The sequence below is a fragment of the Streptomyces longisporus genome (assembly GCF_039532765.1).
Lineage (GTDB): Bacteria > Actinomycetota > Actinomycetes > Streptomycetales > Streptomycetaceae > Streptomyces > Streptomyces longisporus.
Window position 1 is genome coordinate 56,107 of record NZ_BAAASG010000016.1, and the last position, 55,308, is coordinate 111,414.

Sequence of the window (55,308 nt, forward strand, 5' to 3'; positions counted from 1 at the left end):
CGGAAGGAGGGGCTGCCGTGGCGGGGGACGGGCGGGAAGTAGGTGCCGAAGTAGAACGGCTCGGCGTCGGGCGTGAGGAACACGGTCATGGGCCAGCCGCCCTGGCCGGTGGCGGCCTGGACGGCCTCCATGTAGACGGCGTCGACGTCGGGGCGCTCCTCGCGGTCGACCTTGACGCTGACGAAGTGCTCGTTGAGGAAGTCGGCGGTGGCCTGGTCCTCGAAGGACTCGTGGGCCATGACATGGCACCAGTGGCAGCTCGAGTACCCGACGCTCAGCAGGACCGGTTTGCCGCTCTTGCGCGCCTCCTCGAAGGCCTCGGCCGACCACGGCCACCAGTCGACGGGGTTGTCCGCGTGCTGGAGCAGGTAGGGGGACGTCTCGTGAGCCAGTCGGTTCGGCATGAGGTCCATCCTGCCGCAGTACCCCCGGCGGCACGCGCCAGGCAGGTCCCGGACGCCTGTGATCGCTGCCCTCTGTCGCTGACGGCTTCCCCGAAGGACACTCGTAGCCAAAGGAGTTGCCGCCGGAGGGGGACGTGACATGCGGGACAGCCATCGGGCGGATGCCGAACGGCTGTTGGCCCGGGCCGTGGAGGAAGAGGTACGGCGTTCGGGCGGACGCACCGACGGAGCGGTGCTGCTGTCGCGCTCGCGCGGCGCGCTGGACGCGATGGCTCAGACGGCCGCCGAGGAGTACGAGGCCTACATACGCGCACTGGACGAGGCGGAGGGCGACCGGCTCACCTTCGGGCAGCGCTACGCGAAGGAGGGCTCCGGGACTCCCCTGCTGGTGGCGGTCGTTGCGGCGGTCGCGGCGGCGGTGGCCGACCTGGCCTTCGGCACGGACACCGGCACGGCGGTGGGGGCGGGCGTGACGGCGGGCGTGGTCGGCGCCGCGGCGACCGTGATCAAGGTGGCCGGTTCCCATCTGCCCGCCGCCCACCACCGGGCCGGCGCCGCGAACCAGCCCGGCGGTCCCGAACAGCTGCGGCTGCAGTGGCTGACGGCACTGGAGGTGCGCGGCATCCGGCCGTTCCTCGACCAGCAGCGGGTGCGCGCCGCGTCCACCGGGCCGAAGAAGCCGGGACCGCAGCTGCGTGGCACCGACAAGAGCGCGGCGGCCCGCGGGCGGAATGTGCTGGCGCAGTCGTTCGCCCAGCTCCCGGAGCCCCCCGGGGCGTTCGCGGGGCGGCGGCAGGAGATGGCACGCATACGGCAGTGGGTGCAGGCGTCCCGCGCGAACACGGACACCCGCCCCACGGTGGTGATCCTGCACGGGGCGCCCGGCAGCGGCCGTACGACCCTGGCGATGCGCGCCACGCACGACCTGAAGGACTACTTCCGCGGCGCCTGCGTGGTCGACCTGCGCGGTGGCAGCCCCAAGGAGCCGCCGCTGTCCACCCGGGACGCCCTGCTGCACCTGCTGAACCGGCTCGGCGCGCCCCGCGAACAGCTGCTGTTCCGCGAGCGTTCCTCCCCGGACCAGCAGGTCAAGCGGCTGAGCGAGCTGTACCACCAGCATCTGACGGGCCTGCCGGTGACGGTCGTCCTCGACGACGCCTCGGACCCCGAACAGATCCGTACGCTCGTACCCGAGCGCTCCGACAGCCTGGTCCTGGTCACCGCCCGCGAACCCCTCGAACTCCCCTCCGACCTGCAGGCCCATGTCCACGAGCTGCCGGTCGAGGCGCTGGACGCGGCGGGCGCGGAGGAGCTGCTGGACGCGGCGGCGCAGGACAGCTCGGGGCCGTACGACGCCGATGCGGCGGACCGGATCCGGGAGCTGTGCGGCGGGCTGCCGCTGGCGCTGAGCATCGCCGGTTCGTCGCTGGGACCGCGCTCACCGCGACAGCTGGCCACGGACCTGGCGGCGTACGGCCCCGTGGAGCCGATCGAGCGCGTGCTGTGGCTGCGCTACACGGACCAGTCGGAGGCGGCCCGCCGGCTGCTGCGCCGGCTGGCCCTGGCCGGGCGGGCCTCCCTCGGTGCCGCCGCGGCCGCCTCCCTGCTGGCCACGGACGAGACGGAGGCGACCCGGCATCTGGTGGCGCTCTCCCGGGCCGGCCTGATCGATCATGTGCGCGGCAGCCGCTACCGCCTCCACGACCTGGTGCGGGCCTTCGCCCACGCCCGTCTGCTGGACGAGGAGGAGGCGGGCGAGCGCACGGCCGCGCAGGAGCGCCTGATCGTGAACTACGCCGACCTGGCCGACTCGGTGCTGCGGCTGGTCGACGGCAACATGTCGACCCGCTCGGACCGCTTCAGCCCGCACGGATTCACCTCCCTGGACGAGGCGCTGCGCTGGCTGGACGACGAGTCGAGCTTCATCACCTCCACGCTGCGGCACGCGGAGGGCGTGAACCAGGCGGCGGTGCTGAATCTGCTGGGCGCGCTGTGCGACTACTGCCTGCTGCGCGGCGACCTCTACCGCCTCGGCGAGATCAGCGAGCTGGCGCAGGCCGTCGACCAGGGCCTGCTGGTCCGCTCGGTGCAGTGGCGCACGGGCATCGCGGCCCGCCAACTGGGCGAACTGGACAAGGCGCGGACGACCCTCACATCGGTCGTCGACCTGTACATGGAGGCCCACCACGACGCGGGCGCGGCCCGTGCCCTGTGCTCCCTGGGCATCACCCTGCACCACCAGGGCAATCTCACGGAGGCCGCGGCGAAGCTGCGCGAGGCTCTGGAGCTGCAGGCGGCCCCCGAACTGGCGACGGACCGCGGCTGGACGATGCACGCCCTGGCCGCCGTGGAACGGGACCGCGGCCAGGTCCAGGAGGCGCTGCGCCTGCTCGCCGAGTCCCTGGTCCTGCACCGCGCCGGCGAGTCCGTGCACGGCGAGGCCTGGGCCCACTTCCAGCTCGGCCAGCTGTCCCTGCGCATGGGCGACGTCCCGCGCGCGGAGTCCGAGCTGAACGCGGCCCTCGACCGCTACGGCCGCACCCGCGACGCCCGCGGCGAGGCCTGGGCCCTCACCCAGCTGGCCCGCGCCCGCCTGGTCGCCGGCGACCCGTCCCAGGCGGTGGACGGCCTGCGGCAGGCGGCGTCCCGGCACCGGGACAACGAGGACGCCCGCGGCGAGGCCTGGACGATCTACTACCTGGGCCAGGCCCTGGAGGAGACCGGCAACCTCGACCACGCGGTCCGCGAACTGGAACGCTCCCGCACGATGTTCTCCCGTATGCGCGACGTCTACGGCCTGGCCTGCGCCCGCCACCACTCGGCGAGAGTCACCCGCGACCAGCGCGCCGCCCAGACCGGGTCTCTCAGGAACTCCGGTTTCGCCCGCCAGCTCCTGGTCGACGCCCGGGCCGACTTCCAGCGCATCGGCGTCGCCCACGGCGAGGCATGGACCTGCCTGGAACTCGCGGTCGTGGACGCGGGAAATGCCCGCAACCAGCAGGCGCTGGCGCTCTGCGACGAGGCCGTGGACCTGTTCACCTCGTACGGCGACCAGCGCGGCGCGGACTGGGCGCGCTTCCTGCGCTGCACCCTGCTCCCCTACGCGGCCCCCGGCGGCGTGGAGATCGGCACGGCCGTCGCCCAGGAGGAACTGGCCCAGCTCTCCCGCACCGGCCATCCCCTGCGGGACCGGAAGCTCGACGAGTACGTGGAGGCGTATCAGCTGCTGCTGGAGCGGGGCGTCGACCTGGAGGAGGGCTGGCAGGCCTGGCGGCTCGGGATGGTGCCGAGCCGGCATGCGCGGGAGGTGATGGGGGTGGCGGTACCGGCCAGTCACTGACCGCCGGCCACCCCCGCTCCCACTGCGTCAGCTCCGGCGCGCCTCGGAGTCGGCCGAGGACTCGGCGGACCCGGCGTCCGCGTCGGCCGGCTCCTTGAACTTCACCTTGCCCATGTGCCGGTTCATCGACTTCATCAGGGCCCACACCGCCAAGGCCATCGCCGCGAAGACGATGAAGCCGAGGACACCGGGGGTGACCTTGTTCTCGTCCACCTCCTTGGCGAGGGGGACGAGGTGCGTCATTGCCAGGCTCACGCTTGCACTCATGTCAGGCATTGTCGCGGACGCCCGCGAAGAGGTCGTCCTCGGGGAGGGAGGTATCCACGAGGGACTTCGCCAGCTCGTACTCCTCCGTCGGCCAGACCTCCTTCTGGATCTCCATCGGGACCTTGAACCAGCCGCCGTCGGGGTCGATCTGCGTGGCGTGGGCGATCAGCGCCTTGTCGCGGATCTCGAAGAACTCGGCGCACGGGATGTGCGTGGTCAGCGTGCGCTCGACGCGCTCGAACTCGCTCCAGCGCTTGAGCCAGTCCCCGTACGGCGACTCCAGGCCGCGGTCCAGCAGCGCGTTGTGCAGCGCCTCGGTGCGGGGGCGGTTGAAGCCCTGGTTGTAGTAGAGCTTGAGCGGCTGGTAGATCGGGCCGAACTCGGACTCCGGGTACTTCTCGGTGTCCGCCGCGCCCTCGAACGCCACCATTGAGATCTTGTGGGTCATGATGTGGTCGGGGTGCGGATAGCCGCCGTTCTCGTCATAGGTGGTGATCACCTGGGGACGGAAGGAACGGATCTGCTTCACCAGCTCGCCGGCCGCCTTGTCGACGTCCTCCAGGGCGAAGCAACCCTCGGGCAGCGGCGGCAGCGGGTCGCCCTCGGGCAGACCGGAGTCGACGAAGCCGAGCCACTCCTGGCTCACCCCGAGGATCTCGCGGGCCTCGTCCATCTCCTTCTTGCGTACCTCGTGGATGTGCTCCTCGATGTACTTGTCGCCCTGCAGCTTGGGGTTGAGGATGGAGCCGCGCTCCCCGCCCGTGCAGGTCACGACCAGCACGTCCACCCCCTCGGACACGTACTTCGCCATGGTGGCCGCGCCCTTGCTCGACTCGTCGTCGGGGTGGGCATGCACGGCCATCAGTCGCAGCTGGTCAGTCAAGACTCAATCCTCGGTAAGTCGGCGCCCGGTGTGAACCGGCGCGATCGGCGGCTTCTATAGTGACCGAATCCGGGGGAGAAAAATTCCGTGGTCCGGTTTCGGAGAGGACGATCATGAGTACGGCGAGCACGCGGCTGCCCGAGGGCCGCTACGGCCGCTCCTCGGACGAGCGTGCCGACCGCAAGCTCAAGATCGCCGGGGCGGTGCTCGGGGCCTTCCTGCTGGCGCTGATCGGCTACTTCGCCTACCACTACGTCGCCCAGAACAAGATCAGCGCCGAGGTGATCACCTTCGATGCGCAGAAGGACGCGGTGAAGGTGCATCTGGAGGTCCGCAAGGACGCCGACACCTCCGGCTACTGCACCATCCGCTCCCAGTCGAAGGACGGGGCGGAGGTGGGCCGGGCCGACTTCCGCTTCGGCGGGCACGCCACACGCATCGACCGGGTCGTCACGCTGCGTACGACCTCCGAGGGCACCACGGCGGAACTGCTCGGCTGCCACGCCGACTGACGTCAGCCGGAAATACCCAAGCCTTGACCTGCATTGATGCAATTCTGGTGGCTTATGTCCTCCCCCTTCAGCCGCTGAATTGTTAGGCTCGTGGTTTCGCCCATCCGTGAAGGACCATTCTTCTGGGTAGGGCGATGCTTTGTATTCCCAGTACCTACGAGGAGCACCTGTGACCCAGACCAGCGAGAACGTCACCTGGCTGACCCAGGAGGCGTACAACCAGCTCAAGGCCGAGCTGGAGTACCTGTCTGGTCCTGCGCGCACGGAGATCGCCGCCAAGATCGCGGCCGCGCGCGAGGAGGGCGACCTGCGTGAGAACGGCGGGTACCACGCGGCCAAGGAAGAGCAGGGCAAGCAGGAGCTCCGTGTGCGCCAGCTGACCCAGCTTCTGGAGAACGCCAAGGTCGGCGAGGCCCCGGCGTCGGCGGACGGCGCCGTGGCGCCCGGCATGGTCGTCACGATCGCCTTCGACGGCGACGAGGACGACACGATGACCTTCCTGCTCGCCTCGCGCGAGTACGCGAGCTCGGACATCGAGACGTACTCGCCGCAGTCCCCGCTGGGTTCCGGCGTGATCGGCCACAAGGTCGGCGAGGACGCGGAGTACGAGCTGCCGAACGGCAAGAAGGCTTCGGTGACGATCCTGAAGGCCGAGCCCTACACCGGCTGATCCGGTCCGCACGTTCTTCGGTGCCCCCGGCGTCCTGGTGACGCCGGGGGCGCCTTCGTTCCGTCGGTCACGCCGTCGCCGAGCGGTACTTCCGCACCGCCAGCGTCCTGAATATGACGATGATCAGGACCGAGTAGATCAACGAGGCCCACACGGGGTGCGCCATGGGCCAGGCGTCCGAGGGCGAGACGCCGGGGTTGCCGAAGAGCTTGCGGCAGGCCTGGACCGTCGCGCTGAACGGATTCCACTCGGCGATGTGACGCAGCCAGGGGGTCATACGGCTGGAGTCCACGAACGCATTCGAGATGAATGTGACGGGGAACAGCCAGATCAGACCCCCGGAGGTGGCCGCCTCGGGCGTGCGCACGGACAGGCCGATGACCGCGCCGATCCAGGTGAACGCGTAGCCGGTCAGGAGCAGCAGGCCGAAGGCGCCGAGCACCTCGCCGATGTTGGTGTGGGTACGCCATCCGACCAGCAGGGCGACCATGGCCAGCACGAACAGCGTGAGCGCCGTCTGCACCAGGTCGGCCAGCGTCCGTCCGGTCAGCACCGCGCCGCGTGCCATGGGCAGCGAGCGGAAGCGGTCGATGAGCCCCTTGTGCATGTCGTCGGCTATGCCCGCCCCGGCGCCCGCGGTGGCGAAGGTGACCGTCTGGGCGAAGATGCCGGCCATCAGGAACTCGCGGTAGACCTGGGGGTCCGTGGTGCCGCCGATGTTCATGGAACCGCCGAACACATAGCTGAACAGCACCACGAACATGATCGGCTGGATGAGGCCGAAGATGACCATCTCGGGGATCCGGGACATCCGGATCAGATTGCGTTTGGCAACGACCAGCGAGTCGCGGATCGACTGGCTGACCGGGTTCGCGGGCGGCGCGACCCGCACGGCGTCGGTGACGGCGCTCACTTGGCTGCCTCCTTCTTCTGCTTGCGGTCCTTGGTCTCCGCCGGCGTGCCGTTCTCCTCGTCCTCGGCCTCCGCCACGTGTCCGGTCAGGGACAGGAAGACGTCGTCGAGGGTGGGGCGGCGCAGGCCGATGTCGTCTATCTCGATGCCGCGGGTGTCGAGGTCCCGGATGACCTCGGCGAGCAGCTTCGCGCCGCCGGTGACGGGCACGGTGAGCTTGCGGGTGTGCTCCTCGACGGTGAGCTCGCCCTTGCCGAAGCCGGTGAGGACCTCGCCGGCGGTCGACATGTGCTCGCGCTCGTGCACCACGACCTCGACGCGCTCGCCGCCGGTGCGGGCCTTGAGCTGGTCGGAGGTGCCGCGGGCGATGACATGGCCGTGGTCGACGACCACGATGTCGTGGGCGAGGTGATCGGCCTCCTCCAGGTACTGGGTGGTGAGCAGCAGGGTCGTACCGCCGGAGACGAGCTGTTTGATGACCTCCCACAGCAGCTGGCGGTTGCGGGGGTCGAGGCCGGTCGTCGGCTCGTCCATGAACATCACGGGCGGCGAGACGACCAGGGCCGCCGCGAGGTCGAGCCGGCGACGCATGCCGCCGGAGTACGTCTTCGCGGGCCGGTCGGCGGCCTCGGCGAGGTCGAACTGGTCCAGCAGCTCCCCGGCCCTGGCCTTCGCGGCCCTGGCCTTCATCTGGTACAGCTGACCGACCATCTGCAGGTTCTCGCGGCCGGTCAGATACTCGTCGACCGCGGCGAACTGGCCGGACAGGCCGATGGAGCGCCGCACCTCGTTGGGCTGCTTGAGGACGTCGAGGCCGGCCACGACCGCCCTGCCGCTGTCGGGGCGCAGCAGAGTGGTCAGGCAGCGGACCGCCGTCGTCTTGCCCGCGCCGTTCGGCCCGAGCAGGCCCAGCACGGTGCCCTCGGGGACATCGAGGTCGACGCCGTCCAGAGCCCTTACGTCGCCGAAGGTCTTGACCAGGCCTTCGGCGTAGATGGCGCCTGGCATATGAGTCTCCACGTCGTCGGGGGAATCTTCGGAAAGCCTTGGTTGCGCACGTGCTCCGCCTGCCGGGTGGCATGGCAGGCGGCCGCCACGACACTCACCATAACGCGATGTATCGCGTCTCTCAACGCATTTACTCGATCGAGCGACGAAGAGCCTCTGAGCTGGGGTTGCTGCTCAACCCGGGTCGCCAGGCGGCTCAGTCGATGACCGTGTAGCCCGCCTCGCGCAACGCCCGGCCGACCTCGGCGCAGTGCTCCCGCCCCTTGGTCTCCAGGTGCAGCTCGACCTCCGCCTCCGTGAGCCCGAGCCGTGGGTCGGTCCGTACGTGACTCACATCGAGGACGTTAGCGTCCACCACTGACAACACCCCGAGAAGCGTCGCGAGGGCCCCCGGCCGGTCCGTCAGCCGCAGCCGTACGGCCAGGTAGCGGCCCTGCGCCGCCATGCCGTGGCGCAGGACCCGCTGCATCAGCAGGGGGTCGACGTTCCCACCGGACAGCACCGCCACCACCGGGCCCTCGAAGGCTCCCGGCTCGCTCAGCAGCGCCGCCACCGGGCTCGCACCGGCCGGTTCGACGACCAGCTTGGCCCGCTCCAGGCACAGCAGCAACGCGGTGGACAGGGCGTCCTCGGAGACCGTGCGGACCTCGTCCACCAGGTCGCGGACGATCTCGAACGGCACGTCGCCGGGCCGCCCGACCTTGATGCCGTCGGCCATCGTCGCCGGGTGCTCGACCGACACCGGGCGCCCGGCCGCGAGCGAGGGCGGGTACGCCGCCGCGCCCTCCGCCTGCACGCCCACGATCCGTACGTCCGGCCGCAGCGCCTTCACCGCGATCGCGATGCCGGCAGCGAGGCCTCCCCCGCCGATGCCGACGACTACGGTGCGCACCTCCGGGCACTGCTCCAGGACCTCCAGCCCGACCGTGCCCTGGCCCGCGATGATGTCCGGGTGGTCGAAGGGGTGGATGAACACCGCGCCGGTCTCGGTCGCGTACGCCTGCGCGGCGGCCAGCGTCTCGTCGACCACCTGCCCGTGCAGGCGCACCTCGGCGCCGTACTCGCGGGTTGCGCTGATCTTCGGCAGCGGGGCGCCCTTCGGCATGAACACCGTCGCCCGCACGCCGAGCAGCGAGGACGCCAGCGCGACGCCCTGCGCGTGGTTGCCGGCGCTCGCCGCCACCACCCCGGCGGCCCGCTCCTCGGGCAGCAGCCCGGCGATCCGGACGTAGGCGCCGCGCAGCTTGAACGAACCCGTGCGCTGAAGGTTCTCGCACTTGAAGTGCACCGGCGCGCCCACCAGCTGGGACAGATGCCTGCTGCCCTCCATCGCCGTCACCCGCGCCACGCCCGAGAGCATCTTCTGGGCGCCCCGCACGTCGTCGAGGGTCACGGGCCGAAAGGAGTCAGCCGTGCTGTAGCTCATGACTCAAGCATCGCAGTTCACAGGCGCGCACGGTCGCTGTGACCAACGTCCGAGACTGGTTTGCGCAGCGCCGGTACGGCTTGCCCCCCGGCCGCGTACTCTGTCCCCCATTCCAGACAGCCCCCCTTCATGAAGTGAGCCTCCGGCCATGCCCACAACACCTGAAATGTCGATGGACATGACGACCGTCGGTGACACCGGTCTCCTCGACACGCTGCAGCACGAGGTGGCGGTCTTCGCCCGCCGTGCCGAACAGACCCGGCTCGGCGGCGTCGGGCAGGTGCGCAACTCCATGGACCGCGCCGCATACCTGCTGCTCAACCGCCTCGACAAGGAAGGCCCCATGGGCGTCAAGGCGCTCGCGGCGAGCATGGGCATCGACTCCTCGACGGTCACCCGGCAGGTGGCTCCGCTCGTGGACACCGGGCTCGTCAAGCGCACCTCGCACCCCGAGGACGGGCGTGCGGTGGTGCTCCAGCTGTCCCCGCGCGGCCAGTCACGGCTGGAGGAAGTGCGCTCCTCGAGGCGTCAGTTGATGGCCGAGCTGACACACGACTGGGCGCCGGAGGAGCGCGAGGCGTTCTGCACGCTCCTGACGCGCTTCAACACCGCTCTCTCCTCCCGGATGGCGGTCCAGGGGGTGCCGGCGCCGGAGGCGTCGTCGGCCTCGTAGCCGCCCGCGGCCCGCCCCGCCTGTCCTGTTCGGCACACGCACGTGCCGCGCAGCTCTTGACCGAAAGGCCACCCCTGGCCTCAGATGAGACCGGGCCCCGTCGTACGCGGTTGTGCACCCGTACGCGGCCGGGTCCGTTCGGTCAGGGTCGCGTCAGGGCGGGAGGCGCGGTGCGACAGCGGCAGGTGTCCCAAAGTGCCCGCCGGGCCCGGGAGTTCGAGGCGTTCGTCGCGGGCGCGGCAGGGCGGCTGCTGCATGCCGCCACGCTGCTCACGGCGGAGGCCCCCGACGACAACCCGCGCGCGCGGCGCCTGCTGACGCTGGCCCTCGCGCACACGTACGCGTGCTGGGACCGGCTGCGCGGGGAGGACCCGTACGACCGTGCCCGCCAGTACCTGGCGAGCCGCTTCGCGCGCGGTGCCTGGCACCAGTACGGCGGTTTCGGCCGGGGCCGCCCGCATCCCGGCAGTCCGCTGGCCCTGCTGGCACCGCAGGAGCGTCTGATCCTGGTCCTCAGGCTGTACGAGGGGGTCGGCGAGGAGCAGACGGCGGCGCTGCTCGGCCTGCCGACGGAACGTGTCCGGGCGATCTGCGACCGGGCCACGGCCACACTGCTGCATCCGCCGCGCAGCCCGGCACCGGTGGTCGGCGGGGCGAAGGTGGCGCCGTCATGAGGCGTACTGGCGGAGGGGGACGCGGGTGAACCGGGCGGAGCGCGAGGCCGCCGCACGGCGGATCATGGAGCAGGTGCCGCCGCCGGTGCCGCCGGACCTGTACGGGGAGGTCGTGCGGCGCGGTACCCGCAGCCTGCGCCGCAGGACGCTCGCCCGCCGTCTGATGTGGCTGCTGCTGTGCGCCGCGAGCGTGGCGTTCCTCGTGTGGGCCATGATGGCCCGTCCGTGGGTGGAGCCGCCCTCGCAGACGACTCCCCCGTACACGGGCTGGTGAGCGGGCGGTTCGGCTAGCCGAGCGCCTGCTGCAGGTCCTCCAGGAGGTCGTCGACGTTCTCGATGCCGACGGAGAGGCGCACGAGATCGGCGGGCACCTCCAGGGCCGAGCCGGCCACGGACGCGTGGGTCATCCGCCCGGGGTGCTCGATCAGCGACTCGACGCCGCCCAGGGACTCGCCGAGCGTGAACACCTTGGCGCGGTTGCAGACCTCCACGGCCGCCTCCTCGCCGCCCTCGACCCGGAAGGAGACCATGCCGCCGAAGGACCGCATCTGCTTGGCGGCGACCTCGTGACCGGGGTGGTCGGGCAGGCCCGGGTAGAGGACGCGCGTCACGCGTGCGTGCCGGGTGAGCATGTCGGCGACCTTGCCGGCGTTCTCGCTGTGCCGGTCCATGCGCACGGACAGCGTCTTCGCGCCGCGCAGCACCAGCCAGGAGTCGAAGGGGCCCGCGACCGCGCCCATCGCGTTCTGGTGGTACGCGAGCTCCTCGCCGAGCGCCTCGTCGGCGACGACCAGCGCACCGCCGACGACGTCGGAGTGGCCGCCCATGTACTTGGTCAGCGAGTGCACGACGACGTCCGCGCCGAGCGCCAGCGGCTGCTGCAGGTACGGCGTGGCGAAGGTGTTGTCGACGACGAGCTTCGCGCCCGTGTCCCGGGCGATCTGGGCGACCGCGGCGATGTCGGTGATGCCGAGCAGCGGGTTGGAGGGGGTCTCCACCCATACGGCCTTGGTCTTGGGGGTGATGGCGGCCCGTACGGACGACGGATCGCTGGTGTCGGCGACCGACCACTCCACCCCCCACCGGGCGACGACCTTCGCGAACAGACGGAACGTGCCGCCGTACGCGTCATTGGGGATGACCACGTGGTCGCCGGGGCTGAGCAGCGTACGCAACAGGCAGTCCTCGGCCGCCAGTCCGGACGCGAACGCGAGGCCGCGACGGCCGCCCTCGAGGGCTGCGAGGTTCTCTTCCAGGGCGGTCCTGGTGGGGTTGGCGCTGCGGCTGTACTCGTAGCCGCCGCGCAGACCGCCGACGCCGTCCTGCTTGTAGGTCGAGACCTGGTAGATCGGCGGGACGACCGCGCCGGTGAGGGGATCGGCGGTGTTGCCCGCATGGATCGCGAGGGTCTCGAAGTGCTGACTGATGTGCCTGTCGCTCATGGGCACCGAGGGTAGTGCGCTCGCGGGGCGCGCGCCGGACGGCGAGGCGCGGGAGGCCGTACTGCCGGGTTTTCCCTCGGTTCCGGTGCCGGGTTCGAGGAGTTTTCCACAGGCCGGCGACCGGGTTCGCCATTTGTCACCGGCGTCTGGAACGCTTGAGCCATGGAATTTCTCTGGGTCCTGATCGCCGCCGTCATGCTGGGCTTCGTGCTGCTCCCCGTCCTGCGGCGCAGGCGGGGCATGATCGAGCAGGTCCCGGCCGGTCACCCGGACGCCGCCGACCCCGCGAACTACGGATTCGTGCGGGAGGAGGAGCTGGACGTCCGCATGCCCGGCCCCGACCAGGACCTGCTCGACGTCCTGGACCTGGTACAGCGCACGCAGGACCACCGCGCGGCCTCCCAGCTGCTGGCGGGCACGGAGGCGGAGGGCGAGCTGCGCTGGCAGCGCGTGCAGGCCTTCGCGGGTGCCGCGTCGCTGGAGCTGCAGCAGCGGCCCGGCGGGGTCAGCGAGACCCCGGGCGGCCAGTGGCTCAGGGTGTGGCGGGCCGAGCGGCCCAAGGACGCGGGCGGCGCCGCGGTGCACGCGGAGTTCCTGGTCCAGCAGGCGTGGCGGACGTCGACGCCGGGCACGGACGAGTTCCGGATCATCATGGAGGAGGCGAAGGCGGCGTGCGGCGATGCGGCGCTGCTCGCCCCCGGTGACCCGGTCCCGTACATCATCGAGCTGTCGGTGGCCCGCGGGCTGGCCTATTCGCAGCCGGAGTTCGAGCAGCTCTGGCTCAGGATCCTGGACCGCGCCCCGGCCCACATGGGCGCACACCTGGCCGCCCTGCACTACTGGTGCGAGAAGTGGCACGGCTCGCGCGAGCTGGCGAACTCCTTCGCGGAGGCGGCAGCCGCGCGCGCACCCCGGGGTTCCCTCCTCGCCGCGATGCCCCTGTTCGCGGTCTTCGAGCACCTGCCCGAGGTGAACCTGGTCAGCAGCTTCTACCAGAGCGAGACCGTGACGAAGGCGATCCACGGGGCGCTGCACGCCGTCCACTCGGCCCGCCCCGACGACCCGATGCTCGCGCACGTACGCCACCTGCTGGTCTTCTTCCTGGTGCGCGCGGAGCGCTGGGCGGAGGCCATGAACCAGCTCATACACATCGACGGCCATGTCGGCGCGCTCCCCTGGACCCTGTCCGCCGACCCGGCAGCCGAGTTCGCGGTCTACCGGGCGCTGGCGGTGGCGGGCTACGAGGCGAACGGCGGCAGCCCGGCGACGCTGCCGCACTGAGCAGGCGACCGGGTGGTCAGCCCTCCGTGCGGGCGGGCAGCCGCCATCCCGGGCGCGGGAAGTGGCAGGTGTAGCCGTCCGGGTAGCGCTGCAGGTAGTCCTGGTGCTCGGGCTCGGCCTCCCAGAAGGGGCCGACCGGCTCCACCTCGGTGACCACCTTGCCCGGCCACAGGCCGGAGGCGTCCACGTCCGCGATCGTCTCCTCGGCGATCCGCTTCTGCTCGTCGTCCACGTAGTAGATCGCCGAGCGGTAGCTGAGGCCGATGTCGTTGCCCTGGCGGTTCTTGGTGCTCGGGTCGTGGATCTGGAAGAAGAACTCCAGGAGCGCGCGGTAGTCGGTCTGCTCGGGGTCGAAGAGGATCTCGATGGCCTCCGCGTGCGTGCCGTGGTTGCGGTACGTCGCGTTCGGCACGTCACCCCCGGTGTATCCCACCCGGGTCGCCGTCACGCCCGGAAGCCGGCGGATCAGCTCTTCCATCCCCCAGAAGCATCCGCCCGCCAGCACGGCCCTCTGCGTCTGCGCAGCCATTGCAGTCCTCCCATGTCGGTCAGCTCGGGTCACTCGGGCGACGCTGCTCGCGCACCATCGGCATCCCGTGCCCACCCCCCTCAACGCGCGAGGGTGGCAGGCGATTCCGGGCCGCCCCTCGGGGGAAAACCGGTCGCCGCGCGGGGCGGCGGTCCCCCACGCTGTATGCCATGGAAGATCCACAGCGCGGCATCCGTGCGGTCCACGCAGAGTCCACGATCACCGTCTACCAGGCCTACCCACCGGAAATCGGCGGGCCCGCGGTCCGCAAGGGACGTTTCCCCGCCGCGTGGAAGCGGGACCGGATGACGTGGATCAAGCCGTCGTTCCTGTGGATGATGTACCGCTGTGGCTGGGGCACCAAGGCGGGGCAGGAGACCGTGCTCGCCGTCGAGATCAGCCGGGGTGGCTTCGAGTGGGCGTTGGGGCATGCGTGTCTGTCGAGCTATGAGCCCCGGGTGCATGCCGACCGTGCGGCCTGGCAGCGAGCGTTGAAGGCGGCGCCGGCCCGGGTGCAGTGGGATCCCGAGCGGGATCTGCGGCTGCAGCCGCTGCCGTACCGGTCGCTGCAGCTCGGACTCTCCGGTGAGGCCGTACGACGCTATGCGGACGAGTGGACGGTCGCCATCAGTGATGTGACCCCGCTGGCCCGGGAGATATGCGCGTACGTGGGCAGCGGGGACCTCGACTCGGCGGCCCGGCTGCTTCCGCGGGAGCGCCCGTACCCTGCGGCGGAGGAACTCCTGGCCCATCTGCGTCCGTCGGCGGGACAGCGGGCGGCCGCTAATTCGGTTGCCGTGTCGCGTGCCGATGCGGGCTAATGCCACCCATGGCTGACATCCAGGGCTCGTACGACGGTCTGTTCACCGCGGTGCCCAATCGGCTGGCGGAGATGCTGGACGCCGGGGACACGGGCGGCTCGGTGGCCGTCTTCGTGGACGGCGAGCCGGTGGTGGACGTCTGGGGCGGGTTCGCCGACGCCGAGCGCACCGTGCCGTGGGAGCGGGACACCATCGTGGGCGTCTTCTCCGTCACCAAGACCATGACGGCGCTGTGCGCGCTCGTCCTGGCCGACCGCGGCGAGCTCGACGTGGACGCACCCGTGGCCCGGTACTGGCCGGAGTTCGCCGCGGCGGGCAAGGAGCGGGTCCTGGTGCGGCATCTGCTCTCGCACACCGCCGGTCTGCCCGACTGGGACGGTCCGGTCGAGGAGATCTACGACTGGGCGTCCGCCACGGCACGGCTCGTCGCACAGGCGCCGCAGTGGGAGCCGGGCAGCGCGGCCGGGTACCACTCGCTCACCCAGGGGTTCCTCGTGGGCGAGGTGGTGTGGCGGATCAGCGGGCGGAGCGTGGGCGAGTTCTTCGCTCAGGAGATCGCCGGGCCGCTGGGGGCCGACTTCCACATCGGGCTGGCCGCCGAGCACGACCGGCGCGTCGCGCTGACGGTGCCGCCGCCGGGACGGGACGAGGAGTACGCCGCGAGTGCGCCGGGCCGGGGCTCGACGCCCGCCGCCGGGACCGCCATCCGGGTCCGGGACGGCAACAGCGTGGCCTGGCGCCGTGCGCAGATCCCCGCGGCGAGCGGCTTCGGCAACGCCCGGTCGGTCGCGCTCGTACAGTCGGCGATGGCCTGCGGGGGGACACTGCGCGGAGTGCGGCTGCTGTCGCAGGCCGGGTGCGAGCGTGCCTGGGAGGAGCAGTTCAGCGGCGACGACCGGGTGCTGGGCATGCCGGTGCGCTGGGGCCTGGGCTACGGGCTCTTCGGCAACACCTACGGGTGGGGCGGCTGGGGCGGGTCGATGGTGATGATCGAACCCGAGGCCCGGATGGTGGTGGCGTATGTGACCAACCAGATGCGCGAACCCGCCGACGACAACCGGGGGCTGGAGATCGTCATGTCCGCCTACGACGGTCTCGTGGGCCTGCGGGCCTGACGGGCGGACGGGGAGAATGTGGGGGCAGTGATGGGCAGCCGTGGCAGTCGTACGTTCCTGATCGGGGGCGGCTGGGACGCGACGGCCGCGCATGCCGTCTACGGGCGGTTCCTGCGGGCGGCCACCGGGCCGCGCATCGGCTGCGTCGTGCTCGACGAGGGGGACGGCAGCGAGCAGTTCGGCCGGTACGACGCCGTGCTGCGGAAGGTCGCCGACTGCAGCCCCGTACCACTGCTGGTGCCGCTCGGCGGGGAGTTCGCCCCGGACCGCGTCCAGGATCTCGACGGGCTGCTGGTCTGCGGCGGGCTGACGCCCGCGTATCAGGACGCGTTCGCCGGGCGCCTGGACCAACTGCGGTCCGCCCTCGCCGAGTTCGGCATTCCTTACGCCGGTTTCTCCGCCGGGGCGGCGCTCGCCGCGCGGCACGCTCTCGTCGGAGGGTGGCTCGACGACGGCGTACCCGTGTGCCACGAGGACACCGCCGAGGACCTGGAGGAGATCGAAGTGCGGCCCGGGCTGGGGCTGGTCCCCTTCTCCGTGGAGGCGCACGCCGCGCAGTGGGGGACACTGCCGCGCATGATCGCCGCGGTCGCACGGCACGGAATCCCGCACGGCGTGGCGATCGACGAGAACACGGTCGTGGAGGTCGGCGCGGACGGACGCGCCCGGGTCTCGGGGCTCGGACGCGCGCACTCCGTGCAACCGTCCACCGACGGGAGCGTTCTCGTACGGTCCTACGGGGCCGGCGAGTTCCTTGCCGCCGAGTGAACCGGCGGGTCAACTCCCGCTGCCGTACGGCCTGGTGATGATCTCCAGGTTGTGGCCGTTGGGGTCGTCGAAGTACACGCCCCGCCCGCCGTCGTTGTGGTTGATCTCTCCGCGGCGGTGGTGGTACGGGTCCGCCCAGTAGGTCAGCCCGGCGTCCTGGACACGGCCGAAGATGGTGTCGAAGTCGTCCTCGGACACCAGGAACGCGTAGTGCTGGGGCGTGATGTCGCCGTCCGTCTCCATGTAGTCGAGGGTCACGCCGTTCGGGATCTGGACGGGGATGAAGGGGCCGAACGGCGGGCTGGGCTCCAGCCCCAGGATGTCGGTGAGGAACTGGGCCGACGCCTTCTTGTCATGGGCGGCGACGATGGTGTGGTTCAGCTGCACGTTCATCGTGTGGGCCTCCTCACGCCCAAGATACTCCGAAGGGCAAACAGGTAAGGCTCGCCTCAGAACGGCGTCCAGGAACCACACATGAGAGGCCCCGGCGTCGCCTTCCGCCGGGGCCCCACCTGCCGGACGCGTCAGATCGTCGCGGTGTCGATCACGAAGCGGTAGCGGACATCGCTCGTCAGCACCCGCTCGTACGCCTCGTTGATCTGGTCCGCGCTGATCACCTCGATCTCGGCGCCGAAACCGTGCTCGGCGCAGAAGTCGAGCATCTCCTGGGTCTCGGCGATACCGCCGATCATGGAGCCGGCGAGGGTCTTGCGGCCGGCGATCACCGAGAAGAGGTTGAGGGCGATCGGCTCCTCGGGGGCGCCGACGTTCACCAGCGCGCCGTCCCGCTTCAGCAGCGACAGGAAAGCACCGAAGTCGAGCGGCGCCGAGACCGTGGAGAGGATCAGGTCGAAGGAGCCCTGCAACTCCTTGAAGGTCTGCTCGTCGCTGGTCGCGTAGTAGTGATCGGCGCCCAGCTTCAGACCGTCGTCCTTCTTGCGCAGGGACTGCGAGAGGACCGTGACCTCGGCGCCGAGGGCGTGGGCGATCTTGACGCCCATGTGGCCGAGGCCGCCCATGCCGAGGATCGCGACCTTCTTGCCGGGGCCGGCGTTCCAGTGCTTCAGCGGGGAGTAGGTGGTGATGCCGGCGCACAGCAGCGGTGCGGCCACGTCCAGCGACAGGGCGTCGGGGATGCGGACGACGAAGTTCTCGTCGACGACGACCTTCTCCGCGTAGCCGCCGTAGGTGGGCTCGCCGTCCTTGCCGATCGAGTTGTACGTGCCGACGTTGCCGCCGGTGCAGTACTGCTCCTCGCCGGCCTTGCAGCTCTCGCACTCCCGGCAGGAGTCGACCAGGCAGCCGACGCCCACGCGGTCGCCGACCTGGTACTTGGTGACGCCCGAGCCGACCTCGGAGACGATGCCCGCGATCTCGTGACCGGGGACCATCGGGAAGATCGCCTCGCCCCAGCCCTCCCGCGCCTGGTGGATGTCGGAGTGGCAGATACCGGCGAACTTGATGTCGATCAGGACGTCGAACTCACCGACCTCGCGGCGCTCGATGGTGGTGCGCTCCAGCGGAGCCTTCGCGGCGGGGACGGCGTAAGCGGCGACAGTGGTCATGCCGAGGGGTCTCCTAGCAGTGGTTACGCGCCCGGCTGCCTTCTGACCGGGCATGTCGTTCAGCATGCCGGACCGCAGGGACTTCACCCAGCCCACGCTTCTGCGTACGTCCGCTGTGCCTACCACTGGCGGGGTCAGGATGGTGGGCGTACGACAGTGAATACTTGAGGCATGGACGAACAGCCCCATCCCGTACCCGAGCCCGCGGGGGCGCTGGACCGGCGTGCCGAGCTCAGCGAGTTCCTGCGCACCCGGCGTGCCCGGCTGAAGCCGGAGGACGTGGGGCTGCCGGACTTCGGCCGGCACCGGCGGGTGCCCGGGCTGCGCCGCGAGGAGCTGGCGCAGCTGGCGGGTGTCTCGGTGGCGTACTACACGCGTCTGGAGCAGGGCAACGGGCGGAACGTGTCGGCGGAGGTGCTGGACGCCATCGCGCGGGCGCTCCGGCTGACGGACGCCGAGCATGCGCACCTCACGCATCTCGCCAAGCCGAAGCAGCACAAGAAGAAGCCGGCGGCGCGGTCGCAGCAGGTGCGGGGTGCGCTGCGGCAGCTGCTGGACTCCATGGACGGGGTGCCGGCGTACATCTCCGGGCGGCGTGCGGACATCCTCGCGTGGAACCGGATGGCGGCGGCCGTCTTCGGCGACTGGGGGGAGCTGCCGGCGCAGGAGCGGAACTGGGCGCGGCTGGTGTTCCTGCGGCCGGAGTACCGGGAGCTGTTCGTCGACTGGGAGCAGAAGGCCAGCGACGTCGTCAGCTTTCTGCGGATGGACGCGGGCTGCTATCCGGACGACCCGCGGCTGTCCGCGCTGGTGGGCGAACTCTCCGTGAAGAGCGAGGAGTTCAGGCGGCTGTGGGCCACGCACGACGTGAAGGAGAAGGGCTACGGGGTCAAGCGTCTGCACCACCCTCTGGTCGGTGATCTGACGCTCCACTTCGAGTCGTTCCGGTCGGCCGATGACGACGGTCAGGCGCTGACGACGTACCACGCCGAGCCGGGGTCCGCGTCGGCGGAGGCGTTGCGGCTGCTGGCCAGTTGGGGGGCGGACGCCACTCGGGCGGGGCAGTCGGCGACGTCTTCCTGAGCTGTGCCCGGCGGTTGGCGCGTCCCTGCTGGGGGCTGCCGCCCCAGACCCCCGCTCCGGCCTGAACGGACTCGTCCTCAAAACGCCGGACGGGCTGGAAACACGCACCGGCGCTGAAAGGCGTCACCCCTGGTACGGCGGCATCGTCCCCCACGTCCACCGCGGCACCGGCTGCTCCGTCGGCGGCTTTGCGTCCGGGCTGGAGAAGTACACCGCCAGCCTTGTCCCCCATTCCACATACGCCAAGAACGCCGACCGGAACTCGGCGTCCGTCGGAAGGCCGGCCTCGTCCGCCGCGTCCTGGATGAGGTTGACCCAGCGGCGGCGCTGTGCCTCGGTGATGTGTTTGCCGAGGTGTTTGGCGACCATGTGGCCGTGGCCGCCCTGGGTGAGGGAGTAGGTGGCGGGGCCGCCGAAGACCTCGCCGAGCCAGAGGGCGACGTGTTCGGCGTGGTCGGCGGCCAGGTCGGCGAAGAGCGGGGCGAGGAGGTCGTCCTTGAGGACCTTGTCGTAGAAGACCGACGTCAGACGGGTGAAGGCGGCGGCGCCCCCGGCCCAGTCGTACAGCGTCGGCAGCGAGGAGCCCGTACCGCGTACCGTCGTCGGCTTGTAGTGGCGCATCTCCTCGATGTTGCCGACGTAGGGGCGGATCTCCGCGAGGAAGTCGGGGAACAGGTCCGAGCTGCGGAAGCCCTCCACGTGGTCCTCGGTCGACGTCCAGGTGATGCGCAGGACGTAGTGCTCGAAGTCCTCCTCGCAGCGCGCGAGTTCGTAGTCCACGCACTGCGGTGCCGCGGCCAGTTGGCCCGCGGCCCGTGTGTAGGCGGCGAGGAACTCCGCCGAGCGGTCTTCTGGGATGCGGTAGCGGATGTACTCGACGGTCTGTGTGGTCATGTGCCCACGGAAACACGGACCGCCCGCCGGAAGCTGTACTTCCGGCGGGCGGTTTGCTCAGCGCTCAGCGAACCCGCGGCTCACCTGGCGTCGTACGCGTTGTAGCGGACGTCGGCCTTCGCGGCGGTCGCCGCACCCTGGTAGCCGACGATGACCTTCAGGCCCTTGCCTGGGACTTGCGGGTCGCGGACTTGTTGAGCGCGGTGATGTCGAACAGCCGCTGGTCCAGCTTGCCGGTGGACATGCCCGCCGCAAGGGCCACGGCGGACGTCGTCGCAACGGAGGAGGAAGGTAGGAGACGGCCCTGGGGACGGTTACGAGCCGGTCCCAAAGCCGTTGTCTTTCCGTGCGGTTACGCGCCCGCGTTCTCCTTGACGGTCAGCTTGCCCTTGCGGATCGTCGCCAGCCGCGGGGCCTTCTTCGCGATCGCGGAGTCGTGGGTGACCATGATGAAGGTCAGTCCGAGCTCCTTCCACATGCGCTCCAGCACCTCCATGATCTCGTCGCGCATCGACTCGTCGAGATTTCCGGTGGGTTCGTCGGCGAGCAGCACCTTCGGCTGCTTGACGAGTGCTCTGGCTATGGCGACGCGCTGCTGCTGTCCTCCGGACATCTCGCCGGGCAGGTGTCCCAGCCGCTCGCCGAGACCGACCGAGGTCAGCGCCTCGGCGGCCCGCTCGCGCCGCTCCTTCCCCTTCACTCCGAGGGGTACGAGAGCGGTTTCGACGTTCTCCTGTGCGGTGAGGGTGGGGATGAGATTGAAGGACTGGAAGACGAAGCCGATGTTCTCGCTGCGGACGTTTGTGAGCCTGGCCTCGGAGAGGCCGGCCAGGTCGGTGCCGTCGAGGACTACTTCGCCGGAGGTGGGGCGGTCGAGACCGCCGAGCATCTGCAGGAGGGTGGACTTGCCGCCGCCGGTGGGGCCCTGGATGACCAGGCGGTCCCCGTCGGCGATGGAGAGGTCGACTCCGTCGAGGGCGTGGATGGTGTCCTTGCCTCGGGTGTAGCGCTTGGTGAGGTTTCTCAGCTCATACATGGGGTGACTCCTGGGTGGGGTTCGGGGGTGGTGCGTGTCGTTGTTCGGCTGCGGGTGGGTGGCGGCTGGTCGCGCAGTTCCCCGCGCCCCTCAAGCCCGTTGCAGCTGCCCGGCAGGCGTGCAGAACCGCCGTAGCTGCGGGCAGTCGTGCCGCCAGGGGCGGCTCCCGACCCGAAGAGAGCGGCACCCCGCACACGTGGGCTGAGCGCACCCACCCCTCCCCAGCCGCAGCCCACGTCGGCTACTCGACGCGGCGAAGGGCATCCGCGGGACGCAACCGCGACGCCCGCCAGCCTCCAAAGGCACCGGCAATCAGACCCCCGGCCACCGCGAGGGCCACCGCGAGCGCAATGGTCGTCACGCTCACCGGCGCCGTCAGCGCAACCTCCAGCGTCTTCGCCGCCCGCCGCCCGGGCCCGCCGAAGCCGCCCCCGGGACCACCGGGCCCGTCCGTACCGCCGCCACTCCCCAACTGCGCCTGCAGCGTGGGGCTGACGCTGGTCACGACGTACGCCCCGGCCAGGCCCAGCGCGATCCCCAGCACACCGCCCAACAGCCCGTTGACCATGGCTTCGCCGACGACCTGCCGGGTCACCCGCCCCGACTTCCACCCCAGCGCCTTCAGCGTGCCGAACTCCCGCACCCGCCGCGAAACGGCAGCGGACGTCAGCAGCCCCGCCACCAGGAACGCGGCCACCAGCACGGCGATCGACAGCCACTTGCCGACATTCGTGGCGAGGGAGGACGCCGTGGACAGCGACCCGGACACCGTCTTCGCAAGGTCCGCGGACGTCGTGACCGTCGTACCCGAGACGTTCTTCTGGATGGTCGACTTGACGGAGTCGATCTGCTGGGAGTCGGTCGCCTTGACGTAGACCGTGGTGATCTTGTTCTTCTCGCCGGCCAGCGTCTGCGCCTGCTGCAGCGGGATGTAGAGATTGGCCGCCGCGTCCCCGCTGTCCGCGGTCGCGATGCCGATCACCGTGAACTTGACGTTCTTGATGGTGACGGTCGAACCGACCTTGTACTTCTTCTCCTTGGCGTACGCGGAGTCCGCCACCACGACCTTGGCGTCGATCTCGGTCGTCTTGAAGGTACGGCCGCTGGTGATCTTCGACGAGGTCAGCGGGCCGAGCGCGGTCTTGGTGACGTCGGTGCCGTAGACCGTGTACTGGTTGATGTCGAAGTCGGCGCCCCCGCCCCGCACCTCGCCCTGCGGCTGCCCGGTGCCGCCACCTGCGCCGCGGCCGGCCTGGCCGCCCGCGGAGTTCTGGTTCTGCTGGAACTGCCCGCGGGTGAACTGCCCGTTGACCTTCACCACGTTGAGGCTCAGCCCGCCCACCGCGGACGAGACGCCCTTCTGGTCCCCGACCTCGCTGACGGTCGAGGCGGCCAGGGTCGTGAAGCCCTGCACCATGACCCGGTCGCTGCTCTGTGTCGAGTCGTCGCCGTTGGCCCGCGCGTCGAACTGGAAGCGCGGACGCTGGGAGCTGCCGGCCGTCGGCGTCGCCGCCTTGGTGACCGTCATGTCGGTTCCCAGCCCGTACAACGACTGGAGGACCTTGTCCTGCGCCTTGCCCATGCCGGACGACACGGAGCTGACCACGATGACGAGCGCGATGCCGAGGGCAAGACCGGAGGCGACGACGAGGGCCGCCTTTCTGCGGCGGCGCAGTTCGCGCCTCAGGTAGGTGAAGAACATGCGCCGCAAGCTAGGGACGCCCCGTGATGACTCGATAAGGCCCTGATAAAAGATGCATGAGAAGGCTTGCAGGGCCCGGAAACACCGATGCCGCCCCTGGGGGCGGCATCGGAGAGCTGTGGACCGGCAGCGGGTCAGATGGCCGAACCGGCCTTCCAGTCCGCCCAGCTCAGGTTCCAGCCGTTGAGGCCGTTGTCCGGCTGGACGGTCTTGTCGCCGGTGTTGGAGACGACCACGACGTCACCGACGATCGAGTGGCTGTACATCCAGTAGCCCGGCGTGCTGGTGTCGTTGGCGCCCTTGGTGTCGGAGAGGCCCACGCAGCCGTGACTGGTGTTCACCGAGCCGAAGATGGACTTCGCGCCCCAGTAGTTGCCGTGCAGGAAGGTGCCGGAGTTGGTGAGGCGGATGGCGTGCGGCACGTCCTTGATGTCGTACTCGGCCTTGCCGTCGTTGTCCGTGAAGCCGACGGTCGTGCCGTTCATACGCGTCTGCTTGTACTTCTCGGACATCACCATGATGCCGTTGTACGTCGTGTGCTCGGGCGAACCGGCCGAGATCGGGATGGTCTTGACGACCTTGCCGTCCTGCGTGACCTTCATCTGCTTGGTCTTGGCGTCGACGTACGAGACCTGGTTGCGGCCGATGTGGAAGGTGACCGTCTTCTGCTGCACCCCGTAGACACCGGAGGCACCCTGGACACCGTCGAGCGCGAGCTTCAGCGTGACGGTGGAGTTCTCCTTCCAGTAGTTCTCGGGGCGGAAGTCGAGGCGGTTGGCGCCGAACCAGTGGCCGACGACCTCCTGGCCGCTGCTGGAGGAGACCGTGATGCCCTTCTGGACCGCGGCCTTGTTGGTGATCGCCTTGTCGAAGTTGATCGACACCGGCATGCCCACGCCGACGGTGCTGCCGTTGTCCGGAGTGAAGGTGCCTATGAAGCTGTTGGCCGGGGCGACCGTGGTGAACGAGGCGTTCTCGTGCGCGACGCGACCGGCGGAGTCCTTCGCCACCGCCGCGACCTTGTAGGTGGTCGAGCGCTCCAGCTGGGCGTTCGGCTTCCAGCTGGTCTTGTCGGCGGAGAGCGTGCCGGCGACGGCGGTGCCGCTCTCGGTCGTCATGGTCACGTTCGTGAGCGTGCCCTTGCTGACGGTGACGGCCGCGGAGTTGTTGATGGAGGCGTTGTCGGAGCCGTCCTTCGGCGTGATCTTGATGTCCGCCTCGGACGCCTTCTGGGCCGCCGCCTCGTCGGCCTTGGCCTGCGAGGTGTCCTTGCCCTTGCTGCCGGAGGCGTCGCCGCCACCACCGCCGGAACAGGCCGAGAGCACCAGAACCCCGCCGAGCAGTGCGGACGCGACCGTCAGGCCCCTGCGCCGCTTACTGTTCGTCATCACACGCTTCTCCATTGTTGCCGTATCCCCAAAAAGCCCCGAGAGCCCCGTCAACGAACTTCAACGCTACGGCCGGTACGTCCCGTTCCACATGTCCCGTAGGTGTGGGGCACACCACGTCGGAGGCGAAGAAAAACCCCGGACGGCGGTCGCCACCCGGGGTCACGTTTGCCCAAGCCGCTCAGGAGACGCCGTCGGCCCCCTCGTCTTCGTCGTCTTCGTCCACATCATCCTCGTCCAGGTCCCAGTCCGGCGAATCGGGGTCGTAGTCGATGGGCTCGCTCGACCAGGAGGCCTGCGCGAGGTCGACCCCGGGCACCTCGCTCACCAGGTCGAACGGGTCGACGAGAGAAGCCAGGGCCTCCGCCGTGTCTTCCGTCACAGCACCCTCGGCGTGCGCCCGCTCGTCGGCCGGCATGTCGGTGTCGTCGGCGAGACGCCGCAGCGCCGCCTTGGTCAGTTCGCCGGGGTCCTCGATTTCGAGGACGAGTTCCACGCGAAGGCGGACAAAACGTGATGTCTCTTCAGTGTTCATGCCCGGAGCGTAAGGCCCGGGGCTCCCGTGACTTTCCTGTGACCCGCGCCTTTCACTAACATCGCCCCACACGGCCAATTCGCCAGCGCCACAAGGGGATCGATATTCCGTGTCATCCGCTCGACGTCCGTTGCTGACCGCCACCGCCGCAGGCACCGTCCTGTGCGCCCTGTGGTTCGTTCCCTCCGCCAAGGCGACCGGGGAAGAACCGGCGAGAACAGCGTCGTCCGCGGCCCCGGTTTCGCAGGTCACAGCGCAGGCGCGGGCCGTCTCGGAGACCACGGACGGCTCCGGCGCCCAGGCCCAACTCGCCGACACGGGAAGCCCCGACACCACTCCTTACGTCGTCGGCGGCACCGTCTTCCTCGGGATCGGCGCCGGATTCGTGGCGTATTCGGTGCGCCGGGAGCGCCTCGGTTTTTGAATTCGCTTGACGTTTCCTTGACGTCACCTTCATAGTCCGCCCATGAAGAGATCATCGAGGGTGCGCGCGGGCGCCACGGCTGCCGTGAGCGTTCTGTCGCTCGCCCTCATCACGGGTTGCGGCGGGAATGCGGACGACTCCCGGGGCTCCGGCTCCAAGGACTCGGCCTCCTCGTCGACTGCGGCCGCGAAGGCGCTCAGCGCGGCCGAGCTGAACAAGCTCATCATCAGCGGGGCGGACCTCGACGGCTACGACGTCAAGTCCGCGGACACCGGCGGCAAGTTCGCCGCGTCCAAGGACCAGGTGAAGGTGGCGGACGCGAAGTGCGCACCGCTCGCCTACGTCCTCACCGGGTTCGCGCCGGGCGACACGAGCGCGTACGTGAACCGGATGGCCACGGAGAAGAGCGACAAGCCCACACCGACGGGCACCTCGGACAAGGACCTCGACGCCGCGATGAACGGCCTCCAGGACGTCCTGGAGTCCAAGTTGACGATCGTCTCGCTGTCCTCGTACGACGGCGGGGGCGCCCAGGACACGATGAAGTCGGTGTCGGACGCGGTGAGCGGCTGCGCGAACGGCTTCACGGTCTCCGCCAAGGGCCAGGACACGCAGAAGTTCACGAAGGTCGCCGAGGAGAAGTCCTCCGGCAGCGGTGACGAGTCGGTGGCGTTCGCCGTGACCGGCAAGACCGAGGGCGACACGACGACGGTGCACGCAGAGGTGGTGCGACACGGCTCCACGGTCGCCACCTACTACTCGATCAGCCTGGCGGCCCTGGCCGGCAAGCAGGACAAGTACGGCGTCCCCGCCGAGATCGTCAAGGCCCAGGCGACCAAGCTCGCCCAGAGCTGACATGCAGGGAGGGCCGCCGCCGGGGAAAGACAGCGGCGGCGGCCTCGTACCTACCGGAGCGGTCAGGCGAGCGGTCCCGTCACTCGCTCCACCGCGGCGACCAGATGCCCCTCGCGCACGAACGCGTCCGCGGCGGCCAGGTCGGGCGCCAGGAACCGGTCCGGACCGGGGCCCTGGACCCCCGCCGCGCGCGCGGCCGTGATGGCGGCCTGCGAGGCGGGCGCCGGCGCCAGGCCCTCGCGCAGTTCGATGGCGCGGGTGGCGGCGTACAGCTCGATGGCGACCACGCGCGTGAGGTTGTCGACGGCCGTACGGAGCTTGCGGGCGGCCGACCAGCCCATGGAGACGTGGTCCTCCTGCATGGCGGAGGAGGGGATCGAGTCCGCGGACGCCGGTACCGCCAGCCGCTTCATCTCACTGACCAGCGCGGCCTGCGTGTACTGGGCGATCATCAGCCCCGAGTCGACACCGGCGTCGTCGGCCAGGAACGGCGGCAGACCGTGGCTGCGGTTCTTGTCGAGCAGCCGGTCGGTGCGCCGCTCGGCGATCGAGGCGAGGTCGGCGGCGGCGATGGCGAGGAAGTCCAGGACGTACGCCACCGGGGCGCCGTGGAAGTTGCCGTTGGACTCGACGCGCCCGTCGGGCAGGACGACCGGGTTGTCCACGGCCGAGGCCAGCTCGCGCTCGGCGACCAGCCGGGCGTGCGCCATGGTGTCCCGTCCGGCGCCGGCGACCTGCGGGGCGCAGCGCACCGAGTAGGCGTCCTGGACGCGCGGCGCGTCGTCCTGGTGGTGCCCCGTGAGCTCCGAACCCTTCAGTACGGCCAGCATGTTGGCGGCGGAGGCGCCCTGCCCGGGGTGCGGGCGGATGGCGTGCAGCTCGGGGGCGAGCACCTTGTCCGTCCCGAGCAGCGCCTCAAGGGACAGAGCGGCCGTGATGTCGGCGGACTTGTAGAGGGCTTCCAGGTCGGCGAGGGCCATGACCAGCATGCCGAGCATGCCGTCGGTGCCGTTGAGAAGGGCGAGGCCCTCCTTCTCCCGCAGTGCGACGGGGGCGATCCCGTGCTCTGCAAGGAGCTCGCCGGCAGGGCGCACGGTGCCGTCCGGTCCTTCCGCCTCTCCCTCGCCCATGAGCGTGAGGGCGCAGTGGGACAGAGGAGCGAGGTCTCCGGAGCAGCCGAGGGAGCCGTACTCGTGGACGACCGGGGTGATCCCGGCGTTGAGCACGTCGGCCATGGTCTGCGCGACCTCGGGCCGCACGCCCGTGTGCCCCGAGCAGACGGTCTTCAGCCGCAGGAACATCAGGGCCCGTACGACTTCCCGCTCCACCCGCGGCCCGAGGCCGGCGGCGTGCGAGCGGACGATGTTGCGCTGCAGCTGAGCGCGGAGTTCCGGGCTGATGTGCCGGGTCGCCAGGGCCCCGAAGCCGGTGCTGACGCCGTAGACGGGCTCGGGCTTGGCCGCCAGCGCGTCCACGATCTCCCGGGCCGCGGCCAGAGCCGCCACCGCCTCCGCGGAAAGCTCGACCCGGGCACCGCCGCGCGCCACGGCAAGAACGTCGGACGCGGTCACCCCGGACGTCCCCACCACCACAGTGTGCATATCCATATTCAGGAGCGTACGCAGTGAAGACGAAGATGTCACTACCGGGTCGCGGGTAAGCCCCTTACAGAACTCTTCAGCCCGTCCCGCGTTCGAGAGCGAGGCCGTTCAGGCCGACCGGGGGTCCGGGGGCGGCGCCCCCGGCACGTCCCCGCGGGCCCCCCGGAACCGACGCCGCTCCGCAGGACCCTGCGGCGACGGCTCGTCGGCCAACCGCACCACCGGATCGTCGGGCCCCGCCCGCCCCGCCACCACGGGGCTGCTCGCGCGGAGCGCCTTCGCCCGGTACTGGGCCGCGTCCGCCAGCCGGAACAGCCGCCGGGCCGACCGCACGGGCCCGATGGGATCCTCGGTGGAAGCGACCCCGCAGGCGACCCCGTCGCCGAGTTCCAACTCGGCGGCGCGGCGGCAGAGTTCGTCGGCCGCCTTGACCGCCTCGTCGGCGGACGGGCCGACGGAGAGCAGACAGAACTCGTCGCCGCCGAGGCGGGCGGCCAACGTGCCGGGGAGCATCGCGCCGCACAGGGAGAGGACGGAGCCGAACCGTTCCAGGAGGCGGTCGCCGACGGCGTGCCCCTGGGTGTCGTTCACGCGCTTGAGGCCGTTGAGGTCGCAGACGACGAGGCTGACGACCGTGCCGTCCGCGCGGTGCCGCTCCACGGCCTCGTCCAGCTTCGCGTCGACGGCACGGCGGTTGGCGAGACCGGTGAGGGCGTCGGTGTAGGCGAGCCGCCTCACCTCCTCCAGCCGCTCGGCCTGCGCGATCCCGGCGGCGACGACGGCGGCCAGAACCGTAGCGAAGTCGGCGTCACCCCGGTCGAAGACGGGAGCACCGGCAGGGCGTGCCACGTAGAGCTCGCCCCACGCGCGCCCGTGCAGCACGATCGGGGCGACGACACAGCACCCGCGGCCCCGGCGGCGCAGGGCCGCGACCCGCTGGTGGAGGTATCCGGGACGGCCGCCCGCCGCGGGCCCCTGCGCGGTCTCGACCCAGGCGTCGGGCTCGCCGCCGCCGGCCCATCGCTCGTGCAGGAACTCGGTGATCTCGGGGAACTGGTGCACGGGGTACGACTCGTCCTCCGGGAACTCCTCCTCCCCCTCGGCCCGCTCCCCCACGTTCGCGAGGACCCGCAGCCGGCCGAGCTCCCGCTCCCACACCGACAACGCGGCGAAGCTCCCGCCGAGCGCACGGCACCCCCCGGCCGCCGCCGCCCGCCACGCCTCGCGCGAGCCGTGGGCCGCGGCCATGCCCTGCGCCAGCGCGACGACCGCTGCGAGCCGTTTGTCCTCACCCATTACTCCAGGTTAGGGAGGTTTCTATTGATTTGTTCTCCTGATACGGCGGTGGGGTGACCGGCCCTGGGCTTCACCCCCCGGACCCCGGCTGGTTTCACTCACCCGGCCAATCGGGCCGCCGCTTCTCGTTGAACGCCGCCACCCCCTCCGCCCGGTCCCCCGAGAACGCCACCGACCGCCATGCCGCGTCCTCGACCTCAAGCCCGGCCCGCAGATCGAGCCCGTGCCCGAGACGCAGTGCGCGCTTGGCGGCCCGCAGGCCGACCGGGGAGTTCGCGGCGATGCGGGCGGCCAGCTCCAGCGACGCCTCGCGGTCGCGTCCCTCCTCCACCAGCTCGTCGACGAGCCCCAACTCCCGTGCCTCCGCGGCCTGCAGACGCCGTGCCGTGAAGATGAGCTCGGCCGCGCGCGCGGCCCCCACCCGCCGCGGCAGCAGCTGCGTACCGCCGCCGCCGGGGATGACGCCCACGGACACCTCCGGCAGCCCCACCACCGCCGTACGGTCGGCCACGATCAGGTCGCACGACAACGCCAGCTCGAAGCCTCCGCCCAGGGCGAACCCGTGCACCGCCGCGATCGTCGGCACCGGCAGCTCCAGGACCCCGGTGTAGGCGGCCCGCGCGACCGGCCGCTGCCGGAGCAGATCGGCGTCGGTGAAGGAGTTGCGCTCCTTGAGGTCGGCACCGACGCAGAACGCCCGCTCGTGCGTGGACGTCACCACGACCACCCGTACGTCACGGTCCGCGGCGAGTGCCGTGCAGGCCGCGGCGATCGACCGCGCCATCTCGCTCGACACGGCGTTCATGGCCTTGGGCCGGTCGAGGACGAGTTCCGCGACATGCCCGACGTCCCCGACACCCTCGTCGCCGTGTCGCCGCACCAGCACGAACTCCCCGAACCGCTCCTCGCCCATGACACCCTCCGGTTAACGCGGGTTAACAACCGTCGGCCCGATCATTGCAGGGTTTCGTTCCGTTGTCCCCGTTCGGGTGACATCCCGCCCAACTCCCGCCACACCGCCCACGGGAGCGCATACGGTGCGTCCGCCACGGCGCACAGGGGAGCGCGGGCGCAAAGGGGGAGGGGACATGATGACGGTGACGGCGGAAACATCGATGAGGCGGGGCCGCCATCGCAGGCCCCGCCCCCGCAAACTGCTGTTCGCCGTCAGCGGCCTGGCCCTGGCCGCGGGCGCCCTGAGCCTCGTACGGATGGCCCCGGATTCGGGAAGCGCCGGTCTCGGCACCACGGAGGCGGACCCCGGGCAGGATCCGGCTGCCGGCACCGACCAGGCGAGCACCGCCGTAGCCGCCGTCGCGGCCGCCCCCCGGGTGAGCCCGTCGGCGACGTACGCGATGGGCGGGGCGACCACGACCCCGACGGCGCCTTCCACCCTCGTACCCATGCAAACGGCGCCCCCGTCACCGAGCCTGGCGCCCACTCCGGGCTCCACAACCATCCCGGTCACACCGAACACCCCGGCGGCCACGGCCACTCAGCAGCCGCCTGCGACAGAGGCTCCCGCCCCACGCTCAAGTCCGACACCCGGTAGGACGACATCCCCGCCGACCCCGCAGCCCAGCGAGACGGAGCCAGGTCTGTGCGTACCAGCCATCGGCCTGTGCGTGGACTCACTCGCCAGGCGCTGAGGAGCGCCCCATAGGGGCGCGGGGCTGTATCAATATGCGGCTCCGCCGCGTGGGCGCGACCAGCCACAACGAAGCCGCAGCCGAAAAGGCTCGATCAGCACCCCCCGCGGCGGAGCCGCAAATCAGGCACACCCGGCGGGGCGCTCAGCCCCGCCGCGTCAGGAGCCACGGCTCGACGACGCCAAGCCCCCGCACCGGCCGCTGCCACATCGGCTGCAGCGCAAACCGGTACGCCGGCGGCTCCTCCCCCTCCTTCTCCGCCGCGGCAGCCGCTTCGGCCGCCTCGGCCTCGGAGGCCGGCGCCTCCCCGGTGCGGATCAGCTCCTGGGCGAAGTCGGCGTCGACCAGGACGGCGTCACGCGGGGCTATCGACGTCAACCGGGAGGCGAGGTTCACCGTCGTACCGAAGACATCGCCCATACGAGTGGTCACCGTGCCGAAGGCGATGCCGACGCGCAGCTCGGGCATCGTCTCGTCGTTCGCCATCGTCTCTATGAGACGCAGCGCGATCTCGGCGGCGATCCCGGCGTCGTCGGCCGCGTAGAGCACCTCGTCGCCCAGCGTCTTGACCAGCCGGCCGCCGTGCGCGGCGACCAGGTCGGCGGCGGTGGTCTCGAAGGCCTCGACGAGTTCGCCGAGTTCCTCCTCCTCCATACGGCGGGTCAGCCGGGTGAAGCCCACCAGGTCCGCGAAGCCGACGGCCAGGCGCCGGTCGACCATCTCCTCGTCGTCGGCGGCCTGCACCACCCGCCCGGCCGAGGCGGCGAGCTGGCGCCGCCAGACGTAGACGAGGAACTCCTCCAGCTCGGGCAGGAGCAGTTCGACGATCGGGTACGTGACCTCGGTGCGCGTCATCCCGGGCTCCGGGGGCTCGGTGAGGCCCTCCAGGAAGGAGTCGATCTGCCACTCGGCGAGCCGGGCGGTGGTCTGCCCGGTGGACCGGGCCACCTGCACCGCCATCGCCTCGCTCAGCAGCCCGGCCTCGACGAGGCCGGACAGCCGGCGCAGCGCGAGTACGTCGGCCTCGGTGAGCGCCTTGGCCTGTCCGATGTCGGCGAAGCCCATGGCCCGCCAGAAGCGGGTGGCCAGCTCCACCGAGACGCCCGCGCTGCGGGCCGCCTGAAAGGGGGTGTAGCGTCGCTCCGCGCCGAGGATCAGGTGTTCCAGACGCAGGGCGAGCGGGTCCTCGCCGGGATCGGCGGCGTGGGGGTCCACCCGGCCGTCCGCGCCCGTGCCGGAGCCCGTGTCGTCGACGGTCACGCCTGCTGCCCTTCCGATCTGCCACGGTCAGGTATCGACCGGCCTCAACTGTACGGCAGGTGTGCGGTAGCTCACTCCGTTCGGGGGCCGGCAGGGGTGGTCACCCCTGAGCCGGTCGCAAGTGGACGACGTCTCCCGCACCCACTGGTTCCTGCACTCCGTCCGCCGTGGCGATCACCAGCCTTCCGTCGCCGTCCACCGCCACCGCCTCCCCGGTGATCGAACGGTCGCCCGGCAGCTCCGCCCGCACCGTCCTGCCCAGCGTCGCGCAGCCCGCCGCGTACGTCTCCTGCAGGCCGCTGACCGACGGATCACCGCCCGCGTCGCGCCAGCGCCCGTACCACTCCTCCAGGGACCGCAGCATGGCCCTGAGCAGGGGGTCACGGTCGGTGCTCACCGCTCCGGCGAGGGCCAGCGAGCCCGCCTGCGGCACCGGCAGCTCGTCCTCCCGCAGCGTGACGTTGATGCCGACCCCGATGACGACCCCGTCGTCCCCGGCCCGCTCGGCGAGGATGCCGCCGGCCTTGCGTTCCTCGCCGCCGATGGAAACAAGCAGGTCGTTGGGCCACTTGAGTGCCGTGTCGACGCCCGCCGAGCGGGACAGCCCGGTCGCCACGGCGACCCCGGTGAGCAGCGGCAGCCAGCCCCAGCGGGCGACCGGCACCTCGGCCGGCTTCAGCAGCACGGAGAAGAAGAGGCCGGAGCGGGCCGGTGCGGTCCACCGGCGGTCCAGGCGGCCCCGCCCGGAGGTCTGCTCCTCGGCGACCAGGACGTGCCCCTCGCCCGCCTTGCCCGCGCCCGCCAGGGCGACCAGGTCGGAGTTGGTGGAGCCGGTGCTGCGCACCACCTCCACCTCGCGCCACAGCCCGCCCTCCTGCACGAGCCCGCGGCGCAGCGCGACGGCGTTGAGCGGAGGCCGGTCCAGGTCGGACCAGCGGCTGTCGTCTGAAGCATCTCGCGGCGTCATGCAAGCCACCCTAGGTGTGTGAAACGCCGCACTGCTGATTCGTAGCGCCACCACTACTCTACGGATGAGTAACCGTCCCCCCTTTTGAGCAGGCAGGGAGCCGCGATCCCGATGTCCGAGCCGGAAGAGATCGATATCCACACCACCGCGGGCAAGCTCGCGGATCTCCAGCGTCGTATCGAGGAAGCGACGCACGCCGGCTCCGCACGCGCCGTCGAAAAACAGCACGCCAAGGGCAAGTTGACGGCCCGTGAGCGGATCGAGCTCCTCCTCGACGAGGGCTCCTTCGTCGAGCTGGACGAGTTCGCCCGGCACCGGTCGACGAACTTCGGTCTGGAGAACAACCGCCCGTACGGGGACGGCGTGGTGACCGGTTACGGCACCGTCGACGGCCGCCCCGTCGCGGTCTTCTCCCAGGACTTCACCGTCTTCGGCGGCGCCCTCGGCGAGGTCTACGGCCAGAAGATCGTCAAGGTCATGGACTTCGCGCTGAAGACCGGCTGTCCGGTCATCGGCATCAACGACTCCGGCGGCGCCCGCATCCAGGAGGGGGTCGCCTCCCTGGGCGCGTACGGCGAGATCTTCCGCCGCAACACCCACGCCAGCGGTGTCATCCCGCAGATCTCCCTGGTCGTCGGCCCGTGCGCGGGCGGCGCGGTCTACTCCCCCGCGATCACCGACTTCACGGTCATGGTCGACCAGACCTCACACATGTTCATCACCGGCCCTGACGTCATCAAGACGGTCACCGGTGAGGACGTCGGCTTCGAGGAGCTGGGCGGCGCCCGCACCCACAACTCCACCTCCGGCGTGGCCCACCACATGGCCGGCGACGAGAAGGACGCCATCGAGTACGTCAAGCAGCTGCTGTCGTACCTGCCGTCCAACAACCTCTCCGAGGCGCCGGTCTTCCCGGAGGAGGCGGACCTGGCGGTCACCGCCGAGGACCTCGAGCTGGACACCATCGTGCCGGACAGCGCGAACCAGCCGTACGACATGCACACGGTGATCGAACACGTCCTTGACGACGCCGAGTTCTTCGAGACGCAGCCGCTGTTCGCGCCGAACATCCTCACCGGGTTCGGGCGGGTGGAGGGCCACCCGGTCGGCATCGTCGCCAACCAGCCGATGCAGTTCGCGGGTTGCCTCGACATCGACGCGAGCGAGAAGGCGGCGCGCTTCGTGCGCACCTGCGACGCCTTCAACATCCCGGTCATCACCTTCGTCGACGTGCCGGGCTTCCTGCCGGGCGTCGACCAGGAGCACACCGGCATCATCCGCCGCGGCGCCAAGCTGATCTACGCCTACGCCGAAGCGACCGTCCCGCTGATCACGGTGATCACCCGCAAGGCCTTCGGCGGCGCCTACGACGTCATGGGCTCCAAGCACCTCGGCGCGGACATCAACCTCGCCTGGCCGACCGCCCAGATCGCCGTCATGGGCGCCCAGGGCGCGGTCAACATCCTGCACCGCCGCACCATCGCGGAGGCGGAGGCCGCCTCAGACGTGGAGGCGACCCGCGCCCGTCTGATCCAGGAGTACGAGGACGCCCTCCTCAACCCCTACATCGCGGCCGAGCGCGGCTACATCGACTCGGTGATCATGCCGTCCGACACCCGCCGGCATGTCGTCCGCGGCCTGCGTCAGCTGCGCACCAAGCGGGAATCCCTGCCCCCGAAGAAGCACGGCAACATCCCCCTCTAGGAGCCGCCATGACGATCAAGGTCGTACGGGGCAACCCGACCCCGGAGGAGCTGGCCGCCGCCCTGGCGGTGGTCCGAGCCCGCGCCGCGGCGGCAGCCTCCGTCCCGCCGGGCGCCACACGAGACAGGGACTCCTGGTCGGATCCGGCCAGGATCGCGTCCCACCGCCTGCCGAAGCCGGGCCCGTCCGCGTGGACCCGCACCTACTGGCCGGGGTGAGGACCTCCAGGGGCGCGGGGAACTGCGCGATCTTTTAGGGGGCGCGAGGAACTGCGCAGCCTTTCAGGACCGCGGGAACTGCACGCTTTCAGGGGCGCGAGGTACTGCGCGACAAGCCCCCACCGGCCCGCAGCCGACAACGAACCGGCTGCGGGCCCCCAACTTGAGTACGCGTACTCAGGCGCCCTCACCCGGCCCAGCCCCACGCTGGTGGCATGCTGTGGTCCGACCCTGAGAACGAGCCGCCCAAGGAACTCCGCGACATGCAGGAGATGCTGCGGCGGCTCGGCCTCCTCATGGCCTTGGCCATGATCCTCGCGATGGTCGTGATCGGCCTGAGGTGACCCCCGCTCACCCGACCGCGCGGCTACGCTGACCGCATGACAGACGCGCCCCGCCGCCGCCTCATCCTCGCCTCCCAGTCCCCCGCCCGGCTGAACCTGCTGCGCCAGGCAGGCCTCACGCCGGAGGTGATCGTCAGCGGCGTGGACGAGGACGCCGTGACCGCCCCCACCCCCTCCGAGCTCGCCCTCGCCCTCGCGGAGGCCAAGGCTTCCGTCGTCGCCGCCAGGCCGGAGGCGCACGGCGCCCTGGTGATCGGCTGCGACTCCGTGCTGGAGCTGGACGGCGAGGCCCTGGGCAAGCCCGCGGACGCCGAGGAGGCCACGGCCCGCTGGAAGTCGATGCGCGGCCGGACGGGCATCCTGCAGACGGGGCACTGCGTCTGGGACACGGCGAACAAGCGGTACGCGTCCGGCACCGCCTCCACCGTCGTCCGCTTCGGCGAGCCCTCCGACGAGGAGATCGCCGCCTACGTCGCCTCCGGCGAACCGCTCCACGTCGCGGGGGCGTTCACGCTCGACGGGCGCAGCGCGCCGTTCATCGAGGGCATCGACGGCGACCACGGCAATGTGATCGGCATCAGCCTGCCCCTCGTCCGCCGGCTCCTCGCCCAGCTGGGCGTCGGCATCACGGAGTTGTGGGCGCCGGCGGAGAAGTGACCGGGGAGTCCCCTCCGTCCTTGCTGCCGCCGCCGTTGTCGGGGCCGGGTGCCGCGGGCGGGACCGCGTCGGTGGGTTCGGCCGGGCGGTCGTACGTCATCAGGAGCAGCACGATGAGGGCGAGCACGACCACCATGAACAGGAACGCGGTCCAGCCCACCAGCCCCCACACGAAGGCCCCCAGCAGCCCGTGCACGACCGCGGCGCTGATCAGCAGGATGCGCCCGAAGCCGGCCGGCGGGCGGTTGCGGATCGCCACGAGGAGCGCGACCAGGCCGCACAGGGCGAAGTAGAGGCCGAAGACGATGCCGCCGATCTTCGAGGACGCCGACATCATGTCGGGGTCGAGACCGGCCAGCGACATGTCCTGACGGTCGACGACGACCCCCAGGAACCAGTTCAGCGCCGCGATGCCGAACGCCTCCACGAAGAGCACGACCGCCACGACCCATGCCACCGGTCTGCGCACCACCGGGCCCACCCACTTTCGACTGCCGCCCGAGCGGGCCGGCCGAGGCTGCTGCTACCTCGAGTACGTACGAGACATCGCGAACGCTACTAACGGGTAAACCTTGGGACAAGGGTTCTGCGGGCGGCAAAGATTCGTTGGGCCATTCGTAGGGACTCCACAAAGAAACGGAGTGGCCCGCAGCACGCTCTCACAGAGACCTTGACCACATGGGAGAGCTAGGGTTTCCGGGAGGAGTCCTGCGTACCGAGGTGCGACAAGGGATTTCGCGGGTCGAGCAAGCCTCGCATCACGCTCCGTGTGGGCAAGCTCACCACTGGGGACGGGTCGTAGTGCCGTGTAGCCAGTCCCTAAACTCGGCTTGTTTCAAGGAGGGAGCCTCAATCGTGCGCAAGGTGCTCATCGCCAACCGTGGCGAAATCGCTGTCCGCGTGGCCCGGGCCTGTCGGGATGCCGGGATCGCGAGCGTGGCCGTCTACGCGGACCCGGACCGCGACGCTCTGCATGTCCGCGCCGCGGACGAGGCGTTCGCCCTGGGCGGTGACACCCCGGCGACCAGTTACCTGGTGATCGACAAGATCCTGAACGCGGCGCGCGAGTCCGGCGCGGACGCCGTCCACCCCGGATACGGCTTCCTCTCCGAGAACGCCGACTTCGCGCAGGCCGTCCTGGACGCCGGGCTGATCTGGATCGGCCCGCCCCCGCAGGCCATCCGCGACCTCGGCGACAAGGTCGCCGCCCGGCACATCGCCCAGCGCGCCGGCGCCCCCCTGGTGGCCGGCACCCCCGACCCGGTCTCGGGTGCGGAGGAGGTCGTCGCCTTCGCCAAGGAGCACGGTCTGCCGATCGCCATCAAGGCCGCCTTCGGTGGTGGCGGGCGCGGTCTGAAGGTCGCCCGCACCCTCGAAGAGGTGCCCGAGCTCTACGATTCCGCGGTGCGCGAGGCCGTGGCCGCCTTCGGCCGTGGCGAGTGCTTCGTCGAGCGCTACCTGGACAAGCCGCGGCACGTGGAGACCCAGTGCCTGGCCGACCAGCACGGCAACGTGGTCGTCGTCTCCACCCGTGACTGCTCGCTGCAGCGCCGCCACCAGAAGCTGGTCGAGGAGGCCCCGGCGCCGTTCCTGTCCGAGGCACAGGTCGCCGAGCTGTACTCGTCCTCCAAGGCCATCCTCAAGGAGGCCGGCTACGTCGGCGCGGGCACCGTGGAGTTCCTCGTCGGCCTCGACGGCACGATCTCCTTCCTCGAGGTCAACACCCGCCTCCAGGTCGAGCACCCGGTCACCGAGGAGGTCGCCGGCATCGACCTGGTCCGCGAGATGTTCCGCATCGCCGACGGCGAGGAACTCGGCTACGGTGACCCCGAGCTGCGCGGCCACTCCTTCGAGTTCCGGATCAACGGCGAGGACCCGGGCCGCAACTTCCTCCCGGCCCCCGGCACCGTCACCACCTTCGCCCCGCCGTCCGGCCCGGGCGTGCGCCTGGACGCGGGCGTCGAGTCCGGCAGCGTCATCGGCCCGGCCTGGGACTCCCTGCTCGCCAAGCTGATCGTCACCGGCGCCACCCGTGAGCAGGCCCTGCAGCGCGCGGCCCGCGCCCTGGAGGAGTTCCAGGTCGAGGGCATGGCGACGGCGATTCCCTTCCACCGTGCGGTGGTCAAGGACCCGGCGTTCGCCCCCGAACTCACCGGCTCCGCCGAGCCGTTCACGGTCCACACCCGCTGGATCGAGACCGAGTTCGTCAACGAGATCCCCGCGTTCGCCGCCCCGGCCGAGGCCGAGGCCGAGGAGGACGCGGACCGCGAGACGATCGTCGTGGAGGTCGGCGGCAAGCGCCTGGAGGTCTCCCTGCCGTCCTCCCTGGGCATGTCCCTGGCCCGCACCGGCCTCGCGGCCGGCGCCAAGCCGAAGCGCCGCGCCGCCAAGAAGTCCGGCCCGGTCGCCTCCGGCGACACCCTCGCCTCGCCGATGCAGGGCACGATCGTCAAGGTCGCGGTCGAGGAGGGCCAGGAGGTCAAGGCGGGCGACCTGGTCGTCGTCCTGGAGGCGATGAAGATGGAACAGCCGCTGAACGCCCACAAGTCCGGCACCATCAAGGGCCTGTCCGCCGATGTCGGCGCGTCCGTCAGCTCCGGCGCCGCGATCTGCGAGATCAAGGACTGACCGGGCTCAGGCACTGACATCCCAAGGCGCCCGGCGGACTGAAGCACTGAGTCCGCCGGGCGTCTCGTCTTCGCCGAAGTCCGGCACCATCAAGGGCCTGTCCGCCGATGTCGGCGCGTCCGTCAGCTCCGGCGCCGCGATCTGCGAGATCAAGGACTGACCGGGCTCAGGCACTGACATCCCGAGGCGCCCGGCGGACTGAAGCACTCAGTCCGCCGGGCGTCTCGTCTTCGCCCATTCGCCGGTCCCCCGAGTCGGTGGCCCACGAGCGCCCCTCAAGGGGCCGCGGGGCTGTATCGATATGCGGCTGCGCAGCGTGGGCGCGAGCAGCCACATGCGGCCGCAGCTTCTGATCGGCCTTTCAGAAAGCGTGCGGTGGTCAGCAGAGCGATGCCGACCAGGGCCGGCAGGAACAGCGCGGCGCCGACCGGCGATGGCATGCTGGAGGCAGACCGGGGCGCGCGAGAGGGCAGGCGGGAGGCATGGTGGGCACGACGTCGGCGGGGACCGCGGCGAACGGCGGCACAGAGGTGACGCCGACGCCCCCGCGGGTCATGCGTGCCGACGCCCGGCGCAACTACGAGCGGCTGCTCACCGAGGCCCGCGCCGCCTTCGCCGCGCACGGAACGGACGCGTCCCTGGAGGACGTGGCCCGGCGCGCGGGCGTCGGCATCGGCACCCTGTACCGCCACTTCCCCAACCGTCACGCCCTGTTGAGCGCCGTCTTCGAGGAAGCGGTGAGCGACCTCCTGGACCGCTCCCGCGAACTCCTGAACGCCCCCGAGCCGTGCACGGCCCTGGTGACCTGGCTGCGCGAGATCATCACCCACGCCGGCGAGTACCGCGGCCTGGCCCTGGCCCTGATGTCCGTGACCTCCGACACCAGCTCTGCCCTGGCCAACTGCAGCGCCCCCATGCACGAGGCGGGCGCCGCCCTGCTCAAGCGCGCGCAGCAAGCAGCCAAGGTCCGCGAGGACGTCACCATCACCGACCTCCTCCAACTCACCAACGCCATCGCACTGGCGGCAGAGGAGTCCCCGTCAGACCCTCAGCTGGCAGACCGCTTGCTGACCCTCACCCTGCGGGGCTTGAGGCCGGGTTGAGTCATTGCCGGCCTGGGGGAGCGCCCCGAAGGGGCACGGGGCTGTATCGATGTGCGGCTCCGCCGCGTGGGCGCGACAAGCCACATCCAACCCGCACCCGCCCGACAACACGAGCCCCTACGGCGAATAGGCAAACAACCTAACGCCGCCGCAAATCGGCAACCCGAGCCCGCTCCCGCTCTCCCCCGGAGGGATCAAGCATCGCCGCCGTCCGAAGGCCGGAGGCCGGCTGCCCGCGCCGCGGCCCCGGCAGGGCGACGTCCCGGCGCGCCTGCCGCGGGGGGACGGAATCACCGCCCGAATTCCCCGAGGCCCCGGCCACGGCGATCTGCACGCCCTGATCGGCGAGCGCCTGCAATTCGGTGGCCGCCCGATCGTCATGCACCGGCGGCTCATCGGTCACCAGTCGGGTGATCACATCCGTGGGCACGGTCTGGAACATCGTGTCCGTACCCAGCTTGGTGTGGTCGGCGAGCACGACGACCTCCGCAGCCGCCTGCACCAGCGCCCGGTCCACGGACGCCGACAGCATGTTGGACGTGGACAGCCCGCGCTCGGCGGTGAGCCCGCTCCCGGACAGGAACGCACGGGACACCCTGAGTCCCTGCAGTGACTGCTCGGCGCCGCTGCCCACGAGGGCGTAGTTGGAGCCGCGCAGGGTGCCGCCGGTCATCACGACCTCCACGCGGTTGGCATGGGCCAACGCCTGGGCGACCAGCAGGGAGTTGGTGACGACAGTCAGCCCGGGGATCCGGGCGAGCCGGCGGGCCAGCTCCTGGGTGGTGGTACCCGCCCCGACCACGACGGCCTCGCCCTCTTCCACGAAGTTGGCGGCGAGGTCGGCGATGGCCGTCTTCTCGGCGGTCGCGAGATGTGACTTCTGCGGAAAGCCGGACTCCCGCGTGAACCCGCCCGGCAGTACCGCACCGCCGTGCCGGCGGTCGAGGAGTCCTTCTGCCTCCAGTGCGCGCACGTCCCGCCGTACGGTCACTTCGGAGGTCTGGACGACGCGGGCGAGCTCACGGAGCGACACGGCCCCGTTCGCTCGCACCATTTCGAGGATCAATTGGCGACGTTCTGCAGCGAACACGAAACTGACAGTAACCCCAACGACCGTCTGGTTTCAGCTGTTTGCGCCGAATAGCAGAAGTTGTTCGCACAGGAGGGCGGGAAGTGGTATAGGGCCTACCCGCCCCGCCTATGCCGTACGCATGCTCGACAACTCCCTGTGACCAGCGAGGAGTCGGTTTCGGCCGTCAGACCTCGCCGCCGGTCTTGCGGGTGTGGAGCTGCCGGGCGACCTCCGCGATCGACCCCGAAAGGGAGGGATACACGGTGAACGCGTTCGCGATCTGTTCGACCGTCAGATTGTTGTCGACGGCGATCGAGATCGGATGGATCAGTTCCGAGGCGCGCGGGGACACGACCACACCGCCGACCACGATGCCCGTGCCCGGACGGCAGAAAAGCTTCACGAAGCCGTCGCGGATGCCCTGCATCTTGGCGCGCGGGTTGCGCAGGAGCGGGAGTTTGACCACCCGTGCGTCGATCTTGCCCGCGTCGACGTCGGCCTGGGTGTAGCCGACGGTGGCGATCTCCGGGTCGGTGAAGACGTTGGACGAGACGGTCTTCAGGTTCAGGGGGGCCACCGCGTCGCCGAGGAAGTGGTACATGGCGATGCGTCCCTGCATGGCGGCCACCGAGGCGAGGGCGAAGACGCCCGTCACGTCACCGGCGGCGTACACACCGGGAGCGGTCGTCCGCGAGACCTTGTCGGTCCAGATGTGCCCGGACTCGCGCAGCTTGACGCCGGCCTCCTCCAGGCCCATGCCCTCGCTGTTGGGGATGGCGCCGACCGCCATCAGGCAGTGGCTGCCGGTGATGACCCGGCCGTCGGAGAGGGTGACCTCGACGCGGTCGCCGACCCGCTTGGCGGCGGCGGCGCGGGAACGGGCCATGACGTTCATGCCGCGGCGGCGGAAGACGTCCTCGAGGACGGCGGCGGCGTCCGGGTCCTCGCCGGGCAGCACGCGGTCCCGGGAGGAGACGAGGGTGACCTTGGAGCCGAGGGCCTGGTAGGCGCCGGCGAACTCGGCACCGGTGACACCGGAACCGACCACGATGAGCTCCTCGGGGAGCTCGTTCAGGTCGTACACCTGCGTCCAGTTCAGGATGCGCTCGCCGTCGGGCTGGGCGTCGGGCACCTCGCGCGGGTGGCCGCCGGTCGCGATGAGCACGGCGTCGGCCGTGAGGGTCTCCTCGGTGCCGTCGGCGGCGGAGACGATCACCTTGCGGGAGCCGTCGAGGGCCTGCATGCCCTCCAGGCGTCCGCGGCCGCGCATGACCCGGGCGCCGGCGCGGGTGACGGAGGCGGTGATGTCGTGCGACTGGGCGAGGGCGAGCCGCTTCACACGGCGGTTGACCTTGCCGAGGTCCACGCCGACCACCCGGGCCGCCTGCTCCAGCGGCGGGGTGTCGTCGGCGACGATGATGCCGAGTTCCTCGTACGACGAGTCGAAGGTGGTCATCACCTCGGCCGTAGCGATAAGGGTCTTCGACGGTACGCAGTCGGTCAGCACCGACGCCCCGCCCAGACCGTCGCAGTCGACGACGGTCACCTCCGCGCCGAGCTGGGCGGCCACCAGGGCCGCCTCGTATCCGCCGGGTCCGCCACCGATGATCACGATCCGAGTCACGTACCCCATTGTCCCGCACCGTTCAAGGTGCTACTGCCCGGGGGCGGGGCAATGGGTTGGCAAGGGGCCGCTGATACGTCAGGGGCCCGTGGGTCGGCTGCCGTACTCTCGATCCATGTCGCTCTACGCCGCGTACGCCGGCAACCTCGACGCGCGGCTGATGACCCGCCGCGCCCCGCACTCGCCGATGCGCGCCACGGGCTGGCTGAACGGCTGGCGGCTGACGTTCGGGGGCGAGCACATGGGCTGGGAGGGCGCCCTGGCGACGATCGTCGAGGACCCGTTCTCACAGGTCTTCGTCGCGCTGTACGACATCGCGCCGCTGGACGAGGAGTCCATGGACCGCTGGGAGGGCGTCGGCCTGAACGTGTACCGCCGGATGCGGGTGCGGGTACACACGCTGGACGGCGAGGAGCCTGCGTGGACGTACGTCCTCGACGGGTACGAGGGCGGTCTGCCCTCGGCGCGCTATCTGGGCGAGATCGCCGATGCCGCCGAGTCCGCGGGAGCGCCGCACGACTATGTGATGGAGCTGCGGAAGCGCCCCTGCTGAGGGCGCGGCTGGTTCACAGTCGGACCACTGGGGCCGCAAAGGTCCCGTTGTGTCACCCGGTTCGTTGGAAACGACAAGACAACGATCGCCATCCCGTGAGCTCTGCCATCTACGCGCGTAGGCGTTGAGCGGCTACTCTCGACGCGTGAACGCATCTCTTCTTCCGGACGACATCCAGGGCGACCCGCACGCCGCCGCCGACGCCGCCGCCGCGCGCCTGCGCGCACTGACCGGCGCCGAGACCCACGACGTCGCCCTCGTGATGGGCTCCGGCTGGGCACCGGCCGTGGACGCCCTCGGCGCCCCCGACGCCGAGCTCCTCGTCACCGACCTGCCCGGTTTCCCGCCGCCGGCGGTGGAGGGGCACGGCGGCAAGATCCGCTCGTACAAGATCGGTGAGAAGCGGGCCCTGGTCTTCCTGGGCCGCACGCACTACTACGAGGGCCGCGGGGTCGCCGCCGTCGCGCACGGCGTCCGTACCGCCGTCGCCGCCGGCTGCAAGACCGTGGTGCTGACCAACGGCTGCGGCGGGCTGCGCGAGGGCATGCGGCCGGGACAGCCGGTGCTGATCAGCGACCACATCAACCTGACGGCGACGTCGCCGATCGTCGGCGCGAACTTCGTCGACCTGACCGACCTGTACTCGCCGCGGCTGCGCGCCCTGTGCAAGGAGATCGACCCGAGCCTGGAGGAGGGCGTCTACGCCCAGTTCCCCGGCCCGCACTACGAGACGCCGGCCGAGATCCGGATGGCCCGGGTGATCGGGGCAGACCTGGTGGGCATGTCGACCGTGCTGGAGGCCATCGCGGCGCGTGAGGCGGGTGCGGAGGTTCTGGGTATCTCCCTGGTGACGAACCTTGCCGCGGGGATGACGGGTGAGCCGTTGAACCACGAGGAGGTTCTGCAGGCGGGCCGGGACAGCGCGACGCGGATGGGGTCGCTGCTGGCCCAGGTGCTCGGCCGGCTGTGATGTCAGCCCGTCCGGCTTTTGAGGACGAGGCCCTTCGGGCCGAAGGGGGGACTGGGGGCGCAGCCCCCAGGGACCCGCACCACGAGACAACGAGAGGCTGACCCGGACGTGCACGACGAACTACTGACCCGCGCCAACGCGTGGCTCGGCGAGGACCCCGACCCGGAGACCCGCGACGAGCTCGCCAAGCTCATCGAGGCCGGTGACGTCGCGGAGCTCGAAGAGCGCTTCAGCGGCACCCTCCAGTTCGGCACCGCGGGTCTGCGCGGTGAGCTGGGTGCCGGGCCGATGCGGATGAACCGGGCCGTCGTCATCCGTGCCGCGGCCGGTCTGGCCGCGTATCTCAACGCCAAGGGGGAGCGCGGCGGGCTCGTCGTCATCGGCTACGACGCCCGGCACAAGTCCGCTGACTTCGCGCGCGACACGGCGGCCGTGATGACGGGCGCGGGCTTCCGGGCCGCGGTGCTCCCCCGCCCGCTGCCCACGCCCGTGCTCGCCTACGCGATAAGGCACCTCGGTGCGGTCGCGGGCGTGGAGGTCACCGCCAGCCACAATCCGCCCCGGGACAACGGCTACAAGGTCTACCTGGGGGACGGTTCGCAGATCGTGCCGCCGGCCGACGCGGAGATCGCCGCCGAGATCGACGCGATCGTCTCCCTGGACGACGTGCCGCGTCCGGAAGCCGGCTGGGAGATTCTCGACGACAGCGTCCTGAACTCCTATCTGGCGCGTGCGGAGGCGGTGCTCGCCGCCGGTTCCCCGCGCACCGCCCGCACCGTCTACACCGCGATGCACGGCGTCGGCAAGGACGTCCTGCTCGCCGCGTTCGCCCGGGCCGGTTTCCCCGAGCCCGTCCTGGTCGCCGAACAGGCCGAGCCGGACCCGGACTTCCCGACCGTCGCCTTCCCCAACCCGGAAGAGCCGGGCGCCATGGACCTCGCCTTCGCGCAGGCCCGCACGACCGACCCCGACCTGATCATCGCCAACGACCCCGACGCCGACCGCTGCGCCGTGGCAGTCAAGGCCGACCAGGAAAAAGGGGCCTGGCGGATGCTGCGCGGCGACGAAGTGGGCGCGCTGCTCGCCGCCCACCTGGTCAGGCGCGGCGCCCGGGGCACCTTCGCCGAGTCGATCGTCTCCTCCTCCCTGCTCGGCCGTATCGCCGAGAAGGCGGGTCTGCCGTACGAGGAGACCCTCACCGGCTTCAAGTGGATCGCCCGCGTCGAGGGGCTCCGCTACGGCTACGAGGAGGCCCTCGGCTACTGCGTGGACCCGGACGGGGTGCGCGACAAGGACGGCATCACCGCCGCGCTGCTGATCACCGAGCTGGCCTCCGAGCTCAAGGAGGAGGGGCGGACCCTGCCGGACCTCCTCGACGACCTCGCCGTGGAGCACGGGCTGCACGCCACCGACCAGCTCTCGGTCCGGGTGGAGGACCTGTCGGTCATCGCGCGCGCCATGCAGCGGCTGCGGGAGCAGCCGCCGAGCGAGCTCGCGGGCCTCGCCATCACCAGGGCCGAGGACCTCACCCGGGGCACCGAGAAGCTGCCGCCCACCGACGGGCTGCGGTACACGCTCGACGGCGCCCGCGTCATCGTCCGCCCCAGCGGCACGGAGCCCAAGCTGAAGTGCTACCTGGAGGTCGTGGTTCCCGCCCCCACACACGCCGACCTCCCGGCGGCCCACGCCACCGCGAACGACCTCCTCGCGGCAATCAAGCGGGACCTGTCGGCGGCGGCCGGCATCTGAGCAGCACCACTCGAACCCGCCCCACCTCGAAGGGCCGCCCTCGCCCATCGCCCCGGGGCGGCCCTTCGAGGGGTTTGACCGCCAGGCGGTAGCCCGGAGACCACTGCCGAGGCCTGTCATCGCCCGGGGGGGTTCGGGCGGGGCCGGAGGTCTGGCGAGGCCAGAGGTCCCGGCGAGGCCGGAGGTGCTGGCGAGGCCGGAGGTGCTGGCGAGGCCAGGGGCCTGGGCGGGCAGGGGCTGGGCCCAGCCAGGCGGCGGGGCGACAGAACGCCGAGGCCCGCCAGCGACCCGGGCGGGGCCAGGCGGTCCGGGCACCGGGACGCAGTGGCCGGCCAGCGGCCCCCAGCAGTCCGGACGCAACTGCCCTGACGGCCGGGACCCAGCGGCCCGGGCAGGCCCAACAGCCCGGGCGGAGCCAATGCCCACCGGCCCAGGCAAGGCCAAGCGCCCCAGAACGCAGGACCCAACGGCCCTGACGGCCCACACCCAGCAGCCCGGGCAGGCCCAACAGCCCGGGCGGAACCAATGCCCACCGGCCCAAGCAAGGCCAAGCGCCCAGAACGCAGGACCCAACGGCCCTGACGGCCCACACCCAACAGCCCCGGCAGGACCAAACAACCCGGGCGGAACCAATGCCCACCGGCCCACGTAAGGCCAAGCGCCCCAGAACGCAGGACCCAACGGCCCTGACGGCCCACACCCAACAGCCCCGGCAGGCCCAAACAACCCGGGCGGAACCAATGCCCACCGGCCCAAGCAAGGCCAAGCGCCCCAGAACGCAGGACCCAACGGCCCTGACGGCCCACACCCAACAGCCCCGGCAGGACCAACAGCCCAGGCGGAACCAATGCCCACCGGCCCAAGCAAGGCCAAGCGCCCAGAACGCAGGACCCAACGGCCCTGACGGCCCACACCCAACAGCCCCGGCAGGACCAACAGCCCAGGCGGAGCCAATGCCCACCGGCCCAGGCAAGGCCAAGCGCCCGAGCAGAGCCAAGCGCCCCAAAAGGCAGGACGCCGTGGCCGACCGCAGGACCCAACAGCCCGGGCGGAGCCAATGCCCACCGGCCCAAGCAAGGCCAAGCGCCCGAGCAGAGCCAAGCGCCCCAAAAGGCAGGACGCCGTGCCCGACCGCCGGCCCCGGCGGCCCGGGGCAGGACCCAACCCCGTCGGGCCAGTGCCCAGCAGCCCGAGCGGTGCCGGTGCCCCAGGCGGCTCAGCCCCGGTCAGCCCGTAGCCGCCAGGATCGCCAGCAGCAGCGCGCCGGCCAGCGCGGGACCCGCGATCTCGTATGCCCAGCGCACCGTCACCTCGCCCTGCGCCGTGTCCGTCTTCTCATGGGCTTCGAGCAGTTCGCGCAGGTCGTCCATGATCTTGTCGCTCTCGGCGCGGACGGGCCCCGCGGGGACGGAGGTGCCGTCCGGAAGTCCGCCGGGTCCGAAGACACCGCCCAGACGGCCCCGCCGGCCCCGGCCGCTCGCGCCCGCCGTGGCCCTGGCCTCCTGGCGCGCCGCCCTCTTCCGGGCGCGCAGCGAGACGGGGACGGCCCACAGCTGGTACTTGCTCCCCGACTTCACGACGACCTCGTTGGAGTAGCCGGACCGCAGCAGGGCGACCTCGCTCCAGGGCACCACGACGATGCGGAAGGGGTTGCGGATGCGCAGCCGCTCCGCGTTGGCGTGGACGGCGGGGCGCAGCGTGAAGGCCAGGATCAGCGGCACGACGAGGATCAGCGTGGCGAGCGCCAGCCATGGGGTGCGGCCGTGCCCGGAGACGATCGCGTCGATGCCCAGCCAGCCCGCGATGGCAAGCAGCAGGACGCCGCCGGCGAGACCCCCGGACGACCGGTAGGCGCGGTCCTTGTACTGAGGGGCCGGGGGCTGCGGTGCTGGTGACTCGTGGTCCGGGGTCGTCATACCGCCGATTCTGCCCGACGGCCCGGACGATGCTCGTACGTGGTGCGTGCGCACTTGATGAGCAGCCGGGGGTGTACAGCCGCTACGCGCGTAGATATGCTCGTCTGGTGACCATGCCCACCACTGCACCCAACGCAGCCCACGCACTCGAAGACGTCACCGCGTCCGACAGCACGCTGCGCCGCTTCCTTCACGGGCTGCCCGGCGTCGACGCGGTCGGTCTGGAGGCGCGCGCCGCCTCGCTCGGCACCCGTTCCATCAAGACGACCGCGAAGGCGTACGCCATCGACCTCGCCATCTCGATGGTCGATCTGACGACGCTGGAAGGCGCGGACACCCCGGGCAAGGTCCGGGCGCTCGGCGCCAAGGCCGTCCACCCCGACCCCACGGACCGTACGACCCCCGCGACCGCGGCCGTCTGCGTCTATCCCGACATGGTGCCCGCCGCGAAGGAGGCCGTCGCCGGCTCCTCCGTGAAGGTCGCCTCGGTCGCCACCGCCTTCCCGGCGGGCCGCGCGCCGATCGCCGTGAAGCTGGCCGACGTCCGCGAGGCCGTCGCCGCGGGCGCCGACGAGATCGACATGGTCATCGACCGCGGGGCGTTCCTCGCGGGCCACTACATGAAGGTGTACGACGAGATCGTCGCCGTGAAGGAGGCCTGCGGGGCGGACGCCCGCCTCAAGGTCATCTTCGAGACGGGCGAGCTGTCGACGTACGACAACATCCGCCGCGCGAGCTGGCTCGGCATGCTGGCGGGCGCGGACTTCATCAAGACGTCCACGGGCAAGGTCGCGGTCAACGCCACCCCCGCCAACACCCTGCTGATGCTGGAGGCCGTGCGCGACTTCCGCGCGCAGACCGGGGTACAGGTCGGCGTGAAGCCCGCCGGCGGCATCCGCACCTCCAAGGACGCCATCAAGTTTCTCGTCCTGGTCAACGAGACCGCGGGCGAGGACTGGCTGGACAACCACTGGTTCCGCTTCGGCGCCTCCTCGCTCCTGAACGATCTGCTGATGCAGCGTCAGAAGCTGGCCACCGGCCGCTACTCCGGCCCCGACTACGTGACGGTGGACTGATCACCATGGCATCCGCATTCGAATACGCCCCGGCACCCGAGTCCCGCTCGATCGTCGACATCGCGCCGTCCTACGGCCTGTTCATCGACGGAGAGTTCACGGATGCGGCCGACGGCAAGGTCTTCAAGACGGTCTCCCCGAGCACCGAGGAGGTGCTGTCGGAGGTCGCCCAGGCCGGTTCCGAGGACGTCGACCGCGCGGTGAAGGCCGCCCGCAGGGCCTTCGAGAAGTGGTCGGCGCTGCCCGGCTCCGAGCGCGCCAAGTACCTGTTCCGCATCGCGCGGATCATCCAGGAGCGCAGCCGTGAGCTGGCGGTCCTGGAGACGCTGGACAACGGCAAGCCGATCAAGGAGACCCGCGACGCCGACCTCCCCCTGGTCGCCGCGCACTTCTTCTACTACGCGGGCTGGGCCGACAAGCTGGAGCACGCCGGCTTCGGCGCGGCCCCGCGCCCGCTGGGCGTGGCCGGCCAGGTCATCCCCTGGAACTTCCCACTCCTGATGCTGGCGTGGAAGATCGCCCCGGCACTCGCCACCGGCAACACGGTCGTCCTCAAGCCCGCCGAGACGACCCCTCTGTCCGCCCTCTTCTTCGCGGACATCTGCCGCCAGGCCGGCCTTCCCAAGGGCGTCGTCAACATCCTTCCGGGCTACGGCGACACGGGCGCCGCGCTCGTCGCACACCCGGACGTCAACAAGGTCGCGTTCACCGGCTCGACGGCGGTCGGCAAGGAGATCGCCCGCACGGTGGCGGGCTCCCGCAAGAAGCTCACCCTCGAACTGGGCGGCAAGGGCGCCAACATCGTCTTCGACGACGCCCCCATCGACCAGGCCGTCGAGGGCATCGTGGGCGGCATCTTCTTCAACCAGGGCCAGGTCTGCTGCGCGGGCAGCCGGCTCCTCGTACAGGAGTCGATCCAGGACGAGCTGCTGGAGTCCCTCAAGCGCCGCCTGGCCACCCTCCGCCTCGGCGACCCGCTCGACAAGAACACGGACATCGGCGCGATCAACTCCGAGGAACAGCTCTCCCGCATCACCACCCTCGTCGAGCAGGGCGAGGCGGAGGGCGCCGAGCGCTGGTCCCCGGCCTGCGAGATCCCGTCCTCCGGCTACTGGTTCGCCCCGACGCTCTTCACCAACGTCACCCAGGCGCACCGGATCGCCCGCGACGAGATCTTCGGCCCGGTGCTGTCCGTCCTCACCTTCCGCACCCCGGACGAGGCGGTCGCCAAGGCCAACAACACCCCGTACGGCCTGTCGGCGGGCATCTGGACGGAGAAGGGTTCGCGGATCCTCGCCGTCGCGAACAAGCTCCGTGCGGGCGTCGTCTGGTCCAACACGTTCAACAAGTTCGACCCGACCTCGCCGTTCGGCGGCTACAAGGAGTCGGGCTTCGGCCGCGAGGGCGGCCGCCACGGCCTGGAGGCGTACCTCGATGTCTGAGAAGAACGAGAAGACCGAGCAGCGCCTGTCGGTCTTCAAGACCTACAAGCTGTACGTCGGCGGGAAGTTCCCGCGTTCCGAGAGCGGCCGGGTGTACGAGGTGACGGACAAAAAGGGCAACTGGCTGGCGAACGTGCCCCTTTCGTCCCGCAAGGACGCCCGTGACGCGGTGGTCGCCGCCCGCAAGGCGTTCGGCGGCTGGTCGGGCGCGACGGCGTACAACCGCGGTCAGATCCTCTACCGCATCGCCGAGATGCTGGAGGGCCGCAGGGATCAGTTCGTCCGCGAAGTGGCCGACTCCGAAGGCCTCTCGAAGTCGAAGGCGGCTGCGGTCGTCGACGCGGCCATCGACCGCTGGGTCTGGTACGCGGGCTGGACCGACAAGATCGCCCAGATCGTGGGCGGCGGAAACCCGGTCGCGGGCCCGTACTTCAACCTGTCCTCGCCCGAGCCGACGGGCGTCGTCGCGGTCCTGGCTCCCCAGGAGTCGTCGTTCCTCGGCCTGGTCTCGGTGATCGCCCCGGTGATCGCGACCGGCAACACGGCGATCGTGATCGCGAGCGAGAAGTCCCCGCTTCCCGCGCTGTCCCTGGGCGAGGTCCTGGCCACCTCCGACCTGCCCGGCGGCGTCGTCAACGTCCTCTCCGGCCGTACGGCGGAGATCGCAACGCCGCTGGCCGCCCACCAGGACGTCAACGCGATCGACCTGGCCGGCGCCGACGACGTACTGGCGAAGGAGCTGGAGATCGCCGCGGCGGACAACCTGAAGCGGGTTCTCCGTCCACAGCCTGTGGACGAAGTCGACTGGTCGGCGACTCCGGGTATCGACCGCATGACGGCGTTCCTGGAGACGAAGACGGTCTGGCACCCGACGGGGTCGCTGGGCGCGTCCGGTTCGGCCTACTGAGCCCTCCTCGACCGAGCCGCGCTTCCCCTCCGTCCGGGGGAGGCGCGGCTCTTTCGTCGGGGCGCACCATGCAGGCGTATGGTCACATGAATTGCACACTAGAGTAATCTTGTGCCACCATGAGCGCATGGTAGAGATCGCCATCAGCGCAGCGCGTTCCCAGCTCGGCGACCTGGTCCGCCGCGCCGCTCACGGGCGCGAGACCATCGCCCTCACCGACCACGGGCACGTGGCCGCTCTCCTCGTATCGCCGCAAGTGATAGAGGATCTCGAAGACGCCCTTGTATTCGCGGACTACCAGCGGCGCAAGGCAGAGGGAACGCTCGAACCGGGCATCCCGCATGAGGAAGTCGGCCGGATGCTGGGGCTGCGGTAAGTGGCCTACGAGATCAGCTGGGAGCCTCGCGCCACGAGCGCGGCCGTGCGGTTCCTCAAGGAGGATCCTGCCGGACTGTCCGCTGTTTACGCGGCCGTGGACGCCTTGGCCACTCAGCCTCGCCCGTCGGGCTCCATTCCCTACGGATCACCCGACCTCCGACGCCTGCACGTCGGGGACTACCGAGTGCTGTACGTCATCGACAACGACGTGATCCACATCCTGGTGACCCACCTCGGCCGAACCACCTGATCAGAGACCGAGAGCCGCGCCCTCCCCGTCCGGGGAAGACGCGGCTCTCTTTCATGCGTGGGCCGGGTTCAGACCAGGCGAGGCCCTCCCAGCAGCATGGCGGCCGTCTCCAGCGCCGCCGGAACCGTGCCGACCGGGCTCTCCTGGCTCAGAGCGGCCAGACCGGAGAGCGGACCGGCGATGTGGTTGCTCGTCGGGTCGACGGTGTTGGCGGGGAGAGCGCTGCGCTTCAGGCCCGGGACGGAGCCGGTGACCGACCGCACCTGGCCGGTCGGCCCCTGCAGGGTCTTCTGCGCGTCGATCTTGCTGAGCGCGTTCGCCGCGGTCGCCGGCGACAACGGCACCTTCACGGCGGCCGTGGAGTCCGCGGAGGCCGTCGCCGCGCTCGCGCCGAGTGCCGCCGAGACGGTGGCGAGGGCGATCAGGACGCGCCGGGCGTGCGGCTTGGAGGGGGAAGCGTGTCGTGCCATTGCAGTAGTCACCTTGGATTCGCTGAGTAATCAGGTCGACACGAAGGGTAGTTGAGATGTGATGCGCACACCAAAGCCGACCCGCGGGGTCGGCAGGGCGTACGGAATACGTCAAACTGGTGTCCCGTGAGCATCCATCTCCCCTCCTCCGCCCGCGTCGTGCTGCTCTGCGGCCCCTCGGGCTCGGGCAAGTCCCTTGTCGCCGCCCGCTCCGGCCTGCCCGTGCTGCGCCTCGACGACTTCTACAAGGAGGGCGAGGACCCGACGCTGCCGCTGGTGGCGGGAAGCTCCGACATCGACTGGGACCACCCGGACTCCTGGGACACGGACACCGCCGTCGCCGCGATCGCGGAGCTGTGCCGCACCGGCCGTACGAAGGTTCCCGTTTACGACATCTCCCTATCGGCCCGCACCGGTGAGGAGACCGTCGACATAGGACGGACCCCGCTGTTCATCGCGGAGGGCATCTTCGCGGCCGAGATCGTCGAGCGCTGCCGGGAGTTGGGGCTGCTGGCCGACGCCCTGTGTCTGAACCGCGGCGCGGTCCGCACCTTCCGCCGCCGCTTCCTGCGCGATCTCAAGGAGGGCCGCAAGTCGGTGCCGTTCCTGCTGCGCCGCGGCTGGCGCCTGATGCGCCAGGAACGCTCGATCATCGCCCGCCAGACCGCCCTCGGCGCCCACGCCTGCGACCGGGACGAGGCCCTGGGCCGGCTGGCCGCGGCCGCGGTGGGCCGGCGCCCCGCGGCCACGCCCACATCCTGACCGCACCCACAACCAGCGGGAGCGCACAACAAAAAGCGGGACTGGACGGACCCCCCGGCCCTCCAGTCCCGCTCTCCCCCGTTCCCCCCGTGTGCTTCCCCCATGCACCCCCGTTGTCCCCCGTGGGTCCCCCCGGTTACCGCTCCCCCGTGCTTCCCCCGTTACTTGCTTCCCCCCGACCCTCAGGCGACGAGCTCCCCGAAGGCGTCCTCCTCGTCACGGCCGAAGCTGAGGACCTCGTCCTCGCGCAGCCGGCGGAGCGACCGCCAGATGCTGGACTTCACCGTGCCGACACTGATGTCGAGGATCTCCGCGATCTCCGGGTCCGTGCGGCCCTCGTAGTAGCGCAGGACCAGCATGGTGCGCTGGAGTTCGGGGAGGCGGGCGAGCGCCTGCCACAGGACCGCGCGCAGCTCCGTGCCGCGCATCGCGTCCGTGTCGCCGGGCGTCTCCGGCAGCTCCTCGGTCGGGTACTCGTTCAGCTTGCGGCGGCGCCACGCGCTGATGTGCAGGTTCGTCATGGTGCGGCGGAGGTAGCCCCCGACCGCGGCCTTGTCGCTGATCCGGTCCCAGGCCTTGTACGTCGAGAACAGCGCGCTCTGCAGCAGGTCCTCGGCCTCGAAGCGGTCACCGGTCAGGTGGTAGGCGGTGGCGTACAGGGAGGCGCGGCGCTCCTGGACGTAGGCGGTGAACTCCGCCTCCGACAGCGAACGGCGCTCCCCCGTGTCCTCCCTGTACGCGCTTCCCCCGTGCGTTTCCCCCGTGAAGGTGTCAACCACCGTCATGTACGCGGTGTGCTGACGCCCGGCGCCGCGAGCGCACCCCCGCCCGCTCACGGCACCGGACTTCTCGGAACCCCGGCCCCCGTTCACGTCGTGCAGGCGCGTGACCACTGCGCTGGTGCTGGTGCTGTGCAGCATGTTCATCTCGCGCCCCCCGTCGTGGACTTCCGGTGTTCGGCTTGCTCAGGCGGTGGATCTCTGCGGTGCTTGTTTGCCTGTGCCGAGAAGCTTGCCCTCGCACCTTCATGGCCGTGTCCGCCGACTGTCACAGACCTGTCACAGGGGTCGGCCGCAGGGAAGACACAGCGCGGTCACAGAGCAGAGCGGTACGGGCACACACGCGTACGGGTCCGCAGCAGAGTCGAAACCCCGACCCACCATGGGCCAGAATGAGCGCGTGCCTACCCTGTTGCTGATCGAGGATGACGACGCCATCCGTACGGCCCTGGAGCTGTCTCTTACGCGCCAGGGACACCGGGTTGCCACCGCTGCCACCGGTGAGGACGGTCTGAAGCTCCTGCGGGAGCAGCGGCCGGACCTGGTCGTGCTGGATGTGATGCTGCCCGGCATCGACGGGTTCGAGGTGTGCCGGCGCATCCGGCGCACGGACCAGTTGCCGATCATTCTGCTGACCGCGCGCAGCGACGACATCGACGTGGTCGTGGGCCTGGAGTCCGGCGCCGACGACTACGTGGTCAAGCCGATCCAAGGACGGGTGCTCGATGCCCGGATCCGGGCCGTGCTGCGGCGCGGGGACCGCGAGTCGACCGACGCGGCGAGCTTCGGCAGCCTGGTCATCGACCGCGCGGCGATGACGGTGACCAAGAACGGCGAGGACCTGCAGCTCACGCCGACCGAGCTCAGGCTGCTCCTGGAGCTGAGCCGGCGGCCCGGGCAGGCGCTGTCCCGGCAGCAGCTGCTGCGGCTGGTGTGGGAGCACGACTACCTCGGCGACTCCCGGCTGGTGGACGCGTGCGTCCAGCGGCTGCGTGCCAAGGTCGAGGACGTGCCGTCGTCCCCGACGCTGATCCGTACCGTGCGTGGCGTGGGCTACCGGCTGGACACGCCTCAGTGACCGAAGCGCAAGGGGGGGTTCGCGGCTGGGCCGCGACTCGCAAGGGACATCTTTCACGGCTGCGCTTCACCAGTCTGCGGCTGCGCCTGGTCGTCGTCTTCGGCCTTGTGGCGCTCACCGCGGCCGTGTCCGCGTCCGGGATCGCGTACTGGCTCAACCGCGAGGCCGTGCTCACCCGCACCCAGGACGCGGTGCTCGGCGACTTCCGGCAGGCGATGCAGACCCGGGCCGGCACCCTGAGCGCGCACCCCACGCAGGACGAACTGCAGCACACCGCGGGCCAGATGGCGAACAGCAGCCAGCGCTTCAGCGTGCTGCTGGTCGCGCAGGACGCCGACGGCAGGACCGTCTACGGCAGTTCGAGCGGTCTGGACGGCTTCTCGCTGCAGGACGTGCCCCAGTCGCTGCGCGCGGCCGTGACCAAGAAGCAGCAGGTCGGCTCCGGCAACAAGTACGCCTACCACCTGTACTGGCAGCGCGTCGTCAACCACGGCACGCCGTACCTGGTGGCCGGCACGAGGGTGATCAACGGCGGGGCGACCGGCTACATGCTCAAGTCGCTGGAGCCGGAGGCCAAGGACCTCAACTCCCTCGCCTGGTCGCTGGGGATCGCCACCGGCCTCGCGCTGGTCGGCTCGGCGCTGCTCG

General features: G+C 70.8%; 56 protein-coding genes (2 of these 56 cut by a window edge). 30 read left to right on the forward strand and 26 right to left on the reverse strand.

What is annotated here, in order from left to right; genetic code table 11:
* On the reverse strand, positions 1 to 404 hold the beginning of the coding sequence (locus ABD355_RS32245) for a thioredoxin domain-containing protein (protein WP_344404404.1). Its footprint begins 1,630 nt before the window's first position; 404 of the gene's 2,034 nt are visible here — the first part of the coding sequence; it begins with the start codon at positions 402 to 404; the stop codon falls past the left edge of the window.
* A 139-nt stretch (positions 405 to 543) separates the two neighbouring features.
* On the opposite strand from ABD355_RS32245, the gene ABD355_RS32250 reads away from it, so the two are divergent.
* A complete protein-coding gene (locus ABD355_RS32250; RefSeq protein WP_344404405.1) occupies positions 544 to 3,744 on the forward strand; it encodes a tetratricopeptide repeat protein in 3,201 nt (1,066 codons plus the stop codon).
* Positions 3,745 to 3,771: 27 nt separating this feature from the next.
* Here ABD355_RS32250 and ABD355_RS32255 read toward each other — a convergent pair whose 3' ends face one another.
* Both ABD355_RS32255 and mca read right to left on the reverse strand, forming a co-directional pair.
* Entirely contained in the window at positions 3,772 to 4,020 is a 249-nt protein-coding gene (locus ABD355_RS32255) for a hypothetical protein (protein ID WP_344404406.1), read from the reverse strand.
* Entirely contained in the window at positions 4,013 to 4,894 is an 882-nt protein-coding gene (mca, locus tag ABD355_RS32260) for a mycothiol conjugate amidase Mca (RefSeq protein ID WP_344404407.1), read from the reverse strand. Before mca ends, ABD355_RS32255 begins: the two co-directional genes overlap by 8 nt.
* A 113-nt stretch (positions 4,895 to 5,007) precedes the next feature.
* Here mca and ABD355_RS32265 point away from each other — a divergent pair, with 113 nt between their 5' ends.
* Together ABD355_RS32265 and greA are read left to right on the forward strand one after the other, a co-directional pair.
* Positions 5,008 to 5,406 carry a DUF4307 domain-containing protein gene (locus tag ABD355_RS32265; protein WP_344404408.1) on the forward strand — a complete coding sequence of 133 codons (399 nt, stop codon included), beginning with the start codon at positions 5,008 to 5,010 and terminating at the stop codon, positions 5,404 to 5,406.
* A gap of 169 nt (positions 5,407 to 5,575) precedes the next feature.
* Positions 5,576 to 6,076 (forward strand): transcription elongation factor GreA, encoded by a 501-nt coding sequence (gene greA, locus ABD355_RS32270; RefSeq protein ID WP_030929763.1) that lies wholly within the window; start codon positions 5,576 to 5,578, stop codon positions 6,074 to 6,076.
* A 67-nt stretch (positions 6,077 to 6,143) separates the two neighbouring features.
* Here the strand turns inward: greA and ABD355_RS32275 are convergent, their stop codons facing one another.
* The 3 genes from ABD355_RS32275 to ilvA form a co-directional block, all read right to left on the reverse strand.
* Positions 6,144 to 6,989 carry an ABC transporter permease gene (locus tag ABD355_RS32275; protein WP_344404410.1) on the reverse strand — a complete coding sequence of 282 codons (846 nt, stop codon included), beginning with the start codon at positions 6,987 to 6,989 and terminating at the stop codon, positions 6,144 to 6,146.
* Positions 6,986 to 7,996, reverse strand: coding sequence for an ATP-binding cassette domain-containing protein (locus ABD355_RS32280; protein WP_344404411.1), 1,011 nt, complete (start codon positions 7,994 to 7,996; stop codon positions 6,986 to 6,988). The genes ABD355_RS32275 and ABD355_RS32280 overlap by 4 nt, the downstream gene beginning before the upstream one ends.
* A 196-nt stretch (positions 7,997 to 8,192) precedes the next feature.
* Entirely contained in the window at positions 8,193 to 9,422 is a 1,230-nt protein-coding gene (gene ilvA / locus ABD355_RS32285) for a threonine ammonia-lyase (protein ID WP_344404412.1), read from the reverse strand.
* Positions 9,423 to 9,588: 166 nt separating this feature from the next.
* Here ilvA and ABD355_RS32290 point away from each other — a divergent pair, with 166 nt between their 5' ends.
* From ABD355_RS32290 to ABD355_RS32300, 3 genes are all read left to right on the forward strand, one after another.
* Entirely contained in the window at positions 9,589 to 10,095 is a 507-nt protein-coding gene (locus tag ABD355_RS32290; RefSeq protein WP_344404691.1) for a MarR family winged helix-turn-helix transcriptional regulator, read from the forward strand.
* A gap of 170 nt (positions 10,096 to 10,265) precedes the next feature.
* Positions 10,266 to 10,769 (forward strand): sigma factor-like helix-turn-helix DNA-binding protein, encoded by a 504-nt coding sequence (locus ABD355_RS32295; protein WP_344404413.1) that lies wholly within the window; start codon positions 10,266 to 10,268, stop codon positions 10,767 to 10,769.
* 25 nt (positions 10,770 to 10,794) lie between these two features.
* A complete protein-coding gene (locus tag ABD355_RS32300) occupies positions 10,795 to 11,043 on the forward strand; it encodes a hypothetical protein (protein WP_344404414.1) in 249 nt (82 codons plus the stop codon).
* Between the two features lie 13 nt (positions 11,044 to 11,056).
* Here the strand turns inward: ABD355_RS32300 and ABD355_RS32305 are convergent, their stop codons facing one another.
* Positions 11,057 to 12,211 (reverse strand): cystathionine gamma-synthase, encoded by a 1,155-nt coding sequence (locus tag ABD355_RS32305; protein ID WP_344404415.1) that lies wholly within the window; start codon positions 12,209 to 12,211, stop codon positions 11,057 to 11,059.
* Positions 12,212 to 12,373: 162 nt separating this feature from the next.
* Between ABD355_RS32305 and ABD355_RS32310 the strand changes: the two genes are divergently transcribed.
* Entirely contained in the window at positions 12,374 to 13,492 is a 1,119-nt protein-coding gene (locus ABD355_RS32310; RefSeq protein ID WP_344404416.1) for a hypothetical protein, read from the forward strand.
* 16 nt (positions 13,493 to 13,508) lie between these two features.
* Here ABD355_RS32310 and msrA read toward each other — a convergent pair whose 3' ends face one another.
* On the reverse strand, positions 13,509 to 14,021 hold the full coding sequence (gene msrA, locus ABD355_RS32315) for a peptide-methionine (S)-S-oxide reductase MsrA (RefSeq protein WP_344404417.1): 513 nt from the start codon (positions 14,019 to 14,021) through the stop codon (positions 13,509 to 13,511).
* A gap of 170 nt (positions 14,022 to 14,191) precedes the next feature.
* On the opposite strand from msrA, the gene ABD355_RS32320 reads away from it, so the two are divergent.
* From ABD355_RS32320 to ABD355_RS32330, 3 genes are read left to right on the forward strand one after another with little or no spacing between them, the layout of a single operon-like run.
* Positions 14,192 to 14,842, forward strand: a complete 651-nt coding sequence (locus tag ABD355_RS32320) for a DUF4291 domain-containing protein (protein ID WP_344404418.1) — start codon at positions 14,192 to 14,194, stop codon at positions 14,840 to 14,842.
* Positions 14,843 to 14,850: 8 nt separating this feature from the next.
* Complete coding sequence (locus ABD355_RS32325; protein WP_344404419.1) at positions 14,851 to 15,957, forward strand: serine hydrolase domain-containing protein; 1,107 nt, start codon at positions 14,851 to 14,853, stop codon at positions 15,955 to 15,957.
* A gap of 30 nt (positions 15,958 to 15,987) precedes the next feature.
* Positions 15,988 to 16,725: a Type 1 glutamine amidotransferase-like domain-containing protein gene (locus ABD355_RS32330; RefSeq protein WP_344404420.1), complete on the forward strand. Its 738-nt coding sequence runs from the start codon at positions 15,988 to 15,990 to the stop codon at positions 16,723 to 16,725.
* 9 nt (positions 16,726 to 16,734) lie between these two features.
* Here the strand turns inward: ABD355_RS32330 and ABD355_RS32335 are convergent, their stop codons facing one another.
* The gene (locus ABD355_RS32335; RefSeq protein ID WP_344404421.1) at positions 16,735 to 17,118 is read right to left on the reverse strand and encodes a VOC family protein; all 384 of its coding nucleotides are present in this window, start codon (positions 17,116 to 17,118) and stop codon (positions 16,735 to 16,737) included.
* Between the two features lie 131 nt (positions 17,119 to 17,249).
* A complete protein-coding gene (locus ABD355_RS32340) occupies positions 17,250 to 18,290 on the reverse strand; it encodes an NAD(P)-dependent alcohol dehydrogenase (protein ID WP_344404422.1) in 1,041 nt (346 codons plus the stop codon).
* Between the two features lie 171 nt (positions 18,291 to 18,461).
* Here ABD355_RS32340 and ABD355_RS32345 point away from each other — a divergent pair, with 171 nt between their 5' ends.
* On the forward strand, positions 18,462 to 19,373 hold the full coding sequence (locus ABD355_RS32345) for a helix-turn-helix domain-containing protein (protein ID WP_344404424.1): 912 nt from the start codon (positions 18,462 to 18,464) through the stop codon (positions 19,371 to 19,373).
* A 123-nt stretch (positions 19,374 to 19,496) separates the two neighbouring features.
* Here the strand turns inward: ABD355_RS32345 and ABD355_RS32350 are convergent, their stop codons facing one another.
* The 5 genes from ABD355_RS32350 to ABD355_RS32370 form a co-directional block, all read right to left on the reverse strand.
* A complete protein-coding gene (locus ABD355_RS32350) occupies positions 19,497 to 20,267 on the reverse strand; it encodes a group II truncated hemoglobin (RefSeq protein ID WP_344404426.1) in 771 nt (256 codons plus the stop codon).
* A 352-nt stretch (positions 20,268 to 20,619) separates the two neighbouring features.
* The gene (locus ABD355_RS32355; protein ID WP_344404427.1) at positions 20,620 to 21,303 is read right to left on the reverse strand and encodes an ABC transporter ATP-binding protein; all 684 of its coding nucleotides are present in this window, start codon (positions 21,301 to 21,303) and stop codon (positions 20,620 to 20,622) included.
* Between the two features lie 241 nt (positions 21,304 to 21,544).
* Positions 21,545 to 23,005: an ABC transporter permease gene (locus tag ABD355_RS32360; RefSeq protein ID WP_344404428.1), complete on the reverse strand. Its 1,461-nt coding sequence runs from the start codon at positions 23,003 to 23,005 to the stop codon at positions 21,545 to 21,547.
* 134 nt (positions 23,006 to 23,139) lie between these two features.
* Positions 23,140 to 24,408 carry a L,D-transpeptidase gene (locus ABD355_RS32365; RefSeq protein ID WP_344404429.1) on the reverse strand — a complete coding sequence of 423 codons (1,269 nt, stop codon included), beginning with the start codon at positions 24,406 to 24,408 and terminating at the stop codon, positions 23,140 to 23,142.
* Between the two features lie 166 nt (positions 24,409 to 24,574).
* On the reverse strand, positions 24,575 to 24,928 hold the full coding sequence (locus ABD355_RS32370) for a hypothetical protein (RefSeq protein WP_344404431.1): 354 nt from the start codon (positions 24,926 to 24,928) through the stop codon (positions 24,575 to 24,577).
* Positions 24,929 to 25,037: 109 nt separating this feature from the next.
* Here ABD355_RS32370 and ABD355_RS32375 point away from each other — a divergent pair, with 109 nt between their 5' ends.
* Positions 25,038 to 25,352, forward strand: coding sequence for a hypothetical protein (locus ABD355_RS32375; protein WP_344404432.1), 315 nt, complete (start codon positions 25,038 to 25,040; stop codon positions 25,350 to 25,352).
* Positions 25,353 to 25,394: 42 nt separating this feature from the next.
* Positions 25,395 to 26,207 carry a hypothetical protein gene (locus ABD355_RS32380; RefSeq protein ID WP_344404433.1) on the forward strand — a complete coding sequence of 271 codons (813 nt, stop codon included), beginning with the start codon at positions 25,395 to 25,397 and terminating at the stop codon, positions 26,205 to 26,207.
* Positions 26,208 to 26,269: 62 nt separating this feature from the next.
* Here the strand turns inward: ABD355_RS32380 and hutH are convergent, their stop codons facing one another.
* The 5 genes from hutH to ABD355_RS32405 form a co-directional block, all read right to left on the reverse strand.
* On the reverse strand, positions 26,270 to 27,808 hold the full coding sequence (gene hutH, locus ABD355_RS32385) for a histidine ammonia-lyase (RefSeq protein WP_344404692.1): 1,539 nt from the start codon (positions 27,806 to 27,808) through the stop codon (positions 26,270 to 26,272).
* 108 nt (positions 27,809 to 27,916) lie between these two features.
* Positions 27,917 to 29,104 carry a GGDEF domain-containing protein gene (locus tag ABD355_RS32390; RefSeq protein WP_344404434.1) on the reverse strand — a complete coding sequence of 396 codons (1,188 nt, stop codon included), beginning with the start codon at positions 29,102 to 29,104 and terminating at the stop codon, positions 27,917 to 27,919.
* A 94-nt stretch (positions 29,105 to 29,198) separates the two neighbouring features.
* Positions 29,199 to 30,017 (reverse strand): enoyl-CoA hydratase/isomerase family protein, encoded by an 819-nt coding sequence (locus tag ABD355_RS32395; protein WP_344404435.1) that lies wholly within the window; start codon positions 30,015 to 30,017, stop codon positions 29,199 to 29,201.
* A gap of 880 nt (positions 30,018 to 30,897) precedes the next feature.
* Positions 30,898 to 32,013 (reverse strand): adenylate/guanylate cyclase domain-containing protein, encoded by a 1,116-nt coding sequence (locus ABD355_RS32400; protein WP_344404436.1) that lies wholly within the window; start codon positions 32,011 to 32,013, stop codon positions 30,898 to 30,900.
* A gap of 100 nt (positions 32,014 to 32,113) precedes the next feature.
* Positions 32,114 to 32,980: a biotin--[acetyl-CoA-carboxylase] ligase gene (locus tag ABD355_RS32405; protein WP_344404437.1), complete on the reverse strand. Its 867-nt coding sequence runs from the start codon at positions 32,978 to 32,980 to the stop codon at positions 32,114 to 32,116.
* 111 nt (positions 32,981 to 33,091) lie between these two features.
* On the opposite strand from ABD355_RS32405, the gene ABD355_RS32410 reads away from it, so the two are divergent.
* From ABD355_RS32410 to ABD355_RS32425, 4 genes are all read left to right on the forward strand, one after another.
* A complete protein-coding gene (locus ABD355_RS32410) occupies positions 33,092 to 34,684 on the forward strand; it encodes an acyl-CoA carboxylase subunit beta (protein ID WP_344404438.1) in 1,593 nt (530 codons plus the stop codon).
* An 8-nt stretch (positions 34,685 to 34,692) separates the two neighbouring features.
* Positions 34,693 to 34,902 carry an acyl-CoA carboxylase epsilon subunit gene (locus ABD355_RS32415; RefSeq protein WP_344404439.1) on the forward strand — a complete coding sequence of 70 codons (210 nt, stop codon included), beginning with the start codon at positions 34,693 to 34,695 and terminating at the stop codon, positions 34,900 to 34,902.
* 215 nt (positions 34,903 to 35,117) lie between these two features.
* Complete coding sequence (mmpB, locus tag ABD355_RS32420) at positions 35,118 to 35,246, forward strand: morphogenic membrane protein MmpB (RefSeq protein ID WP_344404440.1); 129 nt, start codon at positions 35,118 to 35,120, stop codon at positions 35,244 to 35,246.
* Positions 35,247 to 35,282: 36 nt separating this feature from the next.
* The gene (locus ABD355_RS32425; RefSeq protein ID WP_344404441.1) at positions 35,283 to 35,903 is read left to right on the forward strand and encodes a Maf family protein; all 621 of its coding nucleotides are present in this window, start codon (positions 35,283 to 35,285) and stop codon (positions 35,901 to 35,903) included.
* On the opposite strand, the gene ABD355_RS32430 is transcribed toward ABD355_RS32425, so the two are convergent.
* Positions 35,872 to 36,375, reverse strand: a complete 504-nt coding sequence (locus ABD355_RS32430; RefSeq protein WP_344404442.1) for a hypothetical protein — start codon at positions 36,373 to 36,375, stop codon at positions 35,872 to 35,874. The two genes, ABD355_RS32425 and ABD355_RS32430, sit on opposite strands and share 32 nt — an antisense overlap.
* Positions 36,376 to 36,758: 383 nt before the next feature.
* Between ABD355_RS32430 and ABD355_RS32435 the strand changes: the two genes are divergently transcribed.
* Positions 36,759 to 38,531 carry an acetyl/propionyl/methylcrotonyl-CoA carboxylase subunit alpha gene (locus ABD355_RS32435; protein ID WP_344404443.1) on the forward strand — a complete coding sequence of 591 codons (1,773 nt, stop codon included), beginning with the start codon at positions 36,759 to 36,761 and terminating at the stop codon, positions 38,529 to 38,531.
* A gap of 554 nt (positions 38,532 to 39,085) precedes the next feature.
* Positions 39,086 to 39,634, forward strand: a complete 549-nt coding sequence (locus ABD355_RS32440) for a TetR/AcrR family transcriptional regulator (RefSeq protein WP_344404694.1) — start codon at positions 39,086 to 39,088, stop codon at positions 39,632 to 39,634.
* A gap of 139 nt (positions 39,635 to 39,773) precedes the next feature.
* Here the strand turns inward: ABD355_RS32440 and ABD355_RS32445 are convergent, their stop codons facing one another.
* Positions 39,774 to 40,724, reverse strand: coding sequence for a DeoR/GlpR family DNA-binding transcription regulator (locus ABD355_RS32445; RefSeq protein WP_344404444.1), 951 nt, complete (start codon positions 40,722 to 40,724; stop codon positions 39,774 to 39,776).
* A gap of 166 nt (positions 40,725 to 40,890) precedes the next feature.
* Positions 40,891 to 42,339: an NAD(P)H-quinone dehydrogenase gene (locus tag ABD355_RS32450; protein WP_115906258.1), complete on the reverse strand. Its 1,449-nt coding sequence runs from the start codon at positions 42,337 to 42,339 to the stop codon at positions 40,891 to 40,893.
* A gap of 106 nt (positions 42,340 to 42,445) precedes the next feature.
* Here ABD355_RS32450 and ABD355_RS32455 point away from each other — a divergent pair, with 106 nt between their 5' ends.
* From ABD355_RS32455 to ABD355_RS32465, 3 genes are all read left to right on the forward strand, one after another.
* Positions 42,446 to 42,883, forward strand: coding sequence for a gamma-glutamylcyclotransferase family protein (locus ABD355_RS32455; RefSeq protein WP_344404446.1), 438 nt, complete (start codon positions 42,446 to 42,448; stop codon positions 42,881 to 42,883).
* Between the two features lie 145 nt (positions 42,884 to 43,028).
* Positions 43,029 to 43,853, forward strand: a complete 825-nt coding sequence (locus ABD355_RS32460) for a purine-nucleoside phosphorylase (RefSeq protein ID WP_344404447.1) — start codon at positions 43,029 to 43,031, stop codon at positions 43,851 to 43,853.
* Positions 43,854 to 43,961: 108 nt separating this feature from the next.
* Entirely contained in the window at positions 43,962 to 45,602 is a 1,641-nt protein-coding gene (locus ABD355_RS32465) for a phospho-sugar mutase (protein WP_344404448.1), read from the forward strand.
* A 1,226-nt stretch (positions 45,603 to 46,828) separates the two neighbouring features.
* On the opposite strand, the gene ABD355_RS32470 is transcribed toward ABD355_RS32465, so the two are convergent.
* Positions 46,829 to 47,518 carry a PH domain-containing protein gene (locus tag ABD355_RS32470; protein ID WP_344404450.1) on the reverse strand — a complete coding sequence of 230 codons (690 nt, stop codon included), beginning with the start codon at positions 47,516 to 47,518 and terminating at the stop codon, positions 46,829 to 46,831.
* A gap of 113 nt (positions 47,519 to 47,631) precedes the next feature.
* Here ABD355_RS32470 and deoC point away from each other — a divergent pair, with 113 nt between their 5' ends.
* The 5 genes from deoC to ABD355_RS32495 all read left to right on the forward strand — a co-directional run bounded on the left by deoC (position 47,632) and on the right by ABD355_RS32495 (position 51,571).
* Entirely contained in the window at positions 47,632 to 48,594 is a 963-nt protein-coding gene (deoC, locus tag ABD355_RS32475; protein ID WP_344404695.1) for a deoxyribose-phosphate aldolase, read from the forward strand.
* A 5-nt stretch (positions 48,595 to 48,599) separates the two neighbouring features.
* The gene (locus ABD355_RS32480; protein ID WP_344404451.1) at positions 48,600 to 50,036 is read left to right on the forward strand and encodes an aldehyde dehydrogenase family protein; all 1,437 of its coding nucleotides are present in this window, start codon (positions 48,600 to 48,602) and stop codon (positions 50,034 to 50,036) included.
* Positions 50,029 to 50,943, forward strand: a complete 915-nt coding sequence (locus ABD355_RS32485; protein ID WP_344404452.1) for an aldehyde dehydrogenase family protein — start codon at positions 50,029 to 50,031, stop codon at positions 50,941 to 50,943. Before ABD355_RS32480 ends, ABD355_RS32485 begins: the two co-directional genes overlap by 8 nt.
* A gap of 127 nt (positions 50,944 to 51,070) precedes the next feature.
* Positions 51,071 to 51,319, forward strand: a complete 249-nt coding sequence (locus ABD355_RS32490) for a type II toxin-antitoxin system Phd/YefM family antitoxin (RefSeq protein WP_208782558.1) — start codon at positions 51,071 to 51,073, stop codon at positions 51,317 to 51,319.
* The gene (locus ABD355_RS32495; RefSeq protein WP_344404453.1) at positions 51,320 to 51,571 is read left to right on the forward strand and encodes a type II toxin-antitoxin system RelE family toxin; all 252 of its coding nucleotides are present in this window, start codon (positions 51,320 to 51,322) and stop codon (positions 51,569 to 51,571) included. It begins immediately after the preceding gene.
* A 68-nt stretch (positions 51,572 to 51,639) separates the two neighbouring features.
* Here the strand turns inward: ABD355_RS32495 and ABD355_RS32500 are convergent, their stop codons facing one another.
* The gene (locus ABD355_RS32500) at positions 51,640 to 52,041 is read right to left on the reverse strand and encodes a hypothetical protein (RefSeq protein WP_344404454.1); all 402 of its coding nucleotides are present in this window, start codon (positions 52,039 to 52,041) and stop codon (positions 51,640 to 51,642) included.
* Between the two features lie 126 nt (positions 52,042 to 52,167).
* Between ABD355_RS32500 and ABD355_RS32505 the strand changes: the two genes are divergently transcribed.
* Positions 52,168 to 52,803, forward strand: a complete 636-nt coding sequence (locus ABD355_RS32505; protein WP_344404455.1) for a uridine kinase family protein — start codon at positions 52,168 to 52,170, stop codon at positions 52,801 to 52,803.
* A gap of 182 nt (positions 52,804 to 52,985) precedes the next feature.
* Here the strand turns inward: ABD355_RS32505 and ABD355_RS32510 are convergent, their stop codons facing one another.
* Positions 52,986 to 53,729: a SigE family RNA polymerase sigma factor gene (locus tag ABD355_RS32510; protein ID WP_344404457.1), complete on the reverse strand. Its 744-nt coding sequence runs from the start codon at positions 53,727 to 53,729 to the stop codon at positions 52,986 to 52,988.
* A gap of 253 nt (positions 53,730 to 53,982) precedes the next feature.
* On the opposite strand from ABD355_RS32510, the gene afsQ1 reads away from it, so the two are divergent.
* Positions 53,983 to 54,660 carry a two-component system response regulator AfsQ1 gene (gene afsQ1, locus ABD355_RS32515; protein ID WP_344404458.1) on the forward strand — a complete coding sequence of 226 codons (678 nt, stop codon included), beginning with the start codon at positions 53,983 to 53,985 and terminating at the stop codon, positions 54,658 to 54,660.
* Positions 54,657 to 55,308, forward strand: partial view of an ATP-binding protein gene (locus ABD355_RS32520; RefSeq protein WP_344404459.1) — the 5' portion only. Its footprint extends 914 nt past the window's final position; the window shows 652 of its 1,566 coding nt (coding positions 1-652); it begins with the start codon at positions 54,657 to 54,659; its stop codon lies beyond the right edge, outside the window. The genes afsQ1 and ABD355_RS32520 overlap by 4 nt, the downstream gene beginning before the upstream one ends.

Bases quoted from the DNA above. Each gene is read 5' to 3' on its own strand.
- ABD355_RS32250 (WP_344404405.1), top strand. From the start codon at position 544: ATGCGGGACAGCCATCGGGCGGATGCCGAACGGCTGTTGGCCCGGGCC.
- ABD355_RS32255 (WP_344404406.1), bottom strand. From the start codon at position 4,020: ATGCCTGACATGAGTGCAAGCGTGAGCCTGGCAATGACGCACCTCGTC.
- ABD355_RS32265 (WP_344404408.1), top strand. From the start codon at position 5,008: ATGAGTACGGCGAGCACGCGGCTGCCCGAGGGCCGCTACGGCCGCTCC.
- ABD355_RS32280 (WP_344404411.1), bottom strand. From the start codon at position 7,996: ATGCCAGGCGCCATCTACGCCGAAGGCCTGGTCAAGACCTTCGGCGAC.
- ilvA (WP_344404412.1), bottom strand. From the start codon at position 9,422: ATGAGCTACAGCACGGCTGACTCCTTTCGGCCCGTGACCCTCGACGAC.
- ABD355_RS32290 (WP_344404691.1), top strand. From the start codon at position 9,589: ATGTCGATGGACATGACGACCGTCGGTGACACCGGTCTCCTCGACACG.
- ABD355_RS32305 (WP_344404415.1), bottom strand. From the start codon at position 12,211: ATGAGCGACAGGCACATCAGTCAGCACTTCGAGACCCTCGCGATCCAT.
- ABD355_RS32310 (WP_344404416.1), top strand. From the start codon at position 12,374: ATGGAATTTCTCTGGGTCCTGATCGCCGCCGTCATGCTGGGCTTCGTG.
- msrA (WP_344404417.1), bottom strand. From the start codon at position 14,021: ATGGCTGCGCAGACGCAGAGGGCCGTGCTGGCGGGCGGATGCTTCTGG.
- ABD355_RS32320 (WP_344404418.1), top strand. From the start codon at position 14,192: ATGGAAGATCCACAGCGCGGCATCCGTGCGGTCCACGCAGAGTCCACG.
- ABD355_RS32325 (WP_344404419.1), top strand. From the start codon at position 14,851: ATGGCTGACATCCAGGGCTCGTACGACGGTCTGTTCACCGCGGTGCCC.
- ABD355_RS32330 (WP_344404420.1), top strand. From the start codon at position 15,988: ATGGGCAGCCGTGGCAGTCGTACGTTCCTGATCGGGGGCGGCTGGGAC.
- ABD355_RS32335 (WP_344404421.1), bottom strand. From the start codon at position 17,118: ATGAACGTGCAGCTGAACCACACCATCGTCGCCGCCCATGACAAGAAG.
- ABD355_RS32340 (WP_344404422.1), bottom strand. From the start codon at position 18,290: ATGACCACTGTCGCCGCTTACGCCGTCCCCGCCGCGAAGGCTCCGCTG.
- ABD355_RS32345 (WP_344404424.1), top strand. From the start codon at position 18,462: ATGGACGAACAGCCCCATCCCGTACCCGAGCCCGCGGGGGCGCTGGAC.
- ABD355_RS32350 (WP_344404426.1), bottom strand. From the start codon at position 20,267: ATGACCACACAGACCGTCGAGTACATCCGCTACCGCATCCCAGAAGAC.
- ABD355_RS32355 (WP_344404427.1), bottom strand. From the start codon at position 21,303: ATGTATGAGCTGAGAAACCTCACCAAGCGCTACACCCGAGGCAAGGAC.
- ABD355_RS32360 (WP_344404428.1), bottom strand. From the start codon at position 23,005: ATGTTCTTCACCTACCTGAGGCGCGAACTGCGCCGCCGCAGAAAGGCG.
- ABD355_RS32365 (WP_344404429.1), bottom strand. From the start codon at position 24,408: ATGGAGAAGCGTGTGATGACGAACAGTAAGCGGCGCAGGGGCCTGACG.
- ABD355_RS32370 (WP_344404431.1), bottom strand. From the start codon at position 24,928: ATGAACACTGAAGAGACATCACGTTTTGTCCGCCTTCGCGTGGAACTC.
- ABD355_RS32380 (WP_344404433.1), top strand. From the start codon at position 25,395: ATGAAGAGATCATCGAGGGTGCGCGCGGGCGCCACGGCTGCCGTGAGC.
- hutH (WP_344404692.1), bottom strand. From the start codon at position 27,808: ATGCACACTGTGGTGGTGGGGACGTCCGGGGTGACCGCGTCCGACGTT.
- ABD355_RS32390 (WP_344404434.1), bottom strand. From the start codon at position 29,104: ATGGGTGAGGACAAACGGCTCGCAGCGGTCGTCGCGCTGGCGCAGGGC.
- ABD355_RS32395 (WP_344404435.1), bottom strand. From the start codon at position 30,017: ATGGGCGAGGAGCGGTTCGGGGAGTTCGTGCTGGTGCGGCGACACGGC.
- ABD355_RS32405 (WP_344404437.1), bottom strand. From the start codon at position 32,980: ATGACGCCGCGAGATGCTTCAGACGACAGCCGCTGGTCCGACCTGGAC.
- ABD355_RS32410 (WP_344404438.1), top strand. From the start codon at position 33,092: ATGTCCGAGCCGGAAGAGATCGATATCCACACCACCGCGGGCAAGCTC.
- ABD355_RS32415 (WP_344404439.1), top strand. From the start codon at position 34,693: ATGACGATCAAGGTCGTACGGGGCAACCCGACCCCGGAGGAGCTGGCC.
- mmpB (WP_344404440.1), top strand. From the start codon at position 35,118: ATGCTGTGGTCCGACCCTGAGAACGAGCCGCCCAAGGAACTCCGCGAC.
- ABD355_RS32425 (WP_344404441.1), top strand. From the start codon at position 35,283: ATGACAGACGCGCCCCGCCGCCGCCTCATCCTCGCCTCCCAGTCCCCC.
- ABD355_RS32440 (WP_344404694.1), top strand. From the start codon at position 39,086: ATGCGTGCCGACGCCCGGCGCAACTACGAGCGGCTGCTCACCGAGGCC.
- ABD355_RS32450 (WP_115906258.1), bottom strand. From the start codon at position 42,339: ATGGGGTACGTGACTCGGATCGTGATCATCGGTGGCGGACCCGGCGGA.
- ABD355_RS32455 (WP_344404446.1), top strand. From the start codon at position 42,446: ATGTCGCTCTACGCCGCGTACGCCGGCAACCTCGACGCGCGGCTGATG.
- ABD355_RS32470 (WP_344404450.1), bottom strand. From the start codon at position 47,518: ATGACGACCCCGGACCACGAGTCACCAGCACCGCAGCCCCCGGCCCCT.
- deoC (WP_344404695.1), top strand. From the start codon at position 47,632: ATGCCCACCACTGCACCCAACGCAGCCCACGCACTCGAAGACGTCACC.
- ABD355_RS32480 (WP_344404451.1), top strand. From the start codon at position 48,600: ATGGCATCCGCATTCGAATACGCCCCGGCACCCGAGTCCCGCTCGATC.
- ABD355_RS32485 (WP_344404452.1), top strand. From the start codon at position 50,029: ATGTCTGAGAAGAACGAGAAGACCGAGCAGCGCCTGTCGGTCTTCAAG.
- ABD355_RS32490 (WP_208782558.1), top strand. From the start codon at position 51,071: ATGGTAGAGATCGCCATCAGCGCAGCGCGTTCCCAGCTCGGCGACCTG.
- ABD355_RS32500 (WP_344404454.1), bottom strand. From the start codon at position 52,041: ATGGCACGACACGCTTCCCCCTCCAAGCCGCACGCCCGGCGCGTCCTG.
- ABD355_RS32510 (WP_344404457.1), bottom strand. From the start codon at position 53,729: ATGAACATGCTGCACAGCACCAGCACCAGCGCAGTGGTCACGCGCCTG.